The organism is Aquimarina sp. AU119, assembly GCF_900312735.1.
GTDB classification, from domain to species: domain Bacteria; phylum Bacteroidota; class Bacteroidia; order Flavobacteriales; family Flavobacteriaceae; genus Aquimarina; species Aquimarina algiphila.
In genome coordinates this window covers 403,700-461,370 of the sequence record NZ_OMPF01000001.1, presented here as the reverse complement: position 1 = coordinate 461,370, position 57,671 = coordinate 403,700, and the positions used below count along the sequence as shown (strand labels likewise).

Sequence of the window (57,671 nt, the reverse complement as noted above, 5' to 3'; positions counted from 1 at the left end):
TTCAATTCCACCAGACACAGACACTAAGATATGCGGTATTAAAACGGATCCTTTAAGTGGTGGATTGATTTAATGTAAGAAATATATCTTGATTAAGACAATTTTGTTAATTATCAAAACAAACTCGAACCACTGTTCGGGTTTTTTACAGATATATTGGTCAAGCTTATAAATTTGCAATACAGAATAACATATACTACTTTTAAGAATAAATTTCGACCAAGATAAAGTCAATTCGTTTATAATGGTAAAGAAGATCAATGCCGAAATCAATAAAGTATATTTTATTACAAAGTATACACTGATTCATATTCTTGAAGGAACCGGTAATATTCAGGTTGATTTTAAGAGTTATCAGGATTGGGAGGATAAAGCCATTTACCTGGAAAAAGGGCAGTATATCAAATTTATGTCAGACGATTTTGTAGTTCGATTTATTGATTTTCCTGATGAAATACTATTTAAATCCAAAGACGTACGAATTCTGTTTAAGCATCTTATTTCATTAGGGTATATCAATTTTAATGAATGTGAAGATTGTCAGTCTTTTCTAAATACTACTGTCTTTAATGATAAGATGAGTAATCTTATTGATGTTTCTACCGAACAGTGGTATTGGCAAAACCCTTTTCAAGCCAATAAAGAAGAATACCAGGTTATATTTGATGTAAAAGATGTAATAGATGCAGAATTTGCAAATCAGATCAATACAAAATCTTTAATCGATTTTATGGTGAATACCCAATATGATGTTCAGCATTTGGTTAAAGATAAAATTGGAATTTCTATCCATAAACTAATACATAAAAAACAACTTACAGAAAGCAAAAAGGATATAGCATTTACAGATAAAAGTATTCAGGAAATTGCATACGATCAAGGGTTTAAAGATGCAGCATATTTTAATCGTTTTTTTAAGAACAAAGTAGGGCAAACCCCTAGGCAGTTCAGAGATAATTTTGATTACCAAAACAGAGATACTTTCTCACAGGATATTATAGCACTTATTCAGGAATTTCATAAAGAAGAACATGCTCTTGGGTTCTATGCCGAAGAAATGAATATTAGTGTAAAAACATTATCAAAAAAGGTAAAACAAAAAATGAATACTTCTCTGGGGCAATTAATTCGTTTACAGATCATTTCATCTGCAAAGATGATGTTAGAAGAAAATGAAAATGTAAAAGATGTAGCTTATGCTTTAGGTTTTGAAGAGGCTAATCATTTTTCTTCATTCTTCACTAACTATGTAGGCACTTCGCCTACAAAGTACAAAAAATAAAAAGTACAATTTATAGCGTGTTTTTTGTAGCCTCTGCGAGGCTAATCATTTTCATATTTGCAATGTAATTACAACACACAATTTGTTTAACTACTTAAAATATAAAAAATGAATATTAAAGAACAAGCAACCCAAATGGACAGTATAGTAACTCAAGGAGCTATCGTAGATGCTGTAAAGCAATTTTTTGCAGAAGACGCAACAACTTCAGATTATAATGGATTGGCAACTACCAATAAGCAACAGATGGTTGAAAAAATGGAAGGTTTTGCCGGAGCAATTGCAGAAGTTAATGGTATTACACATCATCATACTATTGTAGATGGTAATGTATCTGCTTCAGAATTTACCTTTGACTTTAACATGAAAGACGAGAGTAAGATTTATTGGCATGAGATTATTCGCAGAGTTTGGAATAACGAAGGAAAGGTAATACAAGAAGAATATTTTAACGCACAATAAGGTCATATTTTGATGTATTTGACCAACACAACGAATTTAAAATAATAATAAAATATAAAGAATAGTAATAATGAAAAACATAGTAAAAACAATAGTTGTCCTATTTGCTTTAGTAATAAGTACAACGCTATCTGCTCAGGATAACAAAGCAAATAATATTGATAATAGTAATATTGCTTTAGAAGGGTATAGTCCAGTGTCCTATTTGGATTTAAAAATTGCTCAAAAAGGAGTAAAACAACATAAATCTGAATATCAAAAAGTGGTGTATTATTTTACATCAGCAGAACAAAAAGCAACCTTTGATAAGAATCCTAAAAAATATATTCCTGAATATGGCGGTTTTTGCGCTTTTGGAGTATACGCTGGCGCAAAGTTTAGACCAGATCCAAATAAATTTATAGTAAAAGATGGAAAATACTTCCTGTACCTGTACAATTTAGAATTAGATGCTCAGCAATTATGGTTAGCAGAAAAAGATCATAACAAACTTGTTTCGACAGCAAATAAAAATTGGGAAAAACTTAGTAAAACACATAATTAAAAAAGACTAGTTTTAAGATTGATTTTTATGATGGCTAAAGCATATTGATTAATAATTTGTATTGATTGGTATGCTTTAGTTTTTTATTTTAGAAGGATGAAAGAATTATTACAAGAAATATCGAGATGTACCGTATGTTCTGAGCATTTAGAACTGGGGCCGAGACCTATAGTATCGGGAACAATAGAGAGTAAGGTTGTAATTATTGGTCAGGCACCCGGAACAGTAGTACATAGAACAGGTATTCCTTGGGATGATAAAAGTGGAGATAATTTGAGGAGTTGGATGGGAGTAGATAATGATACATTTCATAATGCTACAAAAGTAGGATTAGTACCTATGGGATTTTGTTATCCAGGAAAAGGTAAGTCGGGAGATTTACCCCCGAGGAAAGAATGTGCTCCATTATGGCATAATCAACTACTGAAGCAAATGAAAAATGTAGAACTCACGATATTAGTAGGTAAATATGCTCAGGATTATTACCTAAAAGAAAAATCAAAACGAACATTAACAGAAACTGTTCATAGTTTTGAAAGCTACCTCCCCAAATATTTTGTTTTGCCACACCCTTCCCCAAGAAATAATATCTGGCAAGCTAAGAATGAATGGTTTGGGAAAGAGGTATTGCCTCGGTTAAAAGAAGAAATTAATCGTTTGGGACTGAGTTCATAAAGCAGCAAATAGACTAAATGTGATAACATTTTATCTATTCGTTGTATTGCTTAGGAATGGTTCAATATAAATTTGCAAATATCTCTATAGATTTTTAAGCGTAGTATGCTTTGAAATTATACTTATTGCAAAATTATGATCATGAATCTAAAACCCTTTCTTTATATAATACTTACAAGTGTTTTACTACTCGCATGTAATTCTAGCGAATCAGAATTTACCAGAAGTATAGAAGACTTCAATTTTGATTGGAAATTTCATTTAGGAGATGTTAAAAACGGACAAAGTATAACCTTAACAGATACCAATTGGGAAGAGATTAGATTGCCACATGATTGGAGTGTTACACAAGAATTTTCTCAGGAAAAGACAGCAGGTGCAACAGGATTTTTACCAGGCGGCATAGGTTGGTATCGTAAAACTTTTACAGTGCCTTCAAGCACAAAAGATAAGCTCACTTGGATCGAGTTTGATGGCGTGTATTCTAACTCAGAAGTATGGATTAATGGGCACTATTTGGGGAAACATCCTTATGGATATACACCTTTTACCTATGAATTGACGAAATATTTAAACTATGATCAACCTAATCAGATTGCTGTAAAGGTAGACCGTTCTGCTTATATAGACAGTAGATGGTACCCAGGTTCAGGGATTTATCGTAATGTAAAATTAGTAACCAAAAGTAAAGTACATATACCACAATGGGGAGTTTTTGTTAGTACTCCCAAAGTTTCAGAAAAGAAAGCGACTGTAGCGATTACATCAACAATAGCAAATCAATCTTCAGAAAAACAAAAAGCCATTGTCCGTACTGTAATCTATAATCAGGATATTAAAATAACCAGTATTCAAAATAAAATAGATATTGAACCGAATGCATCAGTACCACAATTACAAGAAATTACTATTCAAAATCCAAATATCTGGGATATAGAAACTCCAAATATGTATAGACTTGTTTCTGAAATTATCGTTAATGATGTTGTTGTAGATAGATCTGAAACTCCTTTTGGAATTCGTTCTATTGCTTTTGATAAAGACAAAGGGTTTTTCTTAAATGGAAAAAATACTTTGATCAAAGGTGTTTGTCTGCATCATGATGGAGGTTTGGTAGGAAGTGCGGTGCCCAAAGGTGTTTGGAAACGTAGATTGAAAGCGTTAAAAGAAGCTGGGTGTAATGCAATTCGAACTGCCCATAATCCTCCCTCAGAAGAATTCTTGGATTTATGTGATCAAATGGGGTTTCTGGTACAAGATGAAGCTTTTGATGAATGGAATAATCCAAAAGATAAAAGACATAATTATAATCAAAAAGAAGCTAGCCCATTGACAAAAGGGTATACCGAGCATTTTACCGAGTGGTCTGCTCGGGATATAAAAAGTATGGTATTACGGGATCGCAATCATCCATCTATTATCATGTGGAGTATCGGTAATGAAATCGAATGGACGTATCCCAGATATATGAGCGCAACAGGATATTGGGGTAAAAACAGAGTAGGTGATGTAAGCTATTATTGGGATGAACCTCCTTTATCAATAGATCAAATAAAAGAAAATTTTAATACCGAAGGACAAGGGAAATTTAATTTAGCTAATACAGCAAAACAACTATCAAAATGGGTTAAAGAAGAAGATACTACTCGTTTTGTTACTGCAAATATTACCATACCCTCAGTAAGTAATTTTTCTGGTTACGCAGATGCTTTGGATATCGTTGGTTTAAGCTATCGTCAATCGGTATATGACTATGTACATCGCAATTATCCTGAAAAAACGTTTTTAGGAACAGAAAATTGGGCAAAGTATCATGAATGGAAACAAGTACTGGACAAGGAGTTTATAGCAGGAATGTTTTTGTGGACTGGAATTAATTATATGGGCGAATCGAGAGCATGGCCAATTAGAGGTTCCAGCAGTGGATTGTTGGATTTTGCAGGATTTAAAAAACCAGCATTTCATATGTTTAAAACTTTATGGTCAGATGAGCCACATATATATATTACAACACAGTTGATAGATCAATCACCTTATGTATGGGATGCATCTAAACAACAATTAGTCGAAAAAGAGTCAAATTGGGCAGCTCATCAAAAATGGGGGTGGCATAATGTAAATGAACATTGGAACTATAAAAAAGAGCAAGAAATTGCAGTAGAAGTGTATACTAATCAACCCCAAGTGACATTATTTTTAGATGGAAAATCACTGGGGACTCAAAAATTGGAAGATCAAAATGATCATATTTTAAAATGGCTAGTCCCTTATTCAGATGGTAAATTAACAGCAACAGCTTTAGGAGGTTCGGTTGAATCATCAATACAAACTGCTGCAAAATTTGAGCAAGTAGCAATACATACAGATAAACAATACTTATCCACAGATGGATATGATGTAGCCCATGTTACTATACAGTTGGAAGATATAAACGGAAACCCAATACGTAACAATGATAGAGAAGTAGTATTTTATATAGAAGGAGATACAAGAGTGTTAGGAGTTGATAATGGTGGTAGAGAAGTAATAGAAAAATATCAGACCAACCATGTGCGAACATTAAAAGGAAAAGCATTATTAATACTACAATCCAATACAAGAGCATCTACGATAAAAATAAAAGCGACTTGCGATACTATAGAAAGTAATACTATTGAGATAGAGGTTAAAAAATTATAGAGTTTTTAAAATGGTGTCTTTACTTTAGGAATACAATCGAGCTTTTTGACACAAGATAATGGGTTAATTATCAGATATTTAAGAGGTTATTAAAAAATTCTGTTCTGCAAGATTAAGCAGTGTATTCATAATTGTTTCCCTCTTCTTACGCTTCTTGAGCTCTGATGATAACCATCATCTAAATTAACTTCCTTGAGTTTGATGGCCCCAGGTTCTTGCATTTTATCAATTATAATGGATAAATCTTCACTTTCTAAAATCTCTTTGATCTCATCAAATTCATCACACCAAATTTCTTCTTGATTTTTATCAAGATTCGGCGTTCTTTCATTTTTTCTGTTCTCATCTGCAACAATACGTGCTTGTATGCGACTTAGATTTTTGGGGCTCATAAATTCTACTCCATAAAGAGAATTTTTTGCTTTTTTTACCACTAAACGACCATTTTCTACCCAAGCGGTTTCCATAGAATCATTAACTTCATAACCAGCACTTTTTAATGCTTTTTTAATAGCTACCCGTCTTGTTTCGACAATAATTTTCTGTGATTCTTCTTCATACAAATGGGTTGCTCTTTCTAATGCCTCCTGTAACTTAACAAGATTATCTGATTTGAGTAATTCTTTCCATTTTTTAATAAATTTAATTTCTAATGCTAATGTTTCCAATTGTGCAATGGCATTTTTTAGAGCTTCTTTTATATCGTTTAGCTCCAACTGCGTTTTAGTAAACGCAGCTGCTTCTATAATGAGCGAATCTATTAAAAGAGGATAATTAACATCTTTGTCATTAAGAGCATTGCATCGCTGTATAAACTCTTGTGTTTTATCTTGAGAAAATCCCTGCACATACATTTCCTTTAAAGTGTTTTCTAGTTTTTTAAGCCTGGATAAAACTTTTGGGAGATTTGACCCCCATTCTTTAACAGAAAGTAAACTATTTCCAGCAGACAGCCGTTTTTGTATCTCTATTTGCTCATCAGTTAATTTTTGTTCATTAAAAGCAACGTCCTTTAAGGTTTTATACAAGCCATCTATTTTTTGACTGTATTGTTCTATTTCTGCTTCCGAAATTACTAAAGGTTCTTTAAAATCTTCAAATTCAATTTTCTTTTTTTGTAATAGAAATCTTAATTCATTATGCGTGCTCTTCAGGTTTTTATAAGTTTCCCATTTAGAAGCTCTTTGTTTAACAACTTTTTGGACTAGGTTCTTCTTTTCCTTTTCTAGGTATTGTATTTGACCGGGTACTTCACGCTCTATTTTTGAGTAATCGTCCTCTGAAATGCTTTGATAATGTTGTAATGTTTCTTCTAGAGACATGCTTAAGTCTTCATCCAAAACACCATGTTTTAAAGCATATTCTTTAATATCTTCAATTTTACTTCTTAGGCTAGTAAGCCATTTTTGTTTTATTATTCTCCTCTCTTCGGGCGTAACTATTCTTACTACTTTTGGACCACTCATTTATATTGAATTTAGGGCATTTTTTATAGCTTCTTCCAATCTCTTTTTTTCACCTTCTGTATCTTGAAACCATCGGTATGATGTTGTTCTATGTATAACAGGGATTGATTTTTTGAGAACTTGTGGGCGCCACAATTCTCTATATCGGGCATTTTTTAACAACTCATTATTTGGCGCGTCACACTCAATACCAATAACAAATCTGCCACTTTCCTGATCCTGTATAGCCAAGTCTACATAGAAAACATTGTAATCACTATTTTCTACAGTATCATAACCCAAGCCTTTGATGTAATTTTTAACTGTATTTTTGAATCCATCATTTTTAAGGACGATGTCTTCATAGCTATTAGCTAACGAAAGTTTACGGATACTCTTATTTGCAACCTGAATCTGGGTATTAGAATGGGTTTCGGCAAAGTTCAAATAGGCCTGTATGTAATCTCTTGGTTTGGAAGGTGATCTTCCTATAGATAGCATATCCGAAATATCATTAATGGGCATTGAAGTCGCAATAATTACTTTATATCGAGCTCTGGTAATCGCTACATTTAGCCGTCTTTCACCTCCACGATGTCCCAGGGCACCAAAGTTTCGACGAAAAACACCATGCTTATTATGCCCAAATGTAGTGCTAAACAAAATCATATCTCGCTCATCGCCCTGCACATTTTCTACATTTTTTATAAAGAATCCCATGTCCTCTCCTTCTTGCTGCTTATTTCGCTCTTGTAGTAACCTTGCCATGAAATCTTGATCGTTTAGTGCCTTTTCTTCAATTTTTCCTTCAATAAGTTCAGATTGCTTTTTGTTGAAAGTAACAATACCAGTGCTTAATCTTTTGTTTTCTGGTAATTGCCAATGATCAGACAAGTATTGGATTAAAGCGTCTGCTTCATCACTATTTGTTTGTTCATTATAAATACCATCTACCCGAATTACTTCCAAGGGTTTAATTTTTTCTATTTCATCTATAGGATGATACGCCGGAACATGTAATTGCCCACTATAAAAAGCATGATTAGAAAAATTAATCAACGCTTTATACTGTGAACGATAGTGGATTTGGAGTGTAGTTGTTGGCAATACCGTCTTAGCTAAGGTTAATAGGTCTGGGCAATCTTTTACTTCCTTTTTATTCCATGCGTCTTCATAACTAGCCAATTCTTCTTCAGAATTATCTTCACTTAATTCAACATTAATTATATCATCATCATCGTCCGTAGCTATTTTATGAGCAAAGAAGCCAGCTGGAGGCATCTGTTTTTCATCCCCGCTTATGATTGCTCTTTTGGCTCGATACAAGGATGGAATAGCATGTTCTATTAGCATTTGAGAGGCTTCATCAAAAATAACCACGTCAAACATACCTGCTTGTAACGGTAGCGATTGAGAAACAACCTCTGGGCTCATAAGCCATATAGGGCGCACATCCATTAACCCTATTTCCTCTCCTGAATGGATGAATTCTCTAAGTTTTTTATAATTCTTTCCTCGTAGCTTGGTAATAGAATTCCATTGGAGCTTCGTACCTATTTTTTCGAAATCGTAATTGAGATTTAGTAGTTTTTTATTTTGTTCTTTAACATTTGATAAAAATTTATCTAATGACTTAACACCTTGTTCTATGTCGCTTTCTGCCATGAGCAGAGCAGGTGATCGCTTTTCTATGCGTTGTTTCCAACCCAGTAATCCTTCACGTCTAATAGTTTTCCTGATAAGTTGACTTCTGCTATCAGAAGGGAAATCCTGAATTTGCTGGTCATATTTTCTAAATAGTGCTAATAGCTTTAAGGTGTTGTCAAAGTTTTTTTTGTCCCCTAATCTTATCCTAAATTTTTGATACGGAATAAAATAAGCCATATCAGCTTGCATTTTTTCCAGAATTGATACATCAACATCATTATTTTTAATACGTTCTTCGAATTTTTTATAACTGTTAGGTTCTAACCATTGTGCTAGCGGATTTAACTTTTTATAGGATTCTTTTCTAATTTGATATCGCGAGTTAGAATCTCTTAAATGCTGAATAAATACCTTGTATTCTTTCTTGTCTCCGGTCCTTAATAAGTTTCGAGCTTCGTTTTTAAGAGGACAGCTTTTTAGAGCTTGGGCCAAAGCGATGGTTTGCAATAATTCACTTAATTTACTTCCTATTTTTACTGCAAGCAATTTATCTTCGAGAATTGGCTCAAACCCAACATTTAGTTTTTTCATTTGTGAATGATATTGCCCTTGATAATCTCGAAAAGTTACTTCGTTAACAGATGCTATTTTTAATTGCTTTACGTGTTCATCTTTTAATTGAAGTTGATGTATACTCAATATTTTTTTTAACCTGAAATTGTGTATCCATGATAATGGATTGAGTATCTTAAATTTTGATTTTCTCAAATAAGAATCACAACCTCTGATGGTTTTGTCTAACTGTTTGTCCAAAGCTTGTTTTAACCATTCTGTGAATTGCTCGTTTCTTTGATCGGCAATCAGTTTTTGTACAGATATTAAAAGTTTACTTAGAGCACTTGATATATCTTCTGCTATTGATTTTTCATTGAATTCATCATAAATTAAATCAAACCAGTTTTTAGCATTTTCGGCTTCTACATTGGTTATTTTTAGAAGTTTGTCTTCATTTTCTCTTAGCCATGATTCGTAAAATTGTGCCTCTGCATTATCATAAATTCCAGAGGTTTGTTTTATACAAGCTACTCTTTTCTCTTCAACTTCATAAAAGTTTTTTAAACCTGTGTAAATAGTACCTTGAGTAGCCTCATCATATTGTGTTATTTGAAGGTTAATCAAGCTATTTCCTTCATATTTTGAAGGTATCCAATCATTTATTAATCCACTAATTTGTTCTTCTAGAACATTCAACTCGTTGACTGTATTGTTTTCTAGGTGATTTCTAACTTCTGGGACATCAATATAATTTTTTGATTGAATTTCAATGAGCTCGGATAATATGTTGCGATAACTTATCCCTGAAATATCATCTAACTTATGTATTTGTTGTGATAAAACATTCAGTTCAGCTTCTATTCTGTCTATTTGTTGAGTCAGATTAGCCCTTTGGTGTTTAATTTCTTCAAAAGAATTTTGATGTTTGGTTTTATTAAGATGATGAGATACCTGTTCTCGAATACTCTGAATAATAGGTTGCCTATCTTTTGTGATATCTGTTATGGTCAGTGCCCTATTTTCTATTTCTGCAGCTTCGAGTCGTTTCATTATCACCTGAATAGCTGCTCTTTTTTGGGATACCACCAATACCTTCTCTTTTCTACCTATACAATCAGAAATGATATTTACAATTGTTTGACTTTTACCAGTTCCTGGTGGGCCTTCTATAACAATGCCTGGATTTGAGCGACTTTGCATGACTGCTTTTTCCTGTGAAGGGTCTACAGGGACCACGGTGTATCGATCGCTTTCTGAAATAATCGGATCATAAGCCGGAATTTCTGGCGTAGTTATTTTCAAAATAGGCTCCATTGCAATATCCGTATGCGGTAGCTTCTGAAGCAAACGAAGGTCTTCACTGATGGCTTGTCCAGTGAAATTTGCATTAAAGAATACAGCAGAACAATACAGTTGTAGTCCCACTTGTTTTAGTTTGTAAGTAACTTCTGGGTGTGAAGTAAGTTGTATGCTGTTAGATTGAATATAAGAACCAAATGCGTCAATTACCTCTGAGATACTTAGTGTTTGTCTGCCAAGAATTTCTTGGTAGATTTCTTTTATTCTTTTGTATTGATCTTCCTCTAATGAGCTCGAAAGTGCTGGATTTAACCTAACTTCTTCACGAATTTTATCGAAGCCCACTTCGAGTGTTGGGGCAGCTCTGTTTTTTAACTCTAAGGCCACAGGCCATAGAAGAATGGGAAGTACGCGTGGTCTATGAGTTGTTTTTACTTGACTAATTAAAAATGGAAACCCCATATATAAGGACTCTAAACCCGTATCTCTTTTATAATTAGCCGCTTTTAGAAGCATACGCCTTGTTCTATAGTGTAAGAGTGGGTTTTTACTAAAACTCATCGGATCAACCGTTTCTGTGCCAGAAGACCTATTAAGAATACTATTCATTAACTTTTCTGAAGATTTTAATGAAGTACCTAATTCATTGATGTCTATACGAGCAGAATTTTTAGAGATGATCAGTCTTACCAAAGGCCCTCTGGAAGATGCATATATTATTTTCTTTTCGAAAAAGCGTAGTAAACTAGAAGCGTACTCATGCTTTGGAGGTGTTATCCATTCGCTTTTTGGAATTGATAGGCACAATACAGATTGTAATAAAGAAAGTCTCTTTTGTATTCTAAATCGATCCGCCCAGCGGTTCAATGATTCATTATTACTCTTAGAGAAACCTTCTAGATGATTGTTTAGCAATTCATAAATCTCTATTCTAGGTTTTACTAGTATATCTCTGTAAAATGATACATCTGGATCGATACCAATTTTTTCGGCTAAATCTATACAGTCTTTAACAAGTTGATCTATAGGAACAAATTGTTGATGCTCTGCACTTACCATGAGGATTAAATCTTCTTCACTTAATCTAATATCTCCCATTAGATCAGACAAAGCAATATTCTTTGCGTCGGGATAAATTTGACGGAGTAAATCCATTTCAGATTTCAACCTTACTTTTGAAGTGCTAAGAGTATTTATTTTAAACTTATCCTTGTCAATAGCAATTTCAAGACTTTTTGCTTTCTGTACTACATTTTGTCTTCTTCTTTTTAAATGAACCAACCATTTTTCGCGATTGATGTTGTCTAGATAATCTGGGATTTCTCCTTCTATCAATTGTGATGCAATAATAGGATTGCTAAGCAACCAAGCAGGGATGATGATTTGACCTCTCCAAGTTAATGGTAAAGCGTCATTTAAATGCATCAATGCCAATGAAAACCGCCATTCTAAATCAATATCTTCTTTAGAACGAAGGTTTCTTATAGAAGAACATATGATATCTTCTCCTTGTATCTCTTTTACCCAATTTGAAATTTTTCCAGAGGTAAATAACTCTAACCCCTCTTTCCAGTTTTTTTCTTCAGCTGCAGCGAGAGCAAAATAACTTAGATTGACGTAGGTCTCGTCACCAAGTATAATTTTTTTCTCTTTCTCTTGTTTTAAGCTTGTTGAAGACTCTATTGGAGGAGCTACATATTCTTTTTTCAACCATTTATCGACCTCTTCCCAATGCCAACGTTTTAAAGGGTCTCTGCATAAAAGTCCTTTAAGTAATAACAATAATCTTTCATCTATATTAGTTGGTAACTCAACACCTCTAGTTACCAGATGAATCATAAAGGCTTTATCATTGATATTTTCAAAAAAAGCTCCTTTGGTAATCTGTTCTAAAATAATCATTCCCAAACTCCACCAGTCTGAAGCAGGGCTTATGCCACCAATAATAGCTTCTGGAGCAGTATATCTTGTGAGTTCTAAGGGGGTATCGGTATCTAAATCATAATCTGACAAACGAGCAGAGCTAAAATCAATAATTACTAGATCAAAACACTCTTGATTTCGGATAAGTATATTCTGCGGACTAAGGTCTCGGTGTCGCATCCCAGCTTCAGAAAAATCTCGAAGAGCTCTTCCTATTTCGTCAACCAATTTCTCTATTTGATTTTCATCAACATAATCAAGGGTGTCTAAAGCACCTCCTTTTATTTGTTCGGTAACTTCAAAAAAGCGATTATCCCAATACCCAGTTTCAATCAATGCTGCTACATGATCAATGTCAGCCTTTTGCAAAACATTATAGATAGCTTTATCTGGTTCATAATTTTCATGGTACAAGGTTAAAAAACAAATCTCTTCCTTGTCATTCTTAACTAAAAAACATTCTTTGGTTGCTTGTGTGGTCTTTACAGTTTCTATTACTGTATACTCACCTATAGATTGTATTATTTCTTCTTCTGGAGCAATGGCAGTTTCTTGGATATCTGCTCCGCATTCCATACACATAAAATCTTGCTCTCCTACTTCATGTCCGTTTTCGCAATATCGTTTTTTTTGCTCTGGAGGTGTTTTCTGAATTTCTACGCTTCCACCAATAGGTGTTTGTTTAACATTCATCAATAACCAACTACATGTAACGCTTTCAATAGTATTTTGACAATACATCTCGTTAACGGGTCTTTCACTATTGCATGCTGGGCAAAGTCTTATATACTCCATTTTTATTTTTTCTTTATCACAGCTTGAGTGCTTTTTATATCAACTGCTTCTTGTTGCAACGTTTTTGTTATTTCTTTCATCCCCTGTATAGGAATACCCGCCATCCATACTTTATTATCATCAAATTGTACATCCAATTTTTTTTCTGGAATACATTTTACATAGTCCGAAAATGTATGTTCTCCTAATGATGTTAGTAAATGAATTTTTTGATTATCACTACCTAACAAAGCCTTGGTTTGAGTTTCTTTATAGTCATAAGGCTCAGAGATGAGAACATCTATAAGTCCTTCGAAGATTTCTTTTTTCTGTTTAAGTTTTTGATAAGAATAACCACTATATACTAAAACAGATAGATTGTAAGGTCTTAAGAAAGTAAGCAATTCAAACAGTGCAGCTTGTTGATCAAAAGGTTCACCTCCTGTAATAGTTATTCCATCACAGCTAGGTAACCACTTTTTCAAAACTCTTTTCAATTCATTTATATCAACCATTTTGGTGTTAAATTGCCAAGTGTCTGCTGAAATACAACCTTCACAATGTATAGAACAACCTTGAAACCAGATACCTATTCGTTTTCCGGGGCCAAGAGTTGTAACTGGAAAATGTAAACGTGAAATCCCAATTTCCATTGATCTACTTTTTAATTAAATTGATGGTAGTCCCTTTGTTTTCAAATGAAATACCTTTGGACTCGACAACATCGCCTTTGACAGGATTTATTGAAAACAAAGCTCTCGAAATAGGAGTAATAAAATGATATTCTATCTTATTTCTGATGCCTCTACCACCGTTATTTAAATCTTTAATAGACAGTTCTTCGAGTGTATGAATTACATCTTCTTGAATATGAAGCGAAATGCCTAATTGTTTCTGAATAGCGTTGATGTGATTTTCGATCATCATATTGAATATCATTTTGCCAACATCTTTTCTGATGTAATCAAAAACAATGATGTTATCTCCAATTCGATTCAAAAGTTCAGGTCGATTCAAATCGAATTTGAAATAGCGTTCAATCTCATTTCTTACTTTCTTTTCTACCGTTTCAAAATTATCTTCATAAGTCACGTTTGGAAAACGCTCTCCGGCAGCTGATTTTTTATAAATCCCCAGGTTGGAAGTGAAAACTATTAGCGTTTCAGAAAAATAAACTTTATCACCTCGGCCACTTGTAAGTACTCCATCATCTAGAATTTGAAGAAACTTATCTAGAATTCTAGGATGAGCTTTTTCAATTTCATCAAACAATACCACGCTAAAAGGCTTTTCTCTAACTGCATTGGTCAATTCGCCTCCTAAATCATAACCCACATAGCCTGGAGGTGCACCAATGAGTCTTTGGTCAGAATGTTCTGCACTAAACTCGGACATGTCAAATCTAATATAGGCACTTTCGTCACCAAATAAAAGACTAGTTAAGGTTTTGGCTAATTCCGTTTTTCCAACGCCCGTTGGGCCAGCCAAAAATACAACACCTCTAGGGCGATTATTTCTTTTGGAACTGCCAACACCTGTTATAGCTCTTTTTACAATATCCACCATGTGCTGTACAGAATGGTCTTGCCCTTTTACTCTTTTTCTAATAAAAGCTTCGCCATTTTCAATTTTCTCTCTATCAATTTTAACCCAGGGATCTTCAGTTACCCCTACTTTATATCTCCTTACGGCGTCGGCAATAAGAGAAATATGAATAGATTCTGATCGAGCCAATTCTATAATGGCTACTAAATCCAAGAGAAGTAACCCTTCAGTCTCATCAACAAAATCTGTGGCTATTCTTTTAGCTTCTGTTTTAGTTTCGCATAAGCTTTCTACAATAGGATCTACTAATCTTCTTCGAGCAATATGGTCTGGTTTACCTATTGGGATATGTCTTATTTTGGGATTGTTAACGACCATCCAATCGGGTAAATCCCCTTCTTTGTCTACTATCCAAATAACAGTGTTGTAAAATGGTTTAGGTGGTTGCCCATAAGGTTTTGTTTCTGTAGTTTGGGATAGTATATGTGTCAAACTAAAGGTGTCATGCTCGGCCTTTATTAGATTTTCAGCATTCATCAAAAATTGAGAAGCGAAATCAACAACTAAGGCTATGGGCTCATTAGGATAGTTGACTATGGTTTGTAATACAATATTAAAAGTTTGTAAATTATGGTATATGTCATCTTGCTGAAGCGGAATATGAAGCTTTTGGAACAAGGCTTTTTTTTCTTCAGGATTTCCAAGAAAAAAAGGAATATCAAAACCACTCATAGGATTGTAATAAACCACATGCTTATAGCCTGTACTTTTAAGTTCGGCATCAATTGCATTTTCTAATCTATGCCAGCTGTAGCTTCCGAAATCATTTTTGATAAGCTGAAAATCTTTAATATTTCCAGAAAGGATGAATTGACTTTTTAAAGGAAGAAATCTTCGAAAATCTTGTAACCATCTTACCTTGGCGTCTTTCATTTTTTACTTTGTTTTGCTCTTTTTCAATAATCTTTAAAGCTCTTAATTAACCACTACGAGAGACACTTGATTTGCTAACCAAATAGCTATTACTCCAGAATCATTTAACATAAAAAATCTCAATGAACTTACAAACATGTTCATGCTTTACAGTTCGTTTATCCTTTCTATTTATTCAGTAGAGTGATTTCTATATCCAATTGTACATAGAATTTGTCTAGAACAATTTTCCTCTATTTTGGGCCTTATAAGGCTTCCAAACTCGTGTATTAGTCTCTTGTTAATTTAACAACTAATAACAAATCTAAGTCAAACAAGTTTTATAGTTGCAAAAAATATTAGAAAATTTTGAACGTGTATTTGAGCTTTTTATTGAACGAGCTCTTGGTAGTCTTAAAACATTCATATCAGCTTATTACATTGATATGAGGATGAAAAGGGAACAAGATGTAATGTGTTTAATACAATAACTGGTCTTGATTCCTGCTATTAGGAAGAACCAATTTAAACCATAAAAAAAACCGAACAAATTGTTCGGGTTTTTAAGGTGGGGTCTTTAGGAATAGAATCGAACTTTTTAATGCGAGATTGGGAGTTAATTAGTAGATTTCCAATTGGTTATTGAAAATTTTGTTTTACATAATATTATACTAGTTAATAAATACTTATTAGTTGTTTGCTCTTTAGGCTAAGGAAACCGAAAGAACTTTGCTTTAGGATCACTGTTACCAATACCGACAGAGCCGTCATTTCTGATAAAAAATTGTGCTTTACCCAATCCTTTAGAACCAGGGACATGAAGGGTTAAAAAATCATCATTGTTTAGCCATTGACTCTTCACCATATCATATTTGACTCCATTAGTAGTATAAGACTGAATTGATTTACCATAAGGAATACTTATATTATCTATAAAATCAGTTTGTTGCGCAAAAAGTGGTTTAAATGACAAGATTAGTGCCAACACAACTATTATATTAAAAAGTCTATTAAAAGTTTTCATATTTTATGTTCGTTATTTATCTTTTAGATATTTGATTTGAATAAGGCACACACCATCTTATTTTTCTTATGGGGTTTTAAGAGTTAAAGATTTCGTGTACAGCTCTTTTTTATTTTTTGATTAGAAGTTTTTTGTTGATATGACCTCGTGAAGTATGAATTTTCGCAAAATACATCCCATCAGGATAGTCCAAAGTTTGAATGGTATGACTACTAGTATTCAATCCTGATTTATAATATATTCTTCTTCCAGTAATACTATAAAGTTCTATAAGCTGCATTTTACTGCTGCTTTCAATAGAGAGTCTATCTTTAGCAGGGTTAGGATAAATTGTAATATGATTCTCTATTGTTGGAAAAACCTCTTGTTCATTTGATTCCTCAGGAATTTCAGTTAACCTAGCAATACCACTAATAGGTTCGTTATAATATCCACAATCACTTGCTATTATATCTATTTTACTACCAGGTCGAGCGGTAAAACCAAATTGCAAAACTGTTTCTGAAGATTTTACATATAAATTACCAGAACTTTCTACCGTGTAAGGTTGTGTATGTGAAGACATTTGAGATGTTTTAACATTTCTATAGATGCTATTACCACTATTAATAGTAAAACCGTAAGCATTATATGTCGCATCTGTTTTACAAGCTGGATCCCTCCTATCAAAGATGTATGCAATATCATTTTTTAGGAAAATCAAAAAATCTTCAAGAAACAAACTACCCTTATACGTAAAGTCAAATCTTTCTGTCTCATTAATTTCAAAATTATTATTTTTATGAATATCCTGATAGAAATGAAAATTTTGATAGCGATAATTATCCCCCAGATTAGCCATTTCTGAGAAATAGAGTACATTATCTCCTTGAATATCTATTTGCTTAGGTAACCATTGTATATAATCAAAACTGTCTTCTTTTTTTAAATCATGAATATAAACCGGAATATCTCCTGAAATATCAGTTACTAGAACTGACGATTTAATAGGGTATCTTACTAATCCCAAAACAACTTTATCTCCTTCCATATCAAAATCAGAAAAAAATCGATAATCAGGTGAATTTACTAAATCAGTAAAAAGCACTTTCTTTTTCACCCATGTATTACCTTCTTTTTTAAATATATGTAATCCAGATTTTCTTAAAATTGCTATTGTATTGCCTTCTACTATAACTTTATCCCGATCTGAATAAACATTGTCATCTTGAATATCCAACTCTTGGTTTATATAACTCCCATTAATATAAGTAGCTCCATTACTTTCTAATTGATTATTCGACAATTTTTGAAGATTCTTAATATATAGTGTGTTAAAACTTATAAAAGCAAGAGTTTCACCATCAGAATCCCATTTGTAATATCTTAGATACCCTTCAGGTATTTCCTCTATAGTTGGCGCACTAATTGTTGAAGATTTAATAAAATAAACTGGGTTTGCAGCACGATAATCCAGTATATTTTCCCAATCTTTTTTGGGATTTTTCCCAACTGTCTGAGCTGTTATTCCATGATATTTAATACCAGGTGGAGCCTGAGGTCTTTTATAAGGTATTAATTTAAGAATAGAATTATTATCTATAAACTTAAACTTACCCATATTAGAATTTGTAGTAAATAAATCTAAGTCAACATCTTTTTGAAATTGGTTGTCTGTAAATGAATATAAATGGTAATTATTTGTATTCTCTCTATCTCTGTATTGTTCTGCTATACTAAATAATATTTTATTCTCTTTTGTAGCGTAATTATCATAAACTTCGACATTATCAAATTCATGTCTTATAATTTTATCAGCAGAGCTATAATCTGAGTATTTAGAACCTTTAATCGTAAAATTTTGAAATATTGTTTTTTTTGTCTCACCTACATGATTCCTATCATAAACTGTTGCCTCAACTTTCATGGTATACGGAAAAGCAGGTATTTCATCTAGCCAAGCCAGGTTTACTTCCATTTCAGGGATTGAGGATCGATTAATATACTCTATATCTTCGCAATCCAACTCACCAGAGTTATAACTACAAACTTCATATCCATTATTTTCAACATCGAAAAGATATCTTTGATATACCATTTTGCCATTAACTTTTATAGTCCAACTAATGTTTGAACAGGTACTAGCGTTACTATTCATAGAAAATTTAAGCTTAGGTTCCTGATTGAAAAAATCTGTAGTTAAAGAAATATCTGAGAATTGCACTTCACAAGGAGCTTCACAAAACCTCGTATTTGATTGTTTTACAAAAACGTGATTTGTCTTGGCTATTTTTTTAGGTCCAATCAATTGAGATTTTGGAGTAACTCTTAGAGAAACGTGTTGCAAATCTACTCCTGTACCAGAATTTTTCCTATAACATACGCTATGAGGCCCTCTTGTATAGGCGTATCTATTAAGGGCGTTCGTACCAAAATCCCAAAAATAATCTACTTCACTAGGATCTATGTTTTGGTATATAGTCGCATCTGAATATGATACACCAGGAGAATTATACCCGACTTCGACGGTATTCTGATCTCCATTAGAATCAAAATTCGGGGTTATAGACTGCTCATTAATGTCTCTAATATTAATTATAACAGATGCAGATGCTGATTGCCCATAATCATTTGTTATCGATAAAGTAACTGTGTAAGATCCTGTATTACTATAACTGTATACTTCTCTAAACGATCCTTCTATAGAGTGGCCATCACCAAAATCCCAATTGTATTGTACGTTTCCGATACTCAAAGAAACTTCTGGTATGAAATGAATAAGCGCAGTGTCAGAAAAATTGGATCCACAAGTAGAGGCATATGGATCAGAACAGGCTTTGAGACTTAGGGTTAAAGGCGGTAACTGAGCCTCTACATTTATATAATCGTTCTTAGTAATAGTATGCGAATTTCCTTTGGTATCATATACTGTTAAACTTACATCTTTGTCTCCAGATGTAGTGTACGCTACTGATGGATTTTGATCGTAAGAATAATTAGGCTCCCCAAATGGAAACTCCCAATACCAACCATCAATATCTCCAGAAGATTGATCAGAAAAATAAACCGTTAAAGGAGCCCTACCATCTGTAGTATTTACTGTAAAATCAGCAGCGAGCCCATCATTACCACTTCCCCCTTGATCAGAAATTGAAATGGTTTCAGAAAAATTTTCACAAGAAAATTTGTTTAATACTGTAACCTCGTACTCCCCAGTACATAAATTACTAAAAAATGCAGGATTTTCATGATCGATTCCATTTTGATCTTGATTGTAACTACTTGTACTTGAGGTTACATTAATTGAAAAAGGCCCTGCAAAAGAAACCTCTGAAGATACTGTAATAGTACCATTGCACAAAGTACCGGTGGCATTAGTATACGATGTCGAAATTTGAGCTTTGAGCGACCAAAAGCCAAATAAAACGAAAAATGGGATTAGATTTTTTATATATTTCATTGGTGTTATTGTTAGTTGTTTGTACATTTTAGAGCATATAATACAGCCTTTTGAGCGTCAACTAACCCATATCCATACTCATCATCTTTTTGAGCCTCGTCTCTACTTGCTCCGTGTTTTAAAGCTTCAATGACTTTTTCTCGTGTTTGTGATGGGTCGGCACTCCAAACTAAAGCTGCTATCCCTGCCATGGTAGCCGTTGCTGCTGAAGAACCACCGACAAAAGTAGTTTCCTCTGTACTTTGAGGTAAGCTCAAAACTCTTTTATCTCCTTTTTGCATTTTTACAACAAAGTCAATTTTTTTTCCTTTATGACACTCATCGCATTTGAAAAAAGTTCGATCACTGCTATAGTTTTTTACCCCAGTGATTCCTAATGTAGTGGATAAGACTCCAGGATAAGTTACGCCCCAGGTATTTTGAATCCAATCAGCGGCAGGGGATGTCCCCCCCGCACAAATAATTAATTTACCTAGGTTATAATTTCTTCTAATTGCATAGGTTAAATAAGGAAAATGATAGTTGCTACCCATAGACATACTAATAATTTTTACCTCTGGTTTTGTAGCCAATAGGTCTAGAGCCTTTACAACCCCAATCATTCTGTGATTGTGAAGTAATATTGGGTCATTTGTACCTTTTACCGTTATCATGTTACAATCAGGCGCCACACCCAATGGACCATTACTTGACGAAAAACCATCCATTTCGGGTGCCCCAATTATACCTGCCATTAGGGTACCATGTGCACAGTCTGAAAATGGTCCGTCTGATTCTGAAGGGTAATAACCAGGATCATTATTTATGGCAAACTCATCTGGCACTTGACCATATATCTTTGGACCATAAGTACCATAGTGTTCAATAGTTCTGTTACCTGCATTATAACCGTATGAAAACTTTTCGTTTAAACGAGGTTGATTGCTTGATATACCAGCGTCAATTAGACCAACGGTTATGCCGGCACCTCGCCCCTTATAACACTCATTATTTGTTAAAACCTCCCATGCCTTATCAATTTTGTGTGCTGGATCAAAATAATTCCAAGAAATCTTGCCGCTTTTTACATCATTAGGGTTCGTATGTTTAAAATGAGTATCTGGAATATACCTTGGGCGATTATGATCGCAAGCGCCACTATCTATGTCGTTGAGATCTCCTACTATTGTTGGGTAAGCAGAAGCAGTCTGGTTGAGTAACGTAACACTTGAGGAATTAGGAAGCCTCGGATCGTATTGCGAAGGGCTAAGAAACTTAACTGTTTCTAGGTCTCTTAATTGGGTAATCATCTCTAAGAACGGTGTGGTCACAATAAAAAAAGGTAGTGTTGGGCTGTCATATAGTATATAATTGTTCACATTTACATGCGAAAACCCTTTGTCATTCCATATTTCCTGAATTTGGTCCAATATGGACTGTTTAGCATTAGTCCATGGGGCAGAATTTATATTTACAGTATGGATGGTTTCCTCTAAATTACCATATCCCGATGGCGCATACCCAACCACAAGTTCTCGTTCATTATAATAAATGGCACTAAACAGTTCTATGTCGGACAATTGCAACCACCGAAATCCATCGTTTTTATTAAGGTTGTGGACTGTTGTATTTAAGATGTCTTTAGGGATTATATCACTATTTGTATTAGAAAAAGAAAAACTATGCCTAAAGACGTTTTCTCCCTCATCGCCAATAACCACAAATTCATAACTAGCGTTTTGAGTAGGATTATCTATACTAAATTGATATCCGCTGGTTATTACATTACCTTGATTGTCCATTAAAAATGCTGGACAGGATATTGTTGGAGTCTCTATATTTAAACATTCAGGAGAAAAATTAAATGATAAAGGTTGCCCTGATGTAAAATTATAACTTGATTGTATAGGAGTACACGAAACTTGACTAATTGCATATGTTTTATTAAATGAAGCATTACAAAATTCGTAACACAACACTAAAAACACACATAACAGCTTAAACTTTAATATCTTCATTGTAAAATGTTTAATTGAATGAATATTGAACTAAAAAAGCTTAATTCTGATTTTTTCTTATTTGTGAGATTTCCTCGGCCAACTGTTTGTTCTTTTTGTTAAGCTCAATAAGGTGTAAGGTTAGTTCTTCAATCTTTTGAAGGAGTTTAGCGTTCATTTCCCCTAGATTGATCCCATCTTTTTTTACTTGTTTGGCAGTTGGTATTTCAGGAAGGTGTTTATTTTTGTTAATAAACTTTTCTACTGCTTCTAATGGCATTAATTCGTAGTCTTTATCAAACACGAAATCTGCCCAAGGGTCTATTCTAACTCTAACTTCTGGAGCTCTCACAGAGCCACTAAATATAGCTGTACCATTACCATAAAAAGCCATACTCTTATACCAATCTCCATTAACATAACTCGTATATCCTAGTTGTACTTCACCATGTCTCTCATCACCTATTTGAACCTTCAATATAGCTTTGTCATACTGTACATCATCTCTAAAAATTCTAACACGATCTCCATTAATTCCTAAATTTTGGTCAATAAAATCAAAAACTTTAGCTTGCACAGTCCCATTTACATCGAGCGTATGAGCAGGGTCTGAAGTTCCGATCCCAACATTACCTCCTATGATAGAAAATTTATCGGTAGAATTTTCGAGCCCTAACACGAAAGATGAAAGATTGTTATCCAATCCCATATAAGCCCTTCTTATATTAGAGTTATCTAACCATTCACTGTATAACCAGGAATTATCTTCAGTTTGATACACTTGAATATTATCTCTCCCGCTTTTTAACCATATAGGTCCCTCTAGCTTATGATTCTGGGCATTAAGAATTGAATAAGAAATTAAAAAAAATAACAGAATAATTTTTTTCATGATAATATAGTTTTAGAAATTTATTTGCTGTTTTGAATATTATTTATATCATATGATATAGTTTTTTGCAGTGTATATAACAAAGTAATAGATAGGGCAGAAGTTTGATTTTAAGACGCTTTGTAGTATAACCTAGCATGGTAAAATTGAGTATTTAACAACAATTTAATTTGTCAAAAAATCTTTTTTTTAGATTATATTCATAAAAAAATCCCTTTTATTATAAAAGGGACTGTTCACTTAAAACGAAAAAGCCTAAAGGTAATTCACAAAAACTATTTTAATTTTTCTTTTTAAATACGTATTTTAAACCTCCTTGATTTAAAGACATTTGTTTGTTTGTTTTATCGAAGGTAATTTTAATATTAGCCTGCTCAAATTGAAAAACATCATCTCCTATAAAATCCAAAGGGAATTCATTTTGTCCAGTAGCTTTTGACCATAGCTTGTCTTCCTTTACAAAAAAAGAAACCTCTAACGGGACTTGATCTGAGGCATAAATACCTTCGTACACACTAAGGTCATTTTTAGATAAATTAAAAGATGTAATGCTTTCATTTTTTAGAGATATGTTAAAGATAGATGATATGACATTGTTAGCAATATCAAAATTATTCATTCTACTAGCATTCGATGTTATAGCGAGAGAATATCCTATCTCGGGTAAATAACCTAAAAAAGCTGAAGAGCCATCAATACCTCCAGTATGGCCAAGTATATATTTACCTTTCAACTCCATTGGAAAAATACCAGCTCCAAAATTATCTTTAAAATTTTTCATAATACTTAAACTGGTAAAATCAATTATTTTTCCATTAAACAAAGCGTTGGCAAAAACACATAGGTCTGAAGGAGTAGTTATTATGCTTCCTGCCCCTAATGGTATGGACATGTGAGTTTCAGGTGATTTCTCCCAATGTGATCCATAAACGTATGAATGAGATTCGTTATTTTCTGAATCAATTCTCCCTCCAAACTTAGTGTTTTTTAAACCTAAAGGTTTGATAATATACTTATCAATCAATTCAGCATATGTTGAGTCATACTTTTTTTGCAAAATTAAAGAGAGTATATAAAAATTAGAATTACTATACTCTGCCCTGGTATCTGGTTCAAATAAACTACCACCTTCAATTATTAATGATAAAATTTCATCCTCAGTTTTTGGTAGTATTTTCCACTTTTCAAATTCTGGATCATTAGTAAAATCATAAATTCCACTTCGATGATATAACAGATTATCTATAGTGATATTTTTTGCATTTTTTATTTTAGGAAAATAGGATTCAATAGTCTCAGTAAGTTTGATATTATTTTCCTCCAGAGCTTTAAAAACCAGAACAGCAGTAAATGTTTTGGAGATTGAACCTATTCTATACTTAGAAAAATCATTAGCTAGCAATCCCATATCTATATCAGTATATCCTATGCTTCTTTTATACACAATCGAATCATTCGACCGAACTGCTAAACTTCCATAAAAAACATTTTTTTTCTCTATATCAGTGAGATAATCGTTTAACTTATCCGAATTAAAATTCTGAGAAAAAGAGATTGAAAATGTTAAGAAAAACAGGAGCACTAAATAAAACCTCATACTAATAATTTTAATGCAAAAATTGTAAACAAATATGTCTTTTGTTTGTCAAAAAATCCTTAATTTTTTATAATTTCTTATGGATCAATTCATGAAACAACAAGATTTATGTCAAGCGTTGTATTTGTATACGATTATATAGAGAAGCAAGAGCGTTGAAAGGATAGTCAATAGCAAATTGATATAGAATAAAAAGGGAATAGAATCTTATGATAGAAAATTTTGAACCTTTGCTAGTCCTTCAGAAGAAATAGATATGAGTTTAGCTCTAATAAGGGAGATTAAGGGAAGAAACATGCACCAAGCTAGTGTTACCAAATCTTGAATGTTTTCAAAACACATGTAACAAAATAGATTCAAAAAATAAGATTGATCTAGGCCTAATTGATCACATATATGTATGAAAAATAACAGGAACAACAACTAAAAATTAGTAAGAATAGTCTATACTTCAATTTATTTCATAACATAATAATTTGATGGAGATACTTTAAAATTCTTTTTAAATAGTTTACTAAAAGTATGTACATCTGAATATCCTAAAATGTCCGATATTTCAGTTACAGAATATTGGCCTTTAAGTATTAATCTTTTGGATTTTTTCAATTTACATGAATTAATATATTGATGTGGAGTCTTTCCGAATACATTTTTGAAGGAATCATATAGATGAAATTTAGAAAGTAATGATATTGATGTCAGTTCATCTAAAGTTATTTTCTTTTCCAAATTATCATGAATATACTCTCTGGTTAACAGCAAGCGCTTCAAAACTTCATTTTTAGTAGACTTTTTTCTTGAATTAATGAATTCTGATATTTTATATATTTTTTTTTGATTGTTATGCATCGTCATTAATATTGACATGGCTTTTTCCTCGGCATCAGTATATATAAAATTTTCAGTAAAACTTTGATTATAAATAGATTTAAGCAATCTTCCGAAAGGATAATGATCCGCATTTAGAGGGTGTTCAAGATAAATACATTGTTCAGATGACACTTGATAAGGATCATCAATTAATTTTTCTAAATTATATGTAGCGTATGTATTGAATTCATTTTTTAACTTGTTAGAAATAACCAAACTTAATACATCAATTTTAAGTTCTTTATTATTAACGTAATCCCAACCTTCACTCGGGTTAGATACAATAAAAGTGTTGTCCTTGATATTTTTAAATTTACTCTTCCATTCTATAACACCTGCGCCTTTCTTGAAGTAAATAATAGTTAAATTATTATCTAAATAAGAGTAACTCTTTAACTGCGAATTAAAACGCATCATGTAATTTTCATTTTTACAAAAAACTGGAGGGGTATAAGTAGTCTTCTTTGAAAAATGATCGTAATATTTATTTTCAAAATCAATCATAAAACTAAACACGCAACAATAACAATCTAATTATTAATGAATTAAATAATACTAATAATTTACTTTCAACATAAACTGAAATCATCGCATGATGAAAACATATATATTCAAAATAAACATAAAGAAATACTAATAGTAAATTAAAAACCTGATTGTTAATTGCTTAAATACTTGGATTACAAAAAAAAGGAATTAAATATGATTTAATTTGTTAAAAAGTCATTTTTTGTAGATTAAGAAGTGCTATACAACTTGCTCGATTAAATAATATTCTTCAAAAAATAATCTTAATTAAATGCTAAATAGAATTTATTTAACTCGTAAATATTTGATATTTATATTTTTATGATTTTTCTTAAAACAGAAAACCTTTACAAAAACTTCAGATATCTGACAGTCAATTTTTTAAACAAAAAAAACCCGAACAATTTGTTCGGGTTTTTAAGGTGGTGCCTCCAGGAATCGAACCAGGGACACAAGGATTTTCAGTCCTTTGCTCTACCAACTGAGCTAAGGCACCTTGTTGTAAGCGGATGCAAATATAGAACGCTTTTTTTAATCCTCAAAAGAAAAAATTAAAAAAATCGTTTTGTACTTTTGCAACTTAGAAATAATGATATGAATCTTGTCGTTGATGTAGGGAATACGTATACTAAAATTGGAGTTTTTGATACATCTGAAATTGTTTATAAAAATACAATTAAACAGAATTCTTTTAAAGAGGAGATAGAGCGTGTGAAAAAAGAATACCCTTTGATTGCCAAAGCAATAGTTTCTTCTGTTGGAAATATGAATAAAGATCAAATACTGTATGTCAAGAATTCTTTTAATACTCTAATGTTAGATCATAAGGTTAACATGCCATTTAAAAATTTATACAAAACACCAAATACTTTGGGTATTGATCGTATGGTTCTTGTTGCGGCTGCAGTAGATCAGTTTCCAAAGAAGAATACCCTGATTATTGATGCAGGAACTTGTATTACCTACGATTTTAAAAATGAAAAAGAAGAATATATTGGTGGAGCAATAGCTCCCGGGTTACGATTACGATATAGCAGCTTAAATAATTTTACTGCAAAATTACCACTGTTAGAATTAACATCTCCCCAAAATCATATAGGAAAAAGCACAGAAGAAGCTATACATTCGGGTGTAGTTTTTGGAATTTTATATGAAATTAAAGGAGTAATTGAAGAATATTGCAACATTTATCCTGATTTAACAGTTATTTTAACCGGAGGAGATGCACATTTTTTGTCTAAAAGATTAAAAAATGGCATATTTGCCACTTCCAATTTTTTATTGGAAGGATTAAACTGCATTTTAGCTTTTAATAATAGTAGATGATAAAGAAGATTTTAGTAGTTGTATTAGTGCATATTGCGGTAATATCTTATGCTCAGGAGGGAACCTCTTCACCGTATTCTTTTTATGGAATTGGAATACCAAAATTTAAAGGAACGGTAGAAAATAGATCGATGGGGGGATTAAGTGTACTTGCAGATAGTATTCATTTAAATCTTCAGAATCCAGCATCATTTAGTGAGCTTGGATTAACCTCATATACGGTAGGAACATCATATCGTAATTTTAAATTAAGTAATGCAAATGAATCGTCCTCAGGAGAGAATGCATCATTAGATTACCTTGCTATAGGTGTTCCAGCAGGTAAATTTGGATTCGGATTTGGAGTTATACCACTTACTTCTGTAGGATATCGTATTAATAATATTGTAGATGACGGATCAGAATTTCAATTTGAAGGGACTGGTGGTTTAAATAAGGTTTTTTTAGCTACTGGGGTTAAAGTTAACAAGAATCTAAGCGTAGGTGTAGATTTAAATTATAACTTTGGAAATATTGAAAATAAAACAATACTTAGAAGGCCTGATGTACAGTTTGATACCAGAGAAATAACCAGTACAGATTTATCAGCTTTTAGTTTGTCTTTTGGAGTAAGGTATAAGACTATGGTTTCTGAAAAACTAGAGCTGGTTGCTTCGATTGTGTCAACACCATCTTTTGAGTTAAAAGCAGATGGTACCAGAGAACTAGCTACTGTAGTAATTGCAAATAATGGTAGAGAGACGGTAGCAGAAAGACAAGAAATAAACGTTGGTGATCAAAAAATTGATCTTCCTGCCGAGTTTAAATTCGCTAGTGGTATAGGACAGCCAAGAAAATGGTTTGTTGGAGGAGAATATACATATCTTGATTCTGGAGAATTTACTAATATTGTATCTGGTCAGGATAATGTTGAGTATGAAAATGCTTCAAGATTTAAAGCAGGAGGATACTATATCCCTAAGTATAACTCGTTAACGAGTTATTTTAGTCGTGTTGTTTATCGGGCAGGATTTCGATATGAAGAAACAGGATTGAATATAAATGGAAATTCGATTGATGAGTTTGGCATATCTTTTGGAGTAGGACTACCAGTTGGCAGATTATTCTCTAATGCTAATATAGGTTTTGAGTATGGTCAACGAGGGACAACAGATTTTGGATTAGTTAAAGAAGAGTTTTTTAACGTTTCTTTAAGTTTATCATTAAATGATAAATGGTTCAGGAAAATAAAATTTAATTAAATACAATAATTAACACAGCTATGAATACGAAAGTTTTATTTGTTATAGCAACAGGATTAGTTTTGAGTACTACAAGTATAAATGCTCAAGCTACGGACTGTGCAACGACAGCTTCTATTGCTTATGAACATGCAAAGGTAAAGAACTATGATGCGGCAGAAGAGCCATTATGGAAAGTAAGAAAAGAATGCCCTACATATAGTGTTGCGACGTATCAATTTGGAAAAAAATTGTTAGAAGCAAAATATAAAAAAGCTTCTGGGGCGCCTAAAACAACTTTGGCAAATGAATTGATTGCCTTGTGGAAAGAACGTTTTCAGTATTTTCCGGGAAAGACCAAAATTGGAGATATGCATTCTGATATAGGTCAACTCATGTATGATAATAAAATTGGTACTAAAGAAACTCAATTTGCTGAATTTGATAAAGGATATTCAGAGGATAAGAAAAACTTTAAAAGACCAAAAAAGTTATACACGTATTTCTCACTTTTTGTAGATCTTCACGGTGAAGGAAAAAAAGAACTTCAGGGCGTTTTTGATTTGTATGATGATGTTACAGAAAAAATCGAAAATGAAGAAAATAGGTTAGCAAAAATTATTGCAGAACTTACAGAAAAAGAAGAAGCAGGTACAGCTTTGTCTTCTAAAGAGAAAAGAGCATTAAAAAACTCAGGAATTAATTTAACAGCTTTTAGTAAAGTAAAAGCTGGAATTAATCAGAAATTAGGAGAATTAGCAGATTGTAAAAACCTGATTCCTTTATATACAGGACAATTTGAAGCAAAGAAGGCTGATATAAATTGGTTAAAAGGTGCTGCAGGTAGAATGTCTGCAAAAGAATGTACAGAGGATCCATTATTCTTTAAGTTGGTAGAGGCATTACATAAATCAGATCCTTCTGCTAAAACAGCTTACTATTTAGGACTTTTAGCTTTAAAAGATAAAAAGACTACTACTGCATTAAAGTATTTTAATCAATCAGCAGAATTAGAAACTAAATCAAGTGATAAGGCAAAGGTATACTTCAAAATTGGTGAGATAATGAAAAAGCAAGGTAGTAAAGGAAAAGCCAGAAGCTACTATAGAAAAGCATTAAAACAAAAACCTTCTATGGGGATATGTTACTTGAGAATAGCAAGTATGATTGCTAGTAGTGCAAATAGTTGTGGAACCGACGTGTTTAGTAAAAGAGCGGTATATTGGTTGGCTGAAAACTATGCTAGAAGAGCTGGGAAAATAGATCCAAGCTTAAAGTCTACAGCAAATAAATATGCAGCAAATTATCGCGCTAAGGCTCCGACAAAGACAGATATTTTTAACAACCCAGGAATAACATCCGTTAGTGTTGGATGTTGGATTGGAGAAACCGTTAAGGTGCCTAAACTGTAATGCAGGATAAAAAAAAATATATATTAATGAACATTGTCATAGCATTTGCTGTGACAATGTTTTTTTCATGCCAATCTAAAAAAATAACTTCTCCCGATTATTTAGAATCCGAAGAAGCTCCTATTGCAGAAGCTTTTGAAGTAAATCTTAAATATACTGATTCAGGAAGGCTTACCGCTATATTAAAAGCATCTAGAATTTTAGACTATTCTAATCGATCTTTTGCGTATCATGAGTTTCCAGAAGGAATCATATTAGATATTATAGATGAAGATGGAAAAGTAAGTGTGGTTACCTCTGATTATGCAATTTCTTATCAGGAAACAGGAATAATTGATATGAGAGGTAATGTAGATATCCTAACAGCAGATAGTACACATTTGCAAGCAAAACAATTGTATTGGAATCAAAACCTTAGCTGGGTATTTACCGATCAATCGTATAAAAGTTATCTCCCGGATGGTACTATTAATGAAGCAGATGGTTTTGATGCTAATCAGGATTTTACTATCTTGAATTCAAGAATTAATGACGGAGTAATGTTTATAGAGGAGTAATCCACTACTATGAAGAAAGTATTTAAATTTTTTGAATATGCCTATTTAGTAATTATGTGCTTTTTTTTATATGAGGCATATGAAGAATGGGGGCAAGAAGGAGGGAGAAGTATGCTCTATCTTTTTTTTGCAATAGCAGCGATCTTTATGTTTTTTTTTAAAAGAAACTTTAGAAAAAGATTTGAAGCAAATAACAAGAACTAATTCATGGAATTACATTTTATTGTTATTATACTTTGTTTAATTCTTTCAGCTTTTTTTTCAGGGATGGAAATTGCTTATGTTTCCTCAAATAAAATTCATATTGAAATTGAAAAAAAACAAGGAGGGTTTATATCAAATATCCTTACTCGTTTAACCAAAAAACCCTCTAAGTTTATTGCAACAATGCTTGTTGGTAATAATGTGGCTTTGGTGATTTATGGGTTGTATATGGGAGAGGTATTGATGAGTCTATTTAGTTCGTTACTACCATCACCATATTGGGTATTAGACTATTTTATTACAGAATTAAATCTTTTGACCCAAACCATTATTTCTACAGGGATTATTTTAATTACTGCTGAGTTTTTGCCAAAAGTATTTTTTCAAATTTACTCAAATACGTTGCTTAAAATATTTTCTTTTCCTGCTTATGTCTTTTATATTATTTTTTCGCCAATTTCATCATTTGTAATCTGGGTTTCAGATTTTGTGCTCAAGAAGTTTCTAAAAACTGATGGAGATCAGGTTCAGCTAGCTTTTAGTAAAACAGAATTAGGGGATTATATCAGTGAGCAGATGGAGACCGTTGAAAAAGATGATGAAATAGATAGTGAAATTCAAATTTTTCAAAATGCTCTTGATTTTTCTGATGTCAAATCAAGAGAGGTAATGATTCCTAGAACCGAGGTGGTTGCTGTAGAGAAATCCCAATCTATAGAAGAAGTTAGTAAAATATTTATAGATACCGGGTTGTCAAAAATAATTGTATATAACGGCAATGTAGATGATATTATAGGGTATGTACACTCTTTTGAATTGTTTAGAAAGCCAAAGTCTCTAAGAGCAATTTTACTTCCTGTAGTTTTTGTACCAGAGACAATGTTTGTAAAAGATGTGCTTAATCTTTTGACAAAAAAACATAAAAGTATAGCGGTTGTTATCGATGAGTATGGAGGTACTAGTGGTATTATTACTGTAGAAGATATTGTGGAAGAGCTATTTGGTGAGATTGAAGACGAACATGATTCTATAGAACTTATTGAAGAACAAGTTGCTGATGATCAATATAGGTTTTCTGCAAGAATAGAAGTAGATCATATCAATGAATTGTATAAATTAGACCTTCCTGAAGATGAAAATTACGAAACCCTGGGAGGGATGATTGTAAATCATACAGAAGAAATTCCACAACAAGGAGATGAAGTAAAAATAGATGGATTTAGAATTAAAATTATAGAGACTTCTAATACCAAAATTGAAATTGTCGAATTACAAGTGATTGCTGAGGAGTGATTTTGGTTCTTGTTGATTTAAAATAAAAGTCGATTCTTCTCGGTTTTTATGTGCTCCTTATTTTAAAAAGTTTCCTGATACCGTTAATATGTATACTATTTTTTGTGCCTTTACTTTTAGGAAGTTTATAGCTTGCTGTTACATGTAAAATAACACAATTTTTTATTGTTTATCGAGTTATAAAACAATAAAAAGATGATTTAATTTAGGTAAAAATGTATCATAAAGACTTTGTTGACCTTATTTACATAAAAAAAGCAAAAAACTTAATAATACTTTCAGAATTTTAATTGGTATTATTACAATAAAATGGTACTTTCGCCCACTATATTTTGAATAAATAATTACACATCATGGCAGTTTTAAATAAAATCAGACAACGTTCGGTTTTTCTTATTGTAATCATTGCATTAGCACTTTTTTCTTTTGTTTTGGCGGATTTGATTCGTAACGGAGGAGCAATTTCACAAAAAGCTGAAAATGTAATCGCAACGATAAACGGAAAAGATATTGATAGAACTGATTTTGCTAGAAAAGTAGAAACAGCTTCTAGAAGTTTTGGAGGAGGATCATCAAGCATTCAGGCTGTTAATTACGTATGGAACCAAGAAATACGTGAAACAGTTTTTGAAGAGCAATTTGAAGAGTTAGGGATTATAGTAGGTGAAGATCAAGTAAATCAATTACTGGAAGAATCCTTAGCAAACAATCCAACGTTTCAGAATGAGGCTGGAGTTTTTGATAAGGCTAAAATGCAAGAATATGTTGCAAATGTAAAAGCAACATCTCCACAAGCTTACCAACAGTGGTTGGAGTATGAGGTTTCTATTAGTAAAGGAGCTCGTGAGCAAGTGTATCTTAATATGATCAAAGCTGGTGTGGGATCTACATTAAAAGAAGGTGAATTGGTGTATAAGATGGAAAATGATAATGTAGATATTAAATATGTGCAATTACCATTTTCTAGTATTGAAGATGCAGAAGTTAATGTAACTGATGCAGAAATTAAAGCCTATGTTGATGCACATGCAGATCAGTATAAAGCAGAAGCTTCAAGAAGTATACGATATGTGCTTTTTAATGAAGAAGCAAGCCAGGAAGATATAGATGAAATCAAAGGAAGAGTTGCGAGTTTATTGGATGATAAAGCAGAATTTGAAAATGGGAAAACAGATACCGTTAAAGGATTCAGAAATGTTGAAAATGTAGAGGATTATGTTAATCAAAACTCTGCTGTAAAATTTGATGATCGTTTTAAGTTCAAAAAAGATTTACCAGCTACAGTAGCTGATACAATTTATAACCTAGAAGTAGGTGGTGTCTATGGGCCATATAAGGATGGAGATTTTATTAAAGTTTCTAGGGTTGTTGCTCAAAAGCAAATACCAGATTCTGTAAAAGCAAGCCACATTTTAATTTCTTGGGTAGGATTAGGGACTGCTGGTGATACAAAACGTACCAAAGAAGAAGCGAAAGCTCTAGCAGATAGTATCATTGGTGTTACCAGAGCAGATAAAGCTAAATTTGCAACATTAGCTTCAGAATTCTCTGCTGACAGTTCTAATAAAGATAAAGGAGGAGATTTAGGATACTTTACTCCGGGAGCTATGGTTCCTGTTTTTAATGATTATTGTTTTGATAATAAAACAGGAGATCAGGGTATTGTAGAAACTCAATTTGGATATCATATTATTAGTATCGAAGATCAGACAGATGAAGAAAGAGCTATAAAAGTGGCAACTGTAGCACAAAAGGTAGAGCCAAGTGAAAAGACAATAAATGCAATTTTTACAGAAACTACTAAATTTCAAATCTCTGCAAAAGACAAGGATTTCGAAGAAGTGTCTAAAGAAAATGAATTAACCGTTCGACCAGTTAATAATATTAAAGAATTAGATGAGAATATCCCTGGATTAGGTGCTAGAAGAACAGTAGTGCAGTGGGCATTTAATGAAGAATCTAAAATTGGTGAAATAAAACGATTTGATATCCCAGAAGGGTATGCTGTGGTTCAATTAACTGCAAAATCAGATAAAGGGACTATGACAGTTGAAGATGCTAGTCCTACGGTAAAGCCAATTCTAATTAAAGAGAAGAAGGCAGAAACATTAAAAGCTAAAATTTCTGGAACTGCTCTTGATGCAATTGCACAAAGTCAAGGTCAAACAGTAAAAGTAGCTTCTGCATTAACAATGAAAACTCCTACTATTAGTGGAGCTGGAACAGAGCCAAAAGTGGTGGGTACTGCTTTTGCTTTAGAAATAGGGAACGTTTCTGGTCCTATTGTAGGTAACAATGGAGTGTATGTAGTAGAGGTGACGAAGAAAACACCTGCAAGTGGTTTAGAGACTTATATGAGCTATGCTTCACAAACATCTAAAACACAAGCTGGGTTAGTGAACTCTAAAGTTTTTGATGCGCTTAAAGAAGCTGCAGAGATTGAAGATAAAAGAGCTAGATTTTACTAAGATTTAAATCATATAAATAAGAAAGCCTGAAGTTGAGACTTCAGGCTTTCTTATTTTATAAAGTGAATTAAAGTTTTTCTAACTTCTAACTTTTTGTTCCCATTTCCAGGCAGAACTGAGTGAATCATCCAGACTGCTTTTTGCTTTCCAGCCTAATTCATTATTTGCTTTGGTAGTATCAGCATATGCTGCGGTAATATCACCTTCTCTTCTTTCGACAATTTTATAGTTCAGCTTTTTGTCAGATGCTTTTTCAAAAGAATGGATTACTTCTAAAACAGAGCTTCCGGTTCCTGTGCCTACATTAAAGACTTCATAGTTAGATTTATTATTATCTTCTAATAATCGTTGTAAGGCTACTACATGAGCTTTTGCTAGATCTACCACATGAATGTAGTCTCTGATGCAAGTTCCGTCTACTGTAGGGTAATCATCACCAAAAACTGATAATTGTTCTCTAAGGCCGATAGCGGTCTGTGTAATAAAAGGAACCAGGTTCTGAGGCACACCAATAGGTAATTCACCAATTTCAGCTGTAGGATGTGCTCCAATTGGGTTAAAATAGCGAAGAGATATAGCTTTTAGTGCTGGGTGTACTTTGCAGGTATCTCTTATGATTTCTTCACCAATTTGTTTTGTGTTTCCATAAGGAGATTCTGCAGCTTTTACGGGTGCATCTTCTGTAATCGGAAGTTCATCTGCTTGCCCATATACGGTACATGAAGAACTGAAAATAAAATTAGCAGAAGCTTTTTCTGTTAGTTGCTGCAGCATGAAAACTAAGGTTGATAAGTTGTTTTCATAGTATAGTAAAGGTTTTTCTACGCTTTCTCCAACGGCTTTTGAGGCAGCAAAATGAATGACGCCTTCAATATCATGATGACGTTTAAAAAACTCTTGCACTTTATCCTTTTCTCTAAGATCGAATTGTTCAAAAATTACATCTTTACCTGTGATGGCATGTATTCCTTTGATAACATCAGGAGAAGAATTAGAGCAATTGTCTATAATAACAACTTCATATCCTTTGTTTTGTAGCTCTACTACGGTATGAGAACCTATAAATCCCAATCCCCCCGTGACTAAGATTTTCATATGTAAAATGATTTAATGTTTGAACCAACGAAGGAACAATAATTAAAGGATTTTAGCAACTTCTTGATTTACAAATTCTAAAAATCTTTCATCTTTTTCTGTGAAAGGGTTTGGGGTTTCAGAATCTATATCAATTTGTCCGATATTTTCTCCATTTTTGAATAATGGAATTACAATCTCTGATTTAACAGTAAAGCTGCATGCAATATAATTGTCCTGTGCTTGCACATCAGGAACTACAAAGTTTTCATTAGATACAGCTACCTGACCACAAATACCCTTCCCGAAAGGGATAATAACATGATCTGTTTCTGCGCCAACATATGTGCGAAGTTTTAGTTCCTCTTTGTCTTCGTTTTTAAAATAAAAACCAACCCAATCATAATAATCAATCTTGTCTTTGAGTAATTGACAAATCGTATGTAATCTATCTGTTACTGATTGGTCTTCATTTTTTAATAGCTGTATTACTTGGGGTTTTAACTCTTCAAATGGCATTCCTTACAATTTTACCGGCAAAAATATCTAAAATATTTAGAAAAGTCCTGAATTCTTAATGGTATAGTTTTGTTAAAAAAAATATTCAAAGAGAAATACTTTTGTTAATTGTTTTAAATATTAAATTAACTTTGTGGTTTTTGGAATAATTAATAGACGAATAAATTTTCTGATTCTATGCAAAGGAATTTAAATATATTGAATGTTAGATATGGATTACTTCTGGTTATAATGACATTGATTTCAATTTCTTGTAATCAAGATAAAAAACCAGTCACTGTTACACAGAATGAATTAGATGGAAGTGTTGATCTAAATATCACAAATGAAGTGTCTGAAGTTAAGTTTTCGGATGGAAAAAGCCTTGAAATATATGGCTTATATCTTAATATCAAAGCAGCACTAGTGAATTCAAATAGTGAAGGTGTTCAGGTAGAGGCAAAAAAGCTGGAAGCTGCCATAGGTGTGTTAGAAGAGTATAAATCTCTTAAGGCAACTTCAAAGCTAATTTCCTTAACCAAAGACATAAAAGAACAACGTAATTTTTTTGTTTCTTTAACCAACGAAACTGAGAAGTTAATACGTGGTACGAAAATTACTTCCGGAGCTGTATACAAGCAGTTTTGTCCAATGGCTTTTGATGGAGAAGGAGGGTATTGGTTATCTGATTCTGAGGAAATTAGAAATCCTTTTTTTGGGGATAAGATGCTTGTTTGTGGAAGTGTGAAAGATGTTTTTAAGTAAAATAATAAACTGAAAAGAAAAATAATTTATGGCTCAGTGTGCGAAAACACTGAAAATAAAAATATTGACTATATTTAAAGATATCAAGCATGTAATTGATATAGTTTTTGAGGGAAATCTATATGAATGGGAATATGCGAGATATTTATTGTAATTGGGATAAAAACAAAAATGGATATGATAGAGAGAAAATTAATGCTATTGATTTTTTCTGTACTGTTTTTTTCTTGTAATGATAATGTAAAAGCAATTCCTGGGCCTACGGCTCAAACTATTGCCCTTTTAGAGAGATCTAAGGCATTACAGGCACGAGGAGAAAAAGTAGAGCAGAGTATGCTCAGAAAAAAAGATTCAATAGTCATGCTGATAGGCGGTGAATCGAGTGCAGAAAGTACTGATGATACAAAAAAAACTATCGCTGCAGATGGTATTGTGAATACAGAAAATGCTGTTGATACAAATGATGAAGGTTTTGTGAATATAGAGGAGATGTCCAGTGAATTTGTTTTGGATATGCGATATGCTACTTCTAATAATTTTTTAAAAGAGAAAGTATATTCCTGTGCTAAGTGTTATGTTAGAAAGGAAGTTGCAGAAGCACTCGTAAAAGCAAATAATGATCTCCTTGCACAAGGCTATAGAATAAAGCTCTTTGATTGTTATCGCCCGCATAGTGTTCAGAAAAAGATGTGGAAGATTTTTCCTAATCCTGGATATGTTGCTGATCCTAAAGGGGGATCTATTCATAATAAAGGTGCGGCAGTAGATATCACTTTAGTAAGGTCAGCAGGTGGTGGTGTAGATATGGGAACAGATTTTGATCATTTCGGGAAAGAAGCACATCATTCATATAATGGTCATTCAAAAACGATACTCAGTCACCGCAAATTGTTGCGTGAAACTATGGAAAAACATGGGTTTAAAACCATAAGGACAGAATGGTGGCATTATAACTTTAAAAGTAATGGAGGTTATAAGATCTCAGATTTTAAATGGAAATGTGATTGAGATTATCGATTATATGGGTATTCATTTATCCAATGAAATCCTCTGTTGATTAATAAAAACTCATTACGCTTTTTCTTTTTAGTTTTGATTTTTAGAGTATCACCATAGTAAATCCCTTCAAAAAAGTATAAGCTATCTTGTATGTGGTATTGAAGTTTTTGAACATCTGTACTGTCTCGATATGCAGTAAGCTCTAATGTTTTAGAAATAGTATCGGTTTTCTCTTTTTTGTATATAAACTTTTCATCCATTGTTTGTAGCCCCGTATAACGCTTGTCCACTAAAATTCTTTTCCAGCGTATAGTGTCTGTTGTCAATGGAGGCAAAGTGTCGTTATTTTTTATAAATTCTATGACTTCATAGATGCCATATAAAGAGGATTTAGGTGCTTCTTTACCCCATTTTTTTTGGCCTTCGGCAGATTCGCTGATATTGGTGTATAGAAAAAAACAAATAACTAAAGTTTTGGCAATTAAAGTAGCAGTTTTTGCTTTATGTTTTGTAAAATAAGGTGTGAATACTTTTGGTTGTACAGGCTTGTTAAGAAGCAGAAAATTTATTATACGTTTTAGATCTGGTGCTAATAAAAAGAGTCCCATAATGGTTAGTAGTCCACTATATAATTTTACAGGTATGTCGTAACTCATGTTCATCATAAAAACATTGAACATAACAGCAACGGTCATTAAGGCTCCAAATAAAGTAGTCTTTCTAAAAACTAGTAATATACCTGCTATTATTTCTGCGTAACCAGAAAATCTTGTGTAAGTGTCACTATATTCCATGAAATTCCACATTAAACCCATAGGGGAGGAATTGCCATAAGTTTTTACAAGATCCATAAGACTTAACTCAGAGAATTGCAAGGTAAACGCTTTAGAAAACCCATAAGAAAACATAGTTGCAGCAATGTAGTATCTAACAAATACTCTTAGATACATGAATAGTGTTGAGTAATTTTTTCTTCTAAAATCTAAAAAACTCCAAATAACCGATGTGATTATTGCTATGCTTAAAGTAATAAATTGAAAAATATAATCCGCAGTAGTGTCTCCGCTTCCGTTAGGCCCTATTATAATCTCATACTTGATTCCTAAAATATTCTTCCCTACCCAAACCGAAAGCTCTTGCGTCCAATTAGTGTAAAATGAAAATAAATCATCTTGCCCAATTATACTTCCTATATAATATAGAGGAAATGGGAAAATATTCAGAAAAAGATAAACGAAGAAGAACCTGAATGTGACCAGGGTGGGTAGATTCCAGGAAGTGGTGTTAGAGATATTTTGATTGGATTTCATGCAAACTTATTAATGGTATAGTTTTAAGAAGTAAAAAGAAACTAATATAGGAATGATTTACTAATTTTACTTATTAATGATGTGAAAAAAAACGACACTCACCGTAGTGAATGCCGTTCTTGAGCACAATTATAAAATCGGAAAAAATTAAAACTGTTCTACTTCTGTACTTCCCTCCCTGGCGATAGTAGAAGATTTACCTACAGTTACCATGTTTGCAGCATCAAATAATGTAGTTTTGTAAATTGATGTTTTAAAGTAAGGAGCTCTGCAAGGTCTTGTATTTATGGCTTAAATTTTGAAATATGTTACTTTATAAATATTGATATGCTTGAGTAGTTAGAAATTCTTCAAATTCGCCTGAAGTAACTAGTTTAGCGAAAATCTGCACTGCATTTTGATAATTTTCTGTTTCAAAAAGTGAATCACCCACCTGGTTTTTGATAATATTAAGTTCATCTTCAAATAGCTTCTGAAACAATATGATGTCAAATGTTCTTCCGTCGTCCAATAATACTTCATTTTTTAGCCATTGCCATATCTGTGTTCGGCTAATCTCTGCTGTGGCAGCATCTTCCATGAGGTTGTATAGCGCAACTGCACCATTTCCGCCTAGCCAAGTAGCGATATAGTGAATTCCTACATTGATATTGTCGCGAATCCCTTTTTCTGTTATTGTGCCTTCTGGGATAGCTAAAAGATCACTTTCTGTAATTTTCACATCATTTCGTTTCACATCCATTTGATTGGGGTTAGGCATATGTGTGTCAAACACATTTAAAGCTAATTTCACCAATCCTGGATGTGCTACCCAAGTACCATCATGGCCATTTTTTACTTCACGTTCTTTGTCTGTACGTACTTTTGTAAAAGCGATGGCATTTTTTTCTTCATCATCTTTAATGGGAATTTGTGCGGCCATACCTCCAATAGCAAGAATGTTTCTTTTGTGGCATCTTTGGATAACCAGTTTGCTATAAGCATCCATAAAAGGGCTGGTCATGGTTACCTGTGATCGATCAGGAACCACAAAACCTTTGTGGTTTCTAAGTTTTTTAATATAACTAAAGATGTAATCCCATCTTCCACAATTCAATCCAACAATGTGGTCTTTTAGTGCGTATATGATTTCATCTAATTGAAAACTTGCTGTTATAGTCTCTACAAGTACAGTTACTTTTACGGTTCCATGTTCGATGCCAAGATATTCTTCAGAAAAATCTATTACATCATTCCACCAGATAGCTTCAGTAAAATGCTCTAGTTTTGGAAGGTAGTAATAAGGTCCTGTGCCGTTTTCTCTTAATTGCTCATTATTGTGAAACAAATACAATGCAAAATCAAAAAGAGAAGCACTCATTTGTTGTTCTTTTATTAAAAGATGTTTTTCATTAAGATGTAGACCTCTGGGGCGTACAATTAATGTAGCAATCTTTTCTTTTAGTTGATATGTTTTATCCCTTTTTGGGTTATAAAACGAAATAGTTTTGTTGACGGCATCTTTAAGGTTTTTTTGCCCTTGAAGACAATTTTCCCAAAGAGGAGCATTACTGTCTTCAAAATCTGCCATGAACGTTTTGGCTCCAGAGTTTAAGGCGTTAATGACCATCTTTCTGTCTACAGGACCTGTGATCTCAACTCTACGATCTTGTAGATCAGAAGGGATTGAAGCTGCGGCCCATTCACTGTTACGAATTTCTTTTGTGTTTTCTGGAAAAGAAGGATACGTTCCCAGGTCAAACAACTGTTGCTGACACTCGCGATTTTTTAAAAGAGTTAATCGTTTTTCATTAAAACGATCTTGCAAAGCTTCTAAAAAGGTCAGCGCACCATCGGTTAAAATCTCAGGATGGTAATTTCTAACTTCTTTAGAGAAGCTAATTTTCTGACTAAGGTTTGTCTGTGTTTCCATAACTATATCGTTTTGAGTGAACAATATTAAAAAAAAGTTTTTTATAAAACAAGCGAACGTTCGCTAAATGTGAATTTTTACTTTTTTTAACAATTACGCAAAAATTGTTACTTTTGGTATTATGGCAATAGCAGAAGAATATATTAGATTGATTTTTGGTCTGAAAATCAAGCAGATACGCACAGATAAGGATTTATCACTTTTTGGCTTATCTAAGTTATGTGGACTTTCTAAGTCGTATTTAAACGAGATAGAAAAAGGAAAAAAGTACCCTAAAACAGATAAAATTATCAAGCTTGCAGAAACATTAGATGTTCCTTATGATAGTTTGGTTTCTTTAAAATTAGATAAAAATCTGGCTCCAATCGGTGAAATTTTACAATCTGGAATTTTAGATGAAATCCCTTTGGAGTTATTTGGGATACAACAAAGTGATTTGATTGATATCATTGCAAATGCACCTTCTAAGGTAAATGCTTTTATAAGTACAATTATAGAGATTGCTCAACATTATAATATGAGTCGTGAAGGCTTTTATCTAGCTTCGTTAAGATCATATCAGGAAGCGCATAACAATTTTTTTAAAGATTTAGAAGATAAAGCTATACGTTGTGCTAATTCGTATCAATTAGATCTAACCGGAAAAATATCATCTGTAGAGTTAGAAGAAATCCTGAAGGAGGAATACGGGTATACTATTAATGTTGAAGGTATTCCCAGGGAAGAGGAATTGGATAACTTAAGGTCGGTATTTGTACCGTCAACAAAAACACTTTTATTGTCTGATCGGGTAGATGAGGCGCAGAAAACATTTATCTATGCTAAGGAATTGGGGTATCAATATCTTAATATTAAAGAAAGGCCTTATACTTTTTCATGGATACGATATGATAATTTTGAAGAGGTATTACATAATTTTTATGCATCTTATTTTGCAGGAGCACTAATTATTCCCAGAACTCATCTTAAAGATCATCTCAAAAATCTTTTTGCAATGAAGCGGTTTTCTGAAAAAGCTTTTCATAAAATTATAAACTTATATAATGCTTCTCCTGAATCTTTTTATCAACGTCTGACTAACATCTTACCAAAAGATTTTGGGATGCAGAATGTGTTCTTTCTTAGGTTCACACATAAACTTGGTGTAGAAAAATTTAACTTGGTTAAAGAACTCCATATTACTCATCAGCAACAACCACACGCGAATGAAGTTAATGAACATTATTGCAGACGATGGATGGCGATAAAGACATTGCAGCGTACAGCTAATGAAGGGATCGATTATGCTTTTAATATTCAGATTTCGGATTATGCTGATACAGATCAGCAATATTTGGTGTTTACTTCTGCAACAAAAGACCCATTTAGAAAAGATTATTACCGTAGTATCGGAATAGGGTTTTTGATTTCTTCTGCATTAGAAAAAAAGATCAGTTTTGTTAATGATAATAAAATTCCTAAAGTGAAAGTTGGAGTCACCTGTGAGTCTTGTTCATTATTAGATTGTGAAGTTAGAATGGCACCTCCAAAACGATTAATAGCCAAGGAGAAACATAAGAAAACTGCAGTGTTAGTTGCTGATATTATGAAACAATATTCTTGATTACTTTAGTATAATAATTACTACTAAAAAAAGAAAACCCATCTTGATTTTTCAAGATGGGTTTTACTATTATTCTAGCAGCTGCTTATATTCGCAAACTGGCTTAATTATTATCTATGGCGATTTGCCATTACATCATGCCTGGCATACCTCCACCCATTGGTGGCATTCCGCCTCCAGCAGGAGCATCTTCTTTAATGTCTATTAATGCACATTCGGTAGTAAGAATCATACCAGAAACAGAAGCTGCGTTTTCAAGAGCAATACGAGTCACTTTTTTAGGATCAATGATTCCAGCTTTAAGCATATCTACGTAAGCTTCAGATTTTGCATCATAACCAAAGTTGTCTTTCCCTTCAAGAACTTTAGAAATCACCACAGATCCTTCACCTCCGGCATTTTCTACGATAGTTCTAAGTGGTGATTCGATAGCACGGTTTACGATTTGTACACCTGTTGCTTCATCAGCATTTTCAGTTTTTACATTATCAAGGACAGCTTTAGCTCTAACTAAGGCAACACCACCACCAGCAACAATACCTTCTTCTACTGCAGCTCGAGTTGCATGAAGTGCATCGTCAACACGGTCTTTCTTTTCCTTCATCTCTACTTCAGAAGCAGCTCCTACATATAATACAGCAACACCTCCAGCTAATTTTGCTAGACGTTCCTGTAATTTTTCTTTATCATAGTCAGAGGTTGTAGTTTCTATCTGAGCTTTGATTTGATTTACTCTGTTTTTGATTAAATCTTCACCACCAGCACCATTAACTACAGTTGTATTGTCTTTATCGATAGCTACTTTTTCTGCAGTACCTAGATGTTCTATAGTCGTATTTTCTAATGTAAATCCTCGTTCTTCAGAAATTACTGTACCACCAGTTAAAATTGCAATATCCTCTAGCATTGCCTTACGTCTATCACCAAAACCAGGAGCTTTTACAGCTGCGATTTTAAGTGCACCACGTAATTTATTTACTACAAGAGTAGCTAGCGCTTCACCATCTACATCTTCTGCAATGATTAATAGTGGTTTTCCAGTTTGTGCAACAGGCTCTAAAACCGGAAGTAGATCTTTCATAGCAGAGATCTTCTTGTCATATAATAAGATATATGGAGTCTCAAGATCAGCTGTCATTTTTTCACTGTTTGTTACAAAGTATGGTGAAAGATATCCTCTGTCAAATTGCATTCCTTCAACAATATCTACAGTAGTATCTGTTCCTTTTGCTTCTTCTACTGTAATTACTCCTTCTTTACCAACTTTTTCGAAAGCTTGAGCGATAAGATCTCCAATAGTTCCATCATTATTAGCAGATATAGCAGCTACTTGTTTGATTTTGTCAGAAGAGTCCCCTACTTCTTTAGTTTGGCTAGAAAGATCTTCTGTAATTGCTTGTACGGCTTTGTCAATACCACGCTTTAAATCCATTGGATTAGCTCCTGCAGCTACATTTTTAAGACCTTCTTTAACGATAGCTTGCGCTAATACCGTTGCGGTAGTAGTACCGTCTCCTGCAAGATCATTTGTTTTAGAAGCTACTTCTTTTACCATTTGTGCTCCCATATTTTCCAGAGCATCTTCTAATTCAACTTCTTTTGCTACAGAAACTCCATCTTTAGTTACGGTTGGAGCTCCAAATGATTTACTGATAATTACATTACGTCCTTTAGGTCCTAATGTTACTTTTACTGCATTAGCTAATGCATCTACACCGCGTTTGATACCATCGCGTGCTTCTATGTCAAATTTTATGTCTTTTGCCATAATGAAATTTTATTTTTTATTTCTGTGAAAACAGAAATCTTTAGAATTAAAGTTTAAATTATTTTATAAGGATTAATTACCTTCTCTTTATACGATGGCAAGGATATCATCCTCACGCATAATTAGATAATCTTTTCCATCTAATTTTAATTCTGTACCTGCATATTTACCATAAAGTACGGTGTCACCAACTTTAACGGTCATGTCGTGGTCTTTTTTTCCACCACCTACAGCAGCTACTTTACCTTTTTGTTGTTTCTCCTGGGCAGAATCAGGAATGAATAATCCAGATGCTGTTTGTGTTTCAGCAGGAAGTGGTTCTACAACTACGCGATCTGAAAGAGGTTTAATATTTACTCCCATTATGATTAGTTTTTATTATTAAAATTAAAATGAAATATTCGAAGCTTTTATTTCAGAAATTATGCCATCAAGGCATTACTGACAAATTGAAACAAAAAATGCCGACTGTATGACAAGTCGGCATTTTTTTTTAATTATTTTTTAAGATGTTACTCTTTGTTGTCATCTTGAGTAGCAGGAGGAGTTACAGGTGTCTCTACCTGAACATCATCTGTATTTACTTTTGAATCCTGAATAGCACTATCACCCATTAAATCAATATTAGATAATAAGATTAATACTAATAATAATGTTGCTAAAGTCCAGGTACTTTTATCTAAAAAGTCAGTGGTTTTCTTTACCCCACCTAATTGTTGAGTTCCTCCGCCTCCAAAAGAAGAAGATAATCCACCTCCTTTAGGGTTTTGTACCATAATTACTACAACGAGTAAAAATGATACTATGACGATTAATATTAAAAAGATTGAAAACGTTGTCATTGCTATTATATATTGTTATTTATTTTCTTGTAATTTCTTGATGGCTCGAATTTGGTCTGCAAAGAAACCACTTTTTTCGGGATTTTTCAAAATTAATATGTTATATGCTTGAATTGCTTTTTTAAAGTTTTTTTGAGCAAGATATACTCTCGCCAAAGTTTCGGTCATCAACTCATCTGTAGGTAACGTTCTTTCTTTGGCCAAATTGCGTGAAGGAGTATTTTTTGCGGCAGGTTGTATTTTTGGATTATTTGCGATAAACTCATCAATAAGATTAAATTTATCCTTTTGCCCCAGGGTTTGAATAGGTTTCTTTTCCTCGGTTTTGGATGTTAGAGTTTCAGATTCTTCCTCAGTTTTTCTATCAATAGGTGGTATCGAAGTTAGTTTAAGCCATTCTGCAAAAGAATGTGTTTCTTTTGTATTGAAGTCAAGAGGTTTGTCAATTTGTAATGTCTCTTGTGGAGTCTTGGTATTATCTTTTTTCTGTTGATCTTTTTCTGTTGATAAAGGTGTTTCAGGTGCTATAGTCTCAAGCTCCTTAAGGGTACTGCTTTCTTTTCTTTTTGCAAATAATGCTGGATCTAATACATCTTCAGCTTCTTTCATTTTCATTCGCACAGCATCATCCATCGCAATTCTAGGTAATGTCTTTATTTCTTGAGCATCTACAACATGGATATCAGATCTATCCTTCTTTTTTGTCTCTTCTTGCACTTCTGAATTTTCATTAAAGAGATTAGAAGTTATAAAATCAAATAATATACTGCGATCAGTTGTGTATGCTGCAGTTGTTTTGAGTTCTTGATTGTATCTAAAACTTTCTTGGTTTTTTAAACCTTTTAAAAATAAAGATCTTGCCGATTGGAAATAGGGAAATGCTCTGATGATTTTTTCCAGAGAATTTGTCTGCTCTTTGCTTAATTGAGCAGGATTCTGAAGCAAGTATGTAAGTTCTTTAATATTCAAGTATTTCTAGTTATAATGTATTTACCACCTCGCTAAAGTAGCATTAAATATATCCTGTGTAATCCTTTCATAGATGATTTGTAGTGCTTCTGCTCTTACTGTGTTTTCTGATGAAGCAGCAGGGTAGTCAAAGAAGAATGAAAAGCGTTGTTCTAAATCTTGTTCGGGATCTTTTGCATCATAAAACCTTACGTTTACTGCAATAGTAAGGCGGTTTTGAGCTGCTGTTATATTTGATGTTGCAGTATTAGGTGCAACATAATCTTGTACGATTTCGCCTTCATATACAATATCACCTCCAGATGTTGTTAAACTAAGATTGGTTTGGTTTAGTATTAAATCTTGTAATTGATTGGTGAATTCTTGATCTGCTCCCGGGAACACTCTGGGAGCTTGATTTTGGAAAAAATTAACCTGAAAGGTTTTGGTTTCAGGATTAAGAGATATTCCGCTAAAAGAATAAACTCCGCATCCTTGTATTAAGATTAATATACTTACTGTGGCTATGATATATTTTAGTTTACTCATTATTTTATAAATCGTATTGTTTGATTTTGCGGTATAAAGTACGTTCGCTTATTCCTAATTCTTCTGCTGCAGCTTTACGTTTTCCTCTATGACGCTCTAGTGATTTTTTTATTAATTCTAGTTCTTTGTCATGAAGCGATAACGTTTCTTCTTCCTCTATTTCTTCAGCAAAATGATATTTGTCATCTTCTTTTACAGGGGTTGATGGTGCGTTTATATGCAATACCTCTGTAGAGGTTGCCGGTACGGGTGCTTCAAAATGAGTGTCTTCTTTTTCTTCTTCTTTACGGTAAATTTTTTGAATCAACCCTTCATTATCCTTTTGTACCTGTTGTGTATTGCCACTTTGCATCAGCTCCATAGTTAACTTTTTAAGGTCATTAAGATCACCTTTCATGTCAAAAAGGACTTTATATAAAATTTCTCTTTCATTGCTGAAATCACTGTCCTTTTTTTCTGAAGAGATAACCGCTGGTAAATTACTCCCAATGTTAGGTAGATAACTATGTAATGTAACTGCGGTTATAGCCCTGTTTTGTTCAAGGACTGAAATTTGTTCTGCAATGTTACGCAATTGCCTAATGTTACCACTCCAATGATATTTTTCTAATAATACAACGGCATCATCACTTAAGCGTATGGTGGGCATTTTGTATTTGGTAGCAAAATCAGAAGCAAATTTTCTAAATAGTAAATGGATGTCATCTTTGCGATCTCTTAGAGGGGGGAGAAGAATTTCTACTGTGCTAAGGCGATAGTATAAATCTTCTCTAAATTTTTCTTTTTTTATGGCTTCAAACATGTTTACATTGGTAGCGGCGACAATACGAACGTCTGTCTTTTGAACTTTTGAAGATCCAACTTTAATAAATTCACCATTTTCTAAAACTCTAAGTAACCTCACTTGAGTAGTAAGAGGCAATTCTCCTACTTCGTCTAAAAAAATGGTTCCGCCATCGGCTACTTCAAAATACCCATTTCGAGTTTGAGTAGCTCCTGTAAAGGCTCCTTTTTCGTGGCCAAAAAGTTCACTGTCTATTGTTCCTTCTGGTATTGCTCCGCAATTTACGGCAATGTATTTGCCGTGTTTACGATGAGAAAGAGAATGTATGATTTTGGGAATACTTTCTTTACCTACCCCGCTTTCTCCGGTAACTAAAACAGAAATATCTGTAGGAGCCACTTGAATCGCTTTTTCTACCGCGCGATTTAGTTTAGGGTCGTTTCCTATAATTCCGAATCGTTGTTTTATGGCTTGAATTGATTCCATTTATTGTAAACTGTTATTTTTTTTAATTTTTTGTATTGAAGAATTAGTTATTATCTGAATATCCAATAGCTTCGCCAAGTAAAGTTGCACTGGTACATTCGTTAATTTTTACCATTACAAAATCTCCAATTTTATAATCTTTCTTTGGAAAAATAGCGACGATATTTTTTGTCGTTCTCCCGCTCCAATGCAGATCAGATTTTTTAGATTCTTTTTCAATTAATACTTCAAAAGTTTGTCCTATATAACTCTGGTGCCTGTAAGCACAGTGTGTTCGTTGTAATGCGATAACTTCTGCAAGCCTTCGTTTTTTTACATCTTCTGGGACATCATCCTCTAATTTGCGTGCCGCAAGAGTCCCTGGTCTTTCAGAATACGCATACATGTATCCATGTTCATATTTTACATGTTCTAATAAGGACAAAGTGTCTTGGTGGTCTTGCTCGGTTTCTGTAGGAAAACCGATAATCATATCTTGAGTGATGGCACAATCAGGAATTATTCTCTTAATATTGTCAACTAAATCCATATATTCCTGACGAGTATGGAGGCGATTCATTTCTTTTAAAATACGATCACTTCCACTTTGTATAGGGAGATGTATGTGTTTGCAAATATTTTTGTGTTTTGCCATGACTTTGATTACGTCTAAAGTCATGTCCTGCGGATTTGAAGTCGAGAAACGAATACGTAGTTTAGGATATTTCTCTGCTACCATGTCAAGAAGTTTTGAGAAATCTACTGAGGTCGCTTTCTGAAAATCACTAGCCTTTTCAAAATCTTTTTTGAGACCACCACCATACCATAAATAACTATCTACGTTCTGACCTAATAATGTAATTTCTTTAAATTTTTTAAGAACTAGATCGTCAATTTCTTCAAGAATACTCTGCGGATCACGGCTTCGTTCTCTACCTCTTGTAAAGGGGACAACACAAAATGTACACATGTTGTCACAACCTCGGGTTATAGAAACAAAAGCAGATACGCCATTACTTTGTAGTCTTACAGGAGAAATATCTCCATAGGTTTCTTCTTTAGAAAGAACAACATTTACAGCATTACGTCCGGCATCAACTTCTTCTATTAAATTAGGAAGATCTTTGTATGCATCAGGTCCAACAACAAGATCAACAATTTTTTCTTCTTCAAGGAATTTACTTTTCAGACGTTCTGCCATACATCCAAGAACTCCCACTTTCATTCCTGGATTGATTCTCTTTACTGCATTATATTTTTCTAATCGTTTTCTAACAGTTAGCTCGGCTTTTTCTCGTATAGAACAAGTATTTACCAAGACCAAATCGGCATCTTCAAGATTTTGTGTTGTGTTAAAACCTTCTTTTGCCAAGATAGAAGCAACGATCTCACTATCGCTAAAATTCATCTGACAACCGTAGCTTTCTATAAAAAGCTTGCGCTGATTTTCTTTGTTCTGTTCAAGAGCAAGTGGTTGTCCCTGTATACTTTCGTCAATAATCTTCTCCATAAAAAATAATTCCTTACTGATTGGGGTCAAATAGTGTGCAAAGATACTTTTTAATACGATTTGTGACAAAGTGGCAGGGGTTTATTTTGTAAAAAATCTATATTTGATCACTTCAATCAATAAAATATAACTATGACTTTAAATAACCTCCTTGAAAAAATAGAAAATAATACGCCTTTGGATTTTGGTGAAATCTTTGGTAAAAGTATAGAGCTTTTTAAAAAAGTTTGGCTACAAGGGATGATACATATTTTACTTTTAATGGTTGTAATTATTCCTCTGGTTCTTGTGATGTATGTTCCAATTTTTGCTCTTGCAGGAATATCCGGATTTGAAAATAATTATGGTGAATATGGAGATTACGGATATCCTAGTGAAGAATTATCAATAGGCTTCATGCTTCTTTTTATAGTTTTGGTATTAGTGATGTCAATGGTGGCGTCAGCATTCCAATTAGGGATTACAGCTCATTTTTATAGAGTTTGTAAACAAGTAGATTTAGGTCTTCCGGAAACGTCTTCATATTTTATGTTTCTTAAAGGAAAGTATCTTGGAAAAGTTTTTACTTTGGCGATAGCAAAGTTCGGTATTACCATTTTGGCTGCATTGTTATGTTATCTCCCTATTTTTTATGTAATCGTTCCATTGCAATTACTAGTAGTTGTCTTCGCTTTTAATCCAGATTTAAGTGTATCTGATTTAATAAAAACCAGCTTTAAGTTTGGTAATAAGAAATGGTTGCTAGTTTTTGGGTTAGTTTGGATTTCTTCTATGTTAGCAACAACCATTGGGTATATTATGTGTTTTGTAGGAGTGTTTGCAACAGCATCTTTTGCCATGCTTCCGGTTTATTATGTGTATAAAGACACTATTGGCTTCGGAGATGACGATTCACAAAATAAAGAGATGTTATTTGTAAAATAAAAATTTAAAAACCTGCTGACGAGTAGGTTTTTTTTAAACTAATTTTTTAATAAAGAATCTTGATCTCAAAAAATTGATATACTTTTGTCATCAGAAATTATAGGATTATGGCTAAGAATTTAGTGATTGTGGAGTCACCTGCTAAGGCAAAAACAATAGAGAAATTTCTTGGGAAAGATTATACAGTTGCATCCAGTTTTGGACATATTGCAGATTTACCTGCAAAAGAGTTGGGAGTTGATGTTGATGGCGATTTTAAACCCAAATATATTGTCTCCAAAGATAAAAAGGATGTTGTTAAAAAACTGAAGGATCTTGCTAAGAAAGCAGAGATGGTATGGTTGGCTAGTGATGAGGATCGAGAAGGAGAGGCTATTGCTTGGCATCTTGCTGAGACGTTAAAGTTGGACAAAGAGAGAACTCGTCGTATTGTTTTTCATGAGATCACCAAAAATGCTATTCTTAAAGCCATAGAAAATCCACGTACTATTGATTATAATCTTGTAAATGCTCAGCAAGCAAGACGTGTATTGGATCGTTTGGTAGGGTATGAATTATCTCCGGTGTTATGGAGAAAAGTAAAAGGCGGATTATCAGCAGGAAGAGTGCAGTCGGTTTCAGTGAGACTGATAGTTGAAAGAGAGCGAAATATATTAGATTTTAAGGCTGTAGGTTCATATAGGATTGATGCAGAGTTCTCTAATCAAGCAGGGAAATCATTCAAAGCTAAATTGCCAAAGAATTTTAAAACAAAGCAAGAGGCAGAATCATTTTTGAAACAAAATGTCGAAGCGTTGTTTAAAGTGGCAGACCTCTCTACAAAACCGGCTAAAAAATCTCCAGCACCACCTTTTACAACATCAACCTTACAACAGGAGGCTTCTAGGAAATTGTATTTCTCGGTGAGTAAAACAATGACTATGGCTCAACGATTGTATGAAGCTGGTTTGATTACATACATGAGAACCGATAGTGTAAATTTATCAACAGAAGCACAAAATAGTGCAAAGGCAGAAATTGATTCTGCTTATGGTAATGAATATAGTAATCCAAGACAATATAAAGGAAAATCAAAAGGAGCACAAGAAGCTCACGAAGCAATTCGACCAACTGATTTTTCTAGGCACACTGTAAACGTGGAGTATGATCAACAGCGATTATATGAGTTGATCTGGAAACGAGCTATTGCTTCACAAATGAGTGATGCACAATTAGAAAGGACTAATGTAAAGATAGAATCCAACACGCATAATGAACAATTTACGGCTAATGGTGAGGTGATAAAATTTGAAGGTTTCTTAAAGGTGTATCTAGAAGGGAATGATGATGAAGATGAAGAACAAGAAGGGATTCTTCCTGCAATGAAAGTTCAAGAAAGCTTGTTTAATAACTATATTTCAGCTACAGAAAGATTCACTCGTCCGCCAAGTCGATACACAGAAGCAGCATTAGTTAAAAAGCTTGAGGAATTAGGGATTGGACGACCATCTACATATGCTCCTACAATTTCTACAATTCAGAATAGAAAATATATAGAGAAAGGTTCTAAAGAAGGTGAGTCGCGTGATTATATTCAGATGATGCTTTCTGGAGATGTGATTGATGAGAAAAAGCTATCAGAAAAAGTAGGTAGTGATAAAGGAAAACTAATTCCAACTGATGTTGGGATGGTAGTTAATGATTTCTTAGTAAATCATTTTTCTGCAATTCTTGATTATAATTTTACAGCAAAAGTAGAGCAGGATTTTGATGAAATAGCAGAAGGTCAAGAAGATTGGACTCAAGTAATGAAAGCTTTTTATCAGGAATTTCATCCGAGAGTAGAGGATGTGGCTCAGAATGCAGAACGTGAAGTCGGAGAACGTGTTTTGGGAGAAGATCCTGTCACAGGTAAGCCTGTAAGTGTTCGTTTAGGGAAATTTGGGCCGATGGTTCAGATAGGAACAGTTGATGATGAAGATAAACCAAAGTTTGCTAGTTTACCTCCAGGGCAAACATTAAGTAGTATTACATTTGAAGAGGCAATGGAATTATTTCAATTGCCAAAAGAATTAGGAGATTATAAAGGAGAGACGATTGTAGTTAATAATGGTCGTTTTGGTCCATATGTGAAGTTTGGAGCAAAATTTGTTTCCTTAGAAAAAGGAGAAGATCCTCTTAATACTTCTTTGGACAGAGCTATCGAATTAATTGATGCAAAAGAAAAAGCAGATGCTCCTATATATACATATGAAGATCTTCCCGTTCAAAAAGGTACAGGTAGATTTGGTCCTTTTATAAAGTGGAATGGTATGTTTATCAATGTGAATAAGAAATACGACTTTGATAATCTGTCTGATGATGATATTGTAACTCTTATTGAAGAAAAGAAGCAAAAAGAAATTGATAAGGTAATTCATAATTGGGAAGAAGAAGGGATTCGAGTAGAAAAAGCCAGATGGGGTCGAAGTAATATTATAAAAGGTAAGGTTAAAATAGAACTGCCTAAAACAGTAGATGCTTCAAAACTGACTCTTGACAAGGTAAAGGATCTTATTGAGAAAAATGCTCCTAAGAAAAAAGCTGCAGCAAAGAAGAAAACTACAAAAAAGACTACTAAAAAGAAATAAATCAATATATGTCTTTCGAATTTCTTGCGCCAGTTAGTGATTTAGTAGCCGCGCATACAAATTTACTTTCAGATCAATCATTAGGGAAACAGATCAAAATTCATACAAGTAATGATGGGATTCCTGATTTAAGTAAAATTGATCTCGCTATTATAGGTATTCAGGAGAATAGAAATGATGTTAATTTTCTGGGAGAGAAATTAAATTTTAATGCTATCCGTAAAGCACTATATGAGCTCTATCCAGGAAATTGGAATTCTAATATAGTAGACCTGGGTGATATTAAACCAGGAAATGAGGTTAGTGATACCTATTATTTGGTACAGGAAGTGTTGTCTACATTGCTTCAAAAAAATATTATACCTATTATAATAGGAGGAAGTCAGGATTTAGTTTATGCTCAATATAGATCTTTTGATATTTTAGAGCGAATGGTGAATTTGGCTAACGTGGACAGTAAGTTTGATCTAGGAAATTCTTCAGAGTCAATAACAAATACATCATTTGTAGGTAAGATTATAGTAGAGCAACCTTATAATTTGTTTAATTATAGTAATATAGGGTATCAAACCTATTTTAATTCTCAAGAAGAAATAGATCTGATAGAAAAATTATACTTTGACGCTTATCGTTTAGGAGAGGTTATTTCAGATGTGACCATTGTAGAACCTATTATGCGAGATGCAGATATTGTATCTATTGATTTAGGGGTTATGAATTCTACAAGTCTAAATGGTACGGTAGTTTCTCCTAATGGTTTTGATGGTCGAGAAATCTGCGCTATCTCCAGATATGCAGGAATTAGTGATAAAGTAAAAAGTTTTGGGATTTATGAATTTAAAAATTTCAAAAATGAAGAAACATCTTCATTATTAATTGCTCAAATCATATGGTATTTTGTTGAAGGAGTTAATTTTAGGTCTAATGAGCTTAATATCAAAAATTTAAAAAGCACATTGCATTATAATGTTCCTGTAGAAGATGAAATATTGTCTTTTTATAAGAGTCCAATGACAGGAAGATGGTGGATTGAAATACCTTTTATTTCATCTGGTAATAATAAATTGAAAAGACATACGTTATTACCTTGCACATACAGTGATTATGAGCGTGCTTGTAATCAAGAGATACCTGAAAGATGGTATAAGGCAAAACGAAAAAACGAAGTTTAACATTTTTATTAGGCAGATTTAAGGTTTTTTTTAGAAAAAAATTGTTTTTCTGGAAATAAATAAATAGGTTTACGTCCTTAAATCTAGAAGATCTTAACCTAAAACACGTTATGAAGAAATTTGTATCACTCTTTGCTATTTTAGCAATGCTCTATAGTTGTGGCGGTGGGAACCGTGGAGAACTGGTAGGAGCACAAGGAAAAAAATGGCACCCGCAGAAGCCTTATGGCATGGCCCTCATCCCCGGAGGATCATTCATTATGGGTAAGTCGGATGATGATAAAGCTGCACTGGCCAATGCGCCAACGAGGATGGTAACGGTTCGTTCTTTCTATATGGATGAAACTGAAGTCACCAACAGCGAGTATCGACAATTTGTAAACTGGGTTCGTGACTCTGTAGTTAGAATGAAACTCGCTATTATGGCAGATGAACTAGGGAAAACTCCTGGTGATGATGGTATTGGAGAGTATGCATTCTTAGATGCAGATACCGAAAACATGTCTGTTTACGAAAAATACATGTATGATAATTATAGTGGTACTGGAGAAACCGGTTACGAAGGTAGAAGACTAAATAAGGATGTAGATATCGAATGGGATATCGAGGATTATCCAGATGAGTTTTATGCTGAAGTAATGGATACTCTTTATATACCATTAGAAGAATCATATAATGGTAGACGTACTCTTGATGTGAGTAAATTTGAATTTAGATTTACTTGGATGGATATTCAGGCTGCTGCCCGAGCTCGAAAAGGAGGAAGAAAAGATTTTGTAAAAGAAGAAGTAATTAAAATATATCCTGATACTACGGTATGGATAAAAGATTTTAATTATTCATATAATGAGCCTATGCACAATGATTATTTTTGGCATAGTGCATATGATGATTACCCGGTAGTAGGAGTTTCTTGGGAACAAGCTAAAGCCTTCTGTCGTTGGAGAACTATCGAAAAGAATACCTTCCAGAAAAAGAAAGGTAAAGAATTCGTTAACTATTTCAGACTGCCTACAGAGGCAGAATGGGAATATGCAGCTAGAGGTGGTCTCGAATCAGCAACGTATCCATGGGGAGGCCCGTATGCGTTAAATGATAGAGGGTGTTTCTTAGCTAACTTTAAGCCTCTTAGAGGAAATTACGCCGCAGATAACTTTCTATATACTGTAGAAGCCAAAACATTTGAGCCAAACGATTATAATTTATATAATATGGCAGGTAATGTTTCTGAGTGGGTACAGTCGTCCTATGATCCTTCAGCTTATGAATACGTTGCATCAATGAACCCAAATGTCAATGATGATGAAAACAAACGTAAAGTTGTGCGTGGTGGATCTTGGAAAGATGTTGCTTATTTCCTACAGGTAAGTACCAGAGATTACGAATATGCGGATTCTGCGAGAAGTTATATCGGATTTAGAACTGTTCAGGACTATATGGGTACTGACGTTACTGGAGAAGATAATACTCAGAATCAAAAATAAGTCCCAAAATTTTCTATCAACTTAATTACTAACCCTTTTTTAAAACTTTAGATTTAAAAAAAACAAAACAATTTTTATTATGGCAAATTCAAAAGCAAGCAAGAAGTTAATGAACATGGTATACGGTCTCGGAGCAGCCGTTGTAATATTAGGTGCACTATTTAAAATTATGCACTGGCCATTTGGTAACGAGATGTTAATCGTAGGTTTGGTTACAGAAGCGCTTGTATTTACTGTTTCTGCATTCGAACCTGTAGATGATGAACTAGATTGGTCGCTTGTATACCCAGAATTATCTGGAGGAAACAAAAAAGACAAAAAAGAGAAAGAAACTCCAGAAGGATTATTATCTAAAAAATTAGACGAGATGCTTAAAGAAGCTAGAGTTGATTCTAATCTTATAGGTAGTCTTGGTGATAGTATTCGCAATTTTGAAGGAGCTGCAAAAGGTATTAAGCCAACAGCAGATTCTATAGCTGGACAACAGAAATATAGTGAAGAAATGGCAAAAGCTGCTGCTTCAATGGAATCACTAAATGGTTTATACAGGGTACAGTTAGATGCTGCTTCAAAACAAGCAGAAGCAAATGCGCAAACTGCAGAATTTGCTAGTCAGCTTCAAGAGCAGATGAAAAGTCTATCTGGTAACCTTGCTTCTCTTAATGGAGTATATGGTGGTATGTTAACTGCAATGAATAGAAGTTAACATTTTTTTAAGAAATATTTTATAAAATAACTACCAAAATCTAAGAAGAATATGGCAGGAGGAAAACTATCCCCAAGGCAGAAGATGATTAACCTGATGTATTTGGTTTTCATCGCGATGATGGCATTAAATATGTCAAAAGAAGTATTGTCAGCTTTCGGTCTCATGAATGAGAAATTGACAGCGTCAAATACAATAGCAACAGAACGTAATACAGCATTTATGGCTGGTTTGGCAGATAAAGTGTCTGAACAACCAGAAAAGTATACACCTTTAAAAGAGAAAGCAGATCAAATTAGTGTTTTATCTAATGAGTTTAATGCATATGTAGAGCAGATTAAATCTGAAATAATCGAGACGGCTGATGATCCAACCGATTATGAAACTATGGATAAACCAGATGCATTAAATAGTAAATTCTTTGAAGGAGGAAAAACTACTGCGGCGGCTACAGAATTTTTAGAAAAAATTAAAACCTACAGAGATGGTGTGGTTACAGCATTAAGTACGGTTAAAGAAGTTGATGGTCAAGTTGCAGATGATGTTAAAACAACATTTAGTACAGATGATGTTAAAGATAGAAGTGGAGTAACCAAGAATTGGTTAAATTACAATTTTGAAGGATTTCCTTTAGTAGCTTCTTTGACTAAGTTGACACAAATGCAAGCTGATGTAAAAACTACTGAAAGTAAAGTGCTTTCTGCTTTATTAGCAGGACAACAAGCTTCTGAACTTTCTTTTAGTAACTACGAAGCTATCGTAGTAGCTGATAAAACAGCTTTCTTTAGCGGAGAGAAATTTAAAGGTAGAATTGTTCTTGGACGTTTTGATGCTACACTTAAGCCAACCAAAGTAATGGTAAATGGTAAGGAGCAAACAGAAGTTCAGAACGGACAAATTATGTTAGATTTCCCTGCAGGTAATGTTGGAGAAAGAGATATTGAAGGAGTTCTTGAATTTAAAGAAGGGGATTCTATAATTCCTATTCCTATTAAGAGTTCTTATACGGTAATTCCTAGACCTAATTCAGCTGTAATTTCTGCTGATAAAATGAATGTAGTATATCGTGGGGTAAATAACCCAATGACGATTTCTATTCCTGGAGTACCAAATGTAAATGCTTCTGCACCTGGACTTAGAAAAGCTGGTGGAGCTGGTAAGTATATGATGAATGTTACTACAGTAAAATCTCGTGAAGTAA

Annotated in this window: 43 protein-coding genes and 1 tRNA gene (2 of these 44 running past the window's edge); 22 read left to right on the top strand and 22 right to left on the bottom strand. The window is 33.3% G+C overall.

What is annotated here, in order from left to right; genetic code table 11:
- From DK442_RS01885 to DK442_RS01860, 6 genes are all read left to right on the top strand, one after another.
- Positions 1–73, top strand: partial view of a hypothetical protein gene (locus tag DK442_RS01885; RefSeq protein ID WP_160114014.1) — the 3' end only. The gene continues 92 nt to the left of window position 1, outside the view; 73 of the gene's 165 nt are visible here — the last part of the coding sequence; its start codon lies off the left edge, out of view; it ends in the stop codon at positions 71–73.
- 171 nt (positions 74–244) lie between these two features.
- Positions 245–1,282, top strand: coding sequence for an AraC family transcriptional regulator (locus DK442_RS01880; protein WP_109434144.1), 1,038 nt, complete (start codon positions 245–247; stop codon positions 1,280–1,282).
- A 108-nt stretch (positions 1,283–1,390) separates the two neighbouring features.
- Positions 1,391–1,744 (top strand): nuclear transport factor 2 family protein, encoded by a 354-nt coding sequence (locus DK442_RS01875; RefSeq protein ID WP_109434143.1) that lies wholly within the window; start codon positions 1,391–1,393, stop codon positions 1,742–1,744.
- A gap of 70 nt (positions 1,745–1,814) precedes the next feature.
- On the top strand, positions 1,815–2,288 hold the full coding sequence (locus DK442_RS01870) for a YHS domain-containing (seleno)protein (protein ID WP_109434142.1): 474 nt from the start codon (positions 1,815–1,817) through the stop codon (positions 2,286–2,288).
- A gap of 96 nt (positions 2,289–2,384) precedes the next feature.
- Positions 2,385–2,963 (top strand): uracil-DNA glycosylase family protein, encoded by a 579-nt coding sequence (locus DK442_RS01865; protein WP_109434141.1) that lies wholly within the window; start codon positions 2,385–2,387, stop codon positions 2,961–2,963.
- A gap of 141 nt (positions 2,964–3,104) precedes the next feature.
- Positions 3,105–5,642 (top strand): sugar-binding domain-containing protein, encoded by a 2,538-nt coding sequence (locus tag DK442_RS01860; protein ID WP_109434140.1) that lies wholly within the window; start codon positions 3,105–3,107, stop codon positions 5,640–5,642.
- Between the two features lie 125 nt (positions 5,643–5,767).
- Here the strand turns inward: DK442_RS01860 and DK442_RS01855 are convergent, their stop codons facing one another.
- From DK442_RS01855 to DK442_RS01805, 11 genes are all read right to left on the bottom strand, one after another.
- Complete coding sequence (locus tag DK442_RS01855) at positions 5,768–7,108, bottom strand: hypothetical protein (RefSeq protein WP_109434139.1); 1,341 nt, start codon at positions 7,106–7,108, stop codon at positions 5,768–5,770.
- Positions 7,109–13,306 carry an AAA domain-containing protein gene (locus tag DK442_RS01850; protein ID WP_109434138.1) on the bottom strand — a complete coding sequence of 2,066 codons (6,198 nt, stop codon included), beginning with the start codon at positions 13,304–13,306 and terminating at the stop codon, positions 7,109–7,111.
- Between the two features lie 2 nt (positions 13,307–13,308).
- The gene (locus DK442_RS01845) at positions 13,309–13,938 is read right to left on the bottom strand and encodes a 4Fe-4S single cluster domain-containing protein (RefSeq protein ID WP_109434137.1); all 630 of its coding nucleotides are present in this window, start codon (positions 13,936–13,938) and stop codon (positions 13,309–13,311) included.
- A 4-nt stretch (positions 13,939–13,942) separates the two neighbouring features.
- Entirely contained in the window at positions 13,943–15,763 is a 1,821-nt protein-coding gene (locus tag DK442_RS01840) for an AAA family ATPase (RefSeq protein ID WP_109434136.1), read from the bottom strand.
- 688 nt (positions 15,764–16,451) lie between these two features.
- Positions 16,452–16,766, bottom strand: a complete 315-nt coding sequence (locus DK442_RS01835; protein ID WP_160114013.1) for a hypothetical protein — start codon at positions 16,764–16,766, stop codon at positions 16,452–16,454.
- 109 nt (positions 16,767–16,875) lie between these two features.
- The gene (locus DK442_RS01830) at positions 16,876–20,205 is read right to left on the bottom strand and encodes a PKD domain-containing protein (protein WP_160114012.1); all 3,330 of its coding nucleotides are present in this window, start codon (positions 20,203–20,205) and stop codon (positions 16,876–16,878) included.
- 11 nt (positions 20,206–20,216) lie between these two features.
- Complete coding sequence (locus DK442_RS01825) at positions 20,217–22,202, bottom strand: S8/S53 family peptidase (protein WP_109434133.1); 1,986 nt, start codon at positions 22,200–22,202, stop codon at positions 20,217–20,219.
- 40 nt (positions 22,203–22,242) lie between these two features.
- On the bottom strand, positions 22,243–23,073 hold the full coding sequence (locus DK442_RS01820; RefSeq protein WP_109434132.1) for a hypothetical protein: 831 nt from the start codon (positions 23,071–23,073) through the stop codon (positions 22,243–22,245).
- A gap of 280 nt (positions 23,074–23,353) precedes the next feature.
- On the bottom strand, positions 23,354–24,670 hold the full coding sequence (locus DK442_RS01815; protein WP_109434131.1) for a serine hydrolase: 1,317 nt from the start codon (positions 24,668–24,670) through the stop codon (positions 23,354–23,356).
- Between the two features lie 456 nt (positions 24,671–25,126).
- Positions 25,127–25,957 (bottom strand): helix-turn-helix transcriptional regulator, encoded by an 831-nt coding sequence (locus DK442_RS01810; protein ID WP_160114011.1) that lies wholly within the window; start codon positions 25,955–25,957, stop codon positions 25,127–25,129.
- 534 nt (positions 25,958–26,491) lie between these two features.
- A tRNA-Phe gene (locus DK442_RS01805) sits at positions 26,492–26,564 on the bottom strand.
- Between the two features lie 98 nt (positions 26,565–26,662).
- Between DK442_RS01805 and DK442_RS01800 the strand changes: the two genes are divergently transcribed.
- The 7 genes from DK442_RS01800 to DK442_RS01770 all read left to right on the top strand — a co-directional run bounded on the left by DK442_RS01800 (position 26,663) and on the right by DK442_RS01770 (position 34,548).
- A complete protein-coding gene (locus DK442_RS01800) occupies positions 26,663–27,394 on the top strand; it encodes a type III pantothenate kinase (protein ID WP_109434129.1) in 732 nt (243 codons plus the stop codon).
- Positions 27,391–28,635: a hypothetical protein gene (locus DK442_RS01795; RefSeq protein ID WP_109434128.1), complete on the top strand. Its 1,245-nt coding sequence runs from the start codon at positions 27,391–27,393 to the stop codon at positions 28,633–28,635. The genes DK442_RS01800 and DK442_RS01795 overlap by 4 nt, the downstream gene beginning before the upstream one ends.
- Before the next feature lie 20 nt (positions 28,636–28,655).
- Positions 28,656–30,026 (top strand): M48 family metallopeptidase, encoded by a 1,371-nt coding sequence (locus tag DK442_RS01790; protein WP_109434127.1) that lies wholly within the window; start codon positions 28,656–28,658, stop codon positions 30,024–30,026.
- A gap of 26 nt (positions 30,027–30,052) precedes the next feature.
- Positions 30,053–30,583 carry an LPS export ABC transporter periplasmic protein LptC gene (gene lptC / locus DK442_RS01785; RefSeq protein ID WP_160114010.1) on the top strand — a complete coding sequence of 177 codons (531 nt, stop codon included), beginning with the start codon at positions 30,053–30,055 and terminating at the stop codon, positions 30,581–30,583.
- A gap of 9 nt (positions 30,584–30,592) precedes the next feature.
- On the top strand, positions 30,593–30,787 hold the full coding sequence (locus tag DK442_RS01780; RefSeq protein WP_109434125.1) for a hypothetical protein: 195 nt from the start codon (positions 30,593–30,595) through the stop codon (positions 30,785–30,787).
- A gap of 3 nt (positions 30,788–30,790) precedes the next feature.
- Complete coding sequence (locus DK442_RS01775) at positions 30,791–32,080, top strand: hemolysin family protein (RefSeq protein ID WP_109434124.1); 1,290 nt, start codon at positions 30,791–30,793, stop codon at positions 32,078–32,080.
- A gap of 353 nt (positions 32,081–32,433) precedes the next feature.
- The gene (locus DK442_RS01770; RefSeq protein WP_109434123.1) at positions 32,434–34,548 is read left to right on the top strand and encodes a peptidylprolyl isomerase; all 2,115 of its coding nucleotides are present in this window, start codon (positions 32,434–32,436) and stop codon (positions 34,546–34,548) included.
- Positions 34,549–34,626: 78 nt separating this feature from the next.
- Here DK442_RS01770 and galE read toward each other — a convergent pair whose 3' ends face one another.
- Both galE and DK442_RS01760 read right to left on the bottom strand, forming a co-directional pair.
- A complete protein-coding gene (galE, locus tag DK442_RS01765) occupies positions 34,627–35,643 on the bottom strand; it encodes a UDP-glucose 4-epimerase GalE (RefSeq protein ID WP_109434122.1) in 1,017 nt (338 codons plus the stop codon).
- Positions 35,644–35,685: 42 nt separating this feature from the next.
- The gene (locus tag DK442_RS01760; RefSeq protein WP_109434121.1) at positions 35,686–36,141 is read right to left on the bottom strand and encodes a GAF domain-containing protein; all 456 of its coding nucleotides are present in this window, start codon (positions 36,139–36,141) and stop codon (positions 35,686–35,688) included.
- 177 nt (positions 36,142–36,318) lie between these two features.
- Here DK442_RS01760 and DK442_RS01755 point away from each other — a divergent pair, with 177 nt between their 5' ends.
- On the top strand, positions 36,319–36,885 hold the full coding sequence (locus DK442_RS01755) for a DUF3347 domain-containing protein (protein ID WP_109434120.1): 567 nt from the start codon (positions 36,319–36,321) through the stop codon (positions 36,883–36,885).
- Between the two features lie 177 nt (positions 36,886–37,062).
- Positions 37,063–37,893: a M15 family metallopeptidase gene (locus DK442_RS01750; protein ID WP_235010884.1), complete on the top strand. Its 831-nt coding sequence runs from the start codon at positions 37,063–37,065 to the stop codon at positions 37,891–37,893.
- 2 nt (positions 37,894–37,895) lie between these two features.
- Here DK442_RS01750 and DK442_RS01745 read toward each other — a convergent pair whose 3' ends face one another.
- Together DK442_RS01745 and aceB are read right to left on the bottom strand one after the other, a co-directional pair.
- Positions 37,896–39,194: a hypothetical protein gene (locus tag DK442_RS01745; RefSeq protein WP_109434119.1), complete on the bottom strand. Its 1,299-nt coding sequence runs from the start codon at positions 39,192–39,194 to the stop codon at positions 37,896–37,898.
- Between the two features lie 313 nt (positions 39,195–39,507).
- On the bottom strand, positions 39,508–41,106 hold the full coding sequence (aceB, locus tag DK442_RS01740; protein WP_109434118.1) for a malate synthase A: 1,599 nt from the start codon (positions 41,104–41,106) through the stop codon (positions 39,508–39,510).
- A gap of 121 nt (positions 41,107–41,227) precedes the next feature.
- On the opposite strand from aceB, the gene DK442_RS01735 reads away from it, so the two are divergent.
- Positions 41,228–42,709 carry a helix-turn-helix domain-containing protein gene (locus DK442_RS01735; RefSeq protein ID WP_109434117.1) on the top strand — a complete coding sequence of 494 codons (1,482 nt, stop codon included), beginning with the start codon at positions 41,228–41,230 and terminating at the stop codon, positions 42,707–42,709.
- 130 nt (positions 42,710–42,839) lie between these two features.
- Here DK442_RS01735 and groL read toward each other — a convergent pair whose 3' ends face one another.
- The 7 genes from groL to miaB all read right to left on the bottom strand — a co-directional run bounded on the left by groL (position 42,840) and on the right by miaB (position 49,575).
- Positions 42,840–44,477 carry a chaperonin GroEL gene (groL, locus tag DK442_RS01730; protein WP_109434116.1) on the bottom strand — a complete coding sequence of 546 codons (1,638 nt, stop codon included), beginning with the start codon at positions 44,475–44,477 and terminating at the stop codon, positions 42,840–42,842.
- Positions 44,478–44,564: 87 nt separating this feature from the next.
- The gene (groES, locus tag DK442_RS01725) at positions 44,565–44,840 is read right to left on the bottom strand and encodes a co-chaperone GroES (protein ID WP_025663354.1); all 276 of its coding nucleotides are present in this window, start codon (positions 44,838–44,840) and stop codon (positions 44,565–44,567) included.
- A gap of 149 nt (positions 44,841–44,989) precedes the next feature.
- On the bottom strand, positions 44,990–45,319 hold the full coding sequence (gene secG / locus DK442_RS01720) for a preprotein translocase subunit SecG (RefSeq protein WP_109434115.1): 330 nt from the start codon (positions 45,317–45,319) through the stop codon (positions 44,990–44,992).
- Positions 45,320–45,334: 15 nt separating this feature from the next.
- The gene (locus DK442_RS01715) at positions 45,335–46,288 is read right to left on the bottom strand and encodes a hypothetical protein (protein WP_109434114.1); all 954 of its coding nucleotides are present in this window, start codon (positions 46,286–46,288) and stop codon (positions 45,335–45,337) included.
- A 21-nt stretch (positions 46,289–46,309) separates the two neighbouring features.
- Positions 46,310–46,816 (bottom strand): LptE family protein, encoded by a 507-nt coding sequence (locus DK442_RS01710; protein WP_109434113.1) that lies wholly within the window; start codon positions 46,814–46,816, stop codon positions 46,310–46,312.
- A 4-nt stretch (positions 46,817–46,820) separates the two neighbouring features.
- Positions 46,821–48,086 (bottom strand): sigma-54-dependent Fis family transcriptional regulator, encoded by a 1,266-nt coding sequence (locus DK442_RS01705; RefSeq protein ID WP_109434112.1) that lies wholly within the window; start codon positions 48,084–48,086, stop codon positions 46,821–46,823.
- A gap of 43 nt (positions 48,087–48,129) precedes the next feature.
- On the bottom strand, positions 48,130–49,575 hold the full coding sequence (gene miaB, locus DK442_RS01700; protein WP_109434111.1) for a tRNA (N6-isopentenyl adenosine(37)-C2)-methylthiotransferase MiaB: 1,446 nt from the start codon (positions 49,573–49,575) through the stop codon (positions 48,130–48,132).
- A gap of 132 nt (positions 49,576–49,707) precedes the next feature.
- Between miaB and DK442_RS01695 the strand changes: the two genes are divergently transcribed.
- The 6 genes from DK442_RS01695 to gldM form a co-directional block, all read left to right on the top strand.
- Entirely contained in the window at positions 49,708–50,499 is a 792-nt protein-coding gene (locus DK442_RS01695; RefSeq protein ID WP_109434110.1) for a hypothetical protein, read from the top strand.
- A gap of 107 nt (positions 50,500–50,606) precedes the next feature.
- Complete coding sequence (gene topA, locus DK442_RS01690; RefSeq protein ID WP_109434109.1) at positions 50,607–53,108, top strand: type I DNA topoisomerase; 2,502 nt, start codon at positions 50,607–50,609, stop codon at positions 53,106–53,108.
- Positions 53,109–53,116: 8 nt separating this feature from the next.
- The gene (locus tag DK442_RS01685) at positions 53,117–54,280 is read left to right on the top strand and encodes a formimidoylglutamase (protein WP_109434108.1); all 1,164 of its coding nucleotides are present in this window, start codon (positions 53,117–53,119) and stop codon (positions 54,278–54,280) included.
- Positions 54,281–54,390: 110 nt separating this feature from the next.
- Entirely contained in the window at positions 54,391–55,764 is a 1,374-nt protein-coding gene (gene gldK, locus DK442_RS01680) for a gliding motility lipoprotein GldK (protein WP_109434107.1), read from the top strand.
- A gap of 79 nt (positions 55,765–55,843) precedes the next feature.
- Positions 55,844–56,470: a gliding motility protein GldL gene (gene gldL / locus DK442_RS01675; protein ID WP_109434106.1), complete on the top strand. Its 627-nt coding sequence runs from the start codon at positions 55,844–55,846 to the stop codon at positions 56,468–56,470.
- A gap of 51 nt (positions 56,471–56,521) precedes the next feature.
- Positions 56,522–57,671, top strand: the 5' portion of a protein-coding gene (gldM, locus tag DK442_RS01670; protein ID WP_109434105.1) for a gliding motility protein GldM. It continues 398 nt past the right edge of the window; only the first 1,150 of its 1,548 coding nucleotides appear in the window; its start codon is at positions 56,522–56,524; its stop codon lies beyond the right edge, outside the window.

Excerpts from the sequence above, each read along its gene's own strand:
- DK442_RS01880 (WP_109434144.1), top strand. The coding sequence starts at position 245 with ATGGTAAAGAAGATCAATGCCGAAATCAATAAAGTATATTTTATTACA.
- DK442_RS01875 (WP_109434143.1), top strand. The coding sequence starts at position 1,391 with ATGAATATTAAAGAACAAGCAACCCAAATGGACAGTATAGTAACTCAA.
- DK442_RS01870 (WP_109434142.1), top strand. The coding sequence starts at position 1,815 with ATGAAAAACATAGTAAAAACAATAGTTGTCCTATTTGCTTTAGTAATA.
- DK442_RS01865 (WP_109434141.1), top strand. The coding sequence starts at position 2,385 with ATGAAAGAATTATTACAAGAAATATCGAGATGTACCGTATGTTCTGAG.
- DK442_RS01860 (WP_109434140.1), top strand. The coding sequence starts at position 3,105 with ATGAATCTAAAACCCTTTCTTTATATAATACTTACAAGTGTTTTACTA.
- DK442_RS01855 (WP_109434139.1), bottom strand. The coding sequence starts at position 7,108 with ATGAGTGGTCCAAAAGTAGTAAGAATAGTTACGCCCGAAGAGAGGAGA.
- DK442_RS01850 (WP_109434138.1), bottom strand. The coding sequence starts at position 13,306 with ATGGAGTATATAAGACTTTGCCCAGCATGCAATAGTGAAAGACCCGTT.
- DK442_RS01845 (WP_109434137.1), bottom strand. The coding sequence starts at position 13,938 with ATGGAAATTGGGATTTCACGTTTACATTTTCCAGTTACAACTCTTGGC.
- DK442_RS01840 (WP_109434136.1), bottom strand. The coding sequence starts at position 15,763 with ATGAAAGACGCCAAGGTAAGATGGTTACAAGATTTTCGAAGATTTCTT.
- DK442_RS01835 (WP_160114013.1), bottom strand. The coding sequence starts at position 16,766 with ATGAAAACTTTTAATAGACTTTTTAATATAATAGTTGTGTTGGCACTA.
- DK442_RS01830 (WP_160114012.1), bottom strand. The coding sequence starts at position 20,205 with ATGAAATATATAAAAAATCTAATCCCATTTTTCGTTTTATTTGGCTTT.
- DK442_RS01825 (WP_109434133.1), bottom strand. The coding sequence starts at position 22,202 with ATGAAGATATTAAAGTTTAAGCTGTTATGTGTGTTTTTAGTGTTGTGT.
- DK442_RS01820 (WP_109434132.1), bottom strand. The coding sequence starts at position 23,073 with ATGAAAAAAATTATTCTGTTATTTTTTTTAATTTCTTATTCAATTCTT.
- DK442_RS01815 (WP_109434131.1), bottom strand. The coding sequence starts at position 24,670 with ATGAGGTTTTATTTAGTGCTCCTGTTTTTCTTAACATTTTCAATCTCT.
- DK442_RS01810 (WP_160114011.1), bottom strand. The coding sequence starts at position 25,957 with ATGATGCGTTTTAATTCGCAGTTAAAGAGTTACTCTTATTTAGATAAT.
- DK442_RS01800 (WP_109434129.1), top strand. The coding sequence starts at position 26,663 with ATGAATCTTGTCGTTGATGTAGGGAATACGTATACTAAAATTGGAGTT.
- DK442_RS01795 (WP_109434128.1), top strand. The coding sequence starts at position 27,391 with ATGATAAAGAAGATTTTAGTAGTTGTATTAGTGCATATTGCGGTAATA.
- DK442_RS01790 (WP_109434127.1), top strand. The coding sequence starts at position 28,656 with ATGAATACGAAAGTTTTATTTGTTATAGCAACAGGATTAGTTTTGAGT.
- lptC (WP_160114010.1), top strand. The coding sequence starts at position 30,053 with ATGAACATTGTCATAGCATTTGCTGTGACAATGTTTTTTTCATGCCAA.
- DK442_RS01780 (WP_109434125.1), top strand. The coding sequence starts at position 30,593 with ATGAAGAAAGTATTTAAATTTTTTGAATATGCCTATTTAGTAATTATG.
- DK442_RS01775 (WP_109434124.1), top strand. The coding sequence starts at position 30,791 with ATGGAATTACATTTTATTGTTATTATACTTTGTTTAATTCTTTCAGCT.
- DK442_RS01770 (WP_109434123.1), top strand. The coding sequence starts at position 32,434 with ATGGCAGTTTTAAATAAAATCAGACAACGTTCGGTTTTTCTTATTGTA.
- galE (WP_109434122.1), bottom strand. The coding sequence starts at position 35,643 with ATGAAAATCTTAGTCACGGGGGGATTGGGATTTATAGGTTCTCATACC.
- DK442_RS01760 (WP_109434121.1), bottom strand. The coding sequence starts at position 36,141 with ATGCCATTTGAAGAGTTAAAACCCCAAGTAATACAGCTATTAAAAAAT.
- DK442_RS01755 (WP_109434120.1), top strand. The coding sequence starts at position 36,319 with ATGCAAAGGAATTTAAATATATTGAATGTTAGATATGGATTACTTCTG.
- DK442_RS01750 (WP_235010884.1), top strand. The coding sequence starts at position 37,063 with ATGATAGAGAGAAAATTAATGCTATTGATTTTTTCTGTACTGTTTTTT.
- DK442_RS01745 (WP_109434119.1), bottom strand. The coding sequence starts at position 39,194 with ATGAAATCCAATCAAAATATCTCTAACACCACTTCCTGGAATCTACCC.
- aceB (WP_109434118.1), bottom strand. The coding sequence starts at position 41,106 with ATGGAAACACAGACAAACCTTAGTCAGAAAATTAGCTTCTCTAAAGAA.
- DK442_RS01735 (WP_109434117.1), top strand. The coding sequence starts at position 41,228 with ATGGCAATAGCAGAAGAATATATTAGATTGATTTTTGGTCTGAAAATC.
- groL (WP_109434116.1), bottom strand. The coding sequence starts at position 44,477 with ATGGCAAAAGACATAAAATTTGACATAGAAGCACGCGATGGTATCAAA.
- groES (WP_025663354.1), bottom strand. The coding sequence starts at position 44,840 with ATGGGAGTAAATATTAAACCTCTTTCAGATCGCGTAGTTGTAGAACCA.
- secG (WP_109434115.1), bottom strand. The coding sequence starts at position 45,319 with ATGACAACGTTTTCAATCTTTTTAATATTAATCGTCATAGTATCATTT.
- DK442_RS01710 (WP_109434113.1), bottom strand. The coding sequence starts at position 46,816 with ATGAGTAAACTAAAATATATCATAGCCACAGTAAGTATATTAATCTTA.
- DK442_RS01705 (WP_109434112.1), bottom strand. The coding sequence starts at position 48,086 with ATGGAATCAATTCAAGCCATAAAACAACGATTCGGAATTATAGGAAAC.
- miaB (WP_109434111.1), bottom strand. The coding sequence starts at position 49,575 with ATGGAGAAGATTATTGACGAAAGTATACAGGGACAACCACTTGCTCTT.
- DK442_RS01695 (WP_109434110.1), top strand. The coding sequence starts at position 49,708 with ATGACTTTAAATAACCTCCTTGAAAAAATAGAAAATAATACGCCTTTG.
- topA (WP_109434109.1), top strand. The coding sequence starts at position 50,607 with ATGGCTAAGAATTTAGTGATTGTGGAGTCACCTGCTAAGGCAAAAACA.
- DK442_RS01685 (WP_109434108.1), top strand. The coding sequence starts at position 53,117 with ATGTCTTTCGAATTTCTTGCGCCAGTTAGTGATTTAGTAGCCGCGCAT.
- gldK (WP_109434107.1), top strand. The coding sequence starts at position 54,391 with ATGAAGAAATTTGTATCACTCTTTGCTATTTTAGCAATGCTCTATAGT.
- gldL (WP_109434106.1), top strand. The coding sequence starts at position 55,844 with ATGGCAAATTCAAAAGCAAGCAAGAAGTTAATGAACATGGTATACGGT.